The organism is Okeania sp. SIO1H4 (genome assembly GCF_010672695.1).
GTDB lineage: Bacteria > Cyanobacteriota > Cyanobacteriia > Cyanobacteriales > Microcoleaceae > Okeania > Okeania hirsuta.
The window spans coordinates 1-57,671 of the sequence record NZ_JAAHGB010000030.1; the positions used below are offsets into that span (position 1 = coordinate 1).

Annotated in this window: 36 protein-coding genes (1 of these 36 running past the window's edge); 12 read left to right on the forward strand and 24 right to left on the reverse strand. The window is 36.2% G+C overall.

Annotation, left to right across the window (positions count from 1 at the left end):
• Positions 1–122: 122 nt before the first annotated feature.
• The 6 genes from F6K06_RS18925 to F6K06_RS18950 all read right to left on the reverse strand — a co-directional run bounded on the left by F6K06_RS18925 (position 123) and on the right by F6K06_RS18950 (position 7,458).
• Complete coding sequence (locus F6K06_RS18925; RefSeq protein WP_124147609.1) at positions 123–785, reverse strand: RNA-guided endonuclease TnpB family protein; 663 nt, start codon at positions 783–785, stop codon at positions 123–125.
• A 373-nt stretch (positions 786–1,158) separates the two neighbouring features.
• Positions 1,159–1,833 carry an RNA-guided endonuclease TnpB family protein gene (locus F6K06_RS18930; RefSeq protein ID WP_124147610.1) on the reverse strand — a complete coding sequence of 225 codons (675 nt, stop codon included), beginning with the start codon at positions 1,831–1,833 and terminating at the stop codon, positions 1,159–1,161.
• 30 nt (positions 1,834–1,863) lie between these two features.
• Positions 1,864–2,190, reverse strand: a complete 327-nt coding sequence (locus F6K06_RS18935; protein ID WP_124147611.1) for a hypothetical protein — start codon at positions 2,188–2,190, stop codon at positions 1,864–1,866.
• Between the two features lie 829 nt (positions 2,191–3,019).
• A complete protein-coding gene (locus F6K06_RS18940; protein WP_287242741.1) occupies positions 3,020–4,570 on the reverse strand; it encodes an NAD(P)/FAD-dependent oxidoreductase in 1,551 nt (516 codons plus the stop codon).
• A gap of 1,429 nt (positions 4,571–5,999) precedes the next feature.
• Positions 6,000–6,434: an AbrB family transcriptional regulator gene (locus F6K06_RS18945; protein WP_124147613.1), complete on the reverse strand. Its 435-nt coding sequence runs from the start codon at positions 6,432–6,434 to the stop codon at positions 6,000–6,002.
• 304 nt (positions 6,435–6,738) lie between these two features.
• Positions 6,739–7,458, reverse strand: a complete 720-nt coding sequence (locus F6K06_RS18950) for a DUF2786 domain-containing protein (RefSeq protein ID WP_124147614.1) — start codon at positions 7,456–7,458, stop codon at positions 6,739–6,741.
• Between the two features lie 565 nt (positions 7,459–8,023).
• Between F6K06_RS18950 and F6K06_RS18955 the strand changes: the two genes are divergently transcribed.
• The gene (locus tag F6K06_RS18955) at positions 8,024–8,230 is read left to right on the forward strand and encodes a hypothetical protein (protein ID WP_124147615.1); all 207 of its coding nucleotides are present in this window, start codon (positions 8,024–8,026) and stop codon (positions 8,228–8,230) included.
• Positions 8,231–8,481: 251 nt separating this feature from the next.
• On the opposite strand, the gene F6K06_RS18960 is transcribed toward F6K06_RS18955, so the two are convergent.
• The 4 genes from F6K06_RS18960 to F6K06_RS18975 all read right to left on the reverse strand — a co-directional run bounded on the left by F6K06_RS18960 (position 8,482) and on the right by F6K06_RS18975 (position 15,169).
• Positions 8,482–9,426 (reverse strand): GDP-L-fucose synthase, encoded by a 945-nt coding sequence (locus F6K06_RS18960; RefSeq protein ID WP_124147616.1) that lies wholly within the window; start codon positions 9,424–9,426, stop codon positions 8,482–8,484.
• Between the two features lie 878 nt (positions 9,427–10,304).
• The gene (gmd, locus tag F6K06_RS18965) at positions 10,305–11,333 is read right to left on the reverse strand and encodes a GDP-mannose 4,6-dehydratase (protein ID WP_124147617.1); all 1,029 of its coding nucleotides are present in this window, start codon (positions 11,331–11,333) and stop codon (positions 10,305–10,307) included.
• Between the two features lie 384 nt (positions 11,334–11,717).
• Positions 11,718–12,449 (reverse strand): sugar transferase, encoded by a 732-nt coding sequence (locus tag F6K06_RS18970; RefSeq protein ID WP_124147618.1) that lies wholly within the window; start codon positions 12,447–12,449, stop codon positions 11,718–11,720.
• A gap of 1,025 nt (positions 12,450–13,474) precedes the next feature.
• The gene (locus tag F6K06_RS18975) at positions 13,475–15,169 is read right to left on the reverse strand and encodes a S8 family serine peptidase (RefSeq protein WP_287242745.1); all 1,695 of its coding nucleotides are present in this window, start codon (positions 15,167–15,169) and stop codon (positions 13,475–13,477) included.
• 1,553 nt (positions 15,170–16,722) lie between these two features.
• Here F6K06_RS18975 and F6K06_RS18980 point away from each other — a divergent pair.
• Positions 16,723–16,866, forward strand: a complete 144-nt coding sequence (locus tag F6K06_RS18980; RefSeq protein WP_161564743.1) for a hypothetical protein — start codon at positions 16,723–16,725, stop codon at positions 16,864–16,866.
• A 9-nt stretch (positions 16,867–16,875) separates the two neighbouring features.
• On the opposite strand, the gene F6K06_RS18985 is transcribed toward F6K06_RS18980, so the two are convergent.
• From F6K06_RS18985 to F6K06_RS18995, 3 genes are all read right to left on the reverse strand, one after another.
• Positions 16,876–17,502 (reverse strand): ribonuclease HII, encoded by a 627-nt coding sequence (locus F6K06_RS18985; protein WP_124147620.1) that lies wholly within the window; start codon positions 17,500–17,502, stop codon positions 16,876–16,878.
• A 524-nt stretch (positions 17,503–18,026) separates the two neighbouring features.
• Positions 18,027–20,087, reverse strand: a complete 2,061-nt coding sequence (locus F6K06_RS18990) for an Rne/Rng family ribonuclease (RefSeq protein WP_287242748.1) — start codon at positions 20,085–20,087, stop codon at positions 18,027–18,029.
• A gap of 1,060 nt (positions 20,088–21,147) precedes the next feature.
• Positions 21,148–23,859: a TIGR03960 family B12-binding radical SAM protein gene (locus F6K06_RS18995; protein WP_287242749.1), complete on the reverse strand. Its 2,712-nt coding sequence runs from the start codon at positions 23,857–23,859 to the stop codon at positions 21,148–21,150.
• A 60-nt stretch (positions 23,860–23,919) separates the two neighbouring features.
• Between F6K06_RS18995 and F6K06_RS19000 the strand changes: the two genes are divergently transcribed.
• The gene (locus tag F6K06_RS19000) at positions 23,920–24,042 is read left to right on the forward strand and encodes a hypothetical protein (protein WP_275670467.1); all 123 of its coding nucleotides are present in this window, start codon (positions 23,920–23,922) and stop codon (positions 24,040–24,042) included.
• Positions 24,043–24,383: 341 nt separating this feature from the next.
• A complete protein-coding gene (locus tag F6K06_RS19005; protein ID WP_287242750.1) occupies positions 24,384–24,563 on the forward strand; it encodes a hypothetical protein in 180 nt (59 codons plus the stop codon).
• A gap of 764 nt (positions 24,564–25,327) precedes the next feature.
• On the opposite strand, the gene F6K06_RS19010 is transcribed toward F6K06_RS19005, so the two are convergent.
• Positions 25,328–25,483, reverse strand: coding sequence for a hypothetical protein (locus F6K06_RS19010; protein WP_287242752.1), 156 nt, complete (start codon positions 25,481–25,483; stop codon positions 25,328–25,330).
• Between the two features lie 832 nt (positions 25,484–26,315).
• Here F6K06_RS19010 and F6K06_RS19015 point away from each other — a divergent pair.
• Positions 26,316–27,554 carry a pyridoxal phosphate-dependent aminotransferase gene (locus tag F6K06_RS19015; RefSeq protein ID WP_124147534.1) on the forward strand — a complete coding sequence of 413 codons (1,239 nt, stop codon included), beginning with the start codon at positions 26,316–26,318 and terminating at the stop codon, positions 27,552–27,554.
• A gap of 791 nt (positions 27,555–28,345) precedes the next feature.
• On the opposite strand, the gene F6K06_RS19020 is transcribed toward F6K06_RS19015, so the two are convergent.
• The gene (locus F6K06_RS19020) at positions 28,346–28,957 is read right to left on the reverse strand and encodes a hypothetical protein (RefSeq protein ID WP_124147533.1); all 612 of its coding nucleotides are present in this window, start codon (positions 28,955–28,957) and stop codon (positions 28,346–28,348) included.
• 345 nt (positions 28,958–29,302) lie between these two features.
• Between F6K06_RS19020 and F6K06_RS19025 the strand changes: the two genes are divergently transcribed.
• Positions 29,303–33,430, forward strand: a complete 4,128-nt coding sequence (locus tag F6K06_RS19025; protein WP_287242755.1) for a tetratricopeptide repeat protein — start codon at positions 29,303–29,305, stop codon at positions 33,428–33,430.
• Positions 33,431–34,542: 1,112 nt separating this feature from the next.
• On the opposite strand, the gene pheA is transcribed toward F6K06_RS19025, so the two are convergent.
• Complete coding sequence (gene pheA / locus F6K06_RS19030; protein WP_124146097.1) at positions 34,543–35,433, reverse strand: prephenate dehydratase; 891 nt, start codon at positions 35,431–35,433, stop codon at positions 34,543–34,545.
• A 493-nt stretch (positions 35,434–35,926) separates the two neighbouring features.
• Between pheA and F6K06_RS19035 the strand changes: the two genes are divergently transcribed.
• Both F6K06_RS19035 and F6K06_RS19040 read left to right on the forward strand, forming a co-directional pair.
• Positions 35,927–36,517, forward strand: coding sequence for a DUF1997 domain-containing protein (locus F6K06_RS19035; RefSeq protein ID WP_124146098.1), 591 nt, complete (start codon positions 35,927–35,929; stop codon positions 36,515–36,517).
• Between the two features lie 121 nt (positions 36,518–36,638).
• Positions 36,639–37,190: a DUF1997 domain-containing protein gene (locus F6K06_RS19040; RefSeq protein WP_124146099.1), complete on the forward strand. Its 552-nt coding sequence runs from the start codon at positions 36,639–36,641 to the stop codon at positions 37,188–37,190.
• Between the two features lie 484 nt (positions 37,191–37,674).
• On the opposite strand, the gene F6K06_RS19045 is transcribed toward F6K06_RS19040, so the two are convergent.
• The 8 genes from F6K06_RS19045 to F6K06_RS19080 all read right to left on the reverse strand — a co-directional run bounded on the left by F6K06_RS19045 (position 37,675) and on the right by F6K06_RS19080 (position 45,214).
• Complete coding sequence (locus tag F6K06_RS19045) at positions 37,675–38,313, reverse strand: LON peptidase substrate-binding domain-containing protein (RefSeq protein WP_124146100.1); 639 nt, start codon at positions 38,311–38,313, stop codon at positions 37,675–37,677.
• A gap of 386 nt (positions 38,314–38,699) precedes the next feature.
• Entirely contained in the window at positions 38,700–39,008 is a 309-nt protein-coding gene (rpsJ, locus tag F6K06_RS19050; RefSeq protein ID WP_202219847.1) for a 30S ribosomal protein S10, read from the reverse strand.
• A 259-nt stretch (positions 39,009–39,267) separates the two neighbouring features.
• On the reverse strand, positions 39,268–40,497 hold the full coding sequence (gene tuf / locus F6K06_RS19055; protein ID WP_124155033.1) for an elongation factor Tu: 1,230 nt from the start codon (positions 40,495–40,497) through the stop codon (positions 39,268–39,270).
• A gap of 254 nt (positions 40,498–40,751) precedes the next feature.
• Positions 40,752–42,827: an elongation factor G gene (fusA, locus tag F6K06_RS19060; protein ID WP_124146102.1), complete on the reverse strand. Its 2,076-nt coding sequence runs from the start codon at positions 42,825–42,827 to the stop codon at positions 40,752–40,754.
• An 80-nt stretch (positions 42,828–42,907) separates the two neighbouring features.
• Positions 42,908–43,378, reverse strand: coding sequence for a 30S ribosomal protein S7 (rpsG, locus tag F6K06_RS19065; protein ID WP_124146103.1), 471 nt, complete (start codon positions 43,376–43,378; stop codon positions 42,908–42,910).
• A 124-nt stretch (positions 43,379–43,502) separates the two neighbouring features.
• The gene (rpsL, locus tag F6K06_RS19070; protein WP_124146104.1) at positions 43,503–43,877 is read right to left on the reverse strand and encodes a 30S ribosomal protein S12; all 375 of its coding nucleotides are present in this window, start codon (positions 43,875–43,877) and stop codon (positions 43,503–43,505) included.
• A gap of 568 nt (positions 43,878–44,445) precedes the next feature.
• On the reverse strand, positions 44,446–44,769 hold the full coding sequence (locus F6K06_RS19075; RefSeq protein WP_124146105.1) for an iron-sulfur cluster assembly accessory protein: 324 nt from the start codon (positions 44,767–44,769) through the stop codon (positions 44,446–44,448).
• 31 nt (positions 44,770–44,800) lie between these two features.
• On the reverse strand, positions 44,801–45,214 hold the full coding sequence (locus F6K06_RS19080; protein ID WP_124146106.1) for a phosphomannose isomerase type II C-terminal cupin domain: 414 nt from the start codon (positions 45,212–45,214) through the stop codon (positions 44,801–44,803).
• Between the two features lie 1,190 nt (positions 45,215–46,404).
• On the opposite strand from F6K06_RS19080, the gene gltB reads away from it, so the two are divergent.
• From gltB to F6K06_RS19100, 4 genes are all read left to right on the forward strand, one after another.
• The gene (gltB, locus tag F6K06_RS19085) at positions 46,405–51,075 is read left to right on the forward strand and encodes a glutamate synthase large subunit (protein ID WP_287242761.1); all 4,671 of its coding nucleotides are present in this window, start codon (positions 46,405–46,407) and stop codon (positions 51,073–51,075) included.
• A 374-nt stretch (positions 51,076–51,449) separates the two neighbouring features.
• The gene (locus F6K06_RS19090) at positions 51,450–51,872 is read left to right on the forward strand and encodes a M48 family metallopeptidase (protein WP_287308952.1); all 423 of its coding nucleotides are present in this window, start codon (positions 51,450–51,452) and stop codon (positions 51,870–51,872) included.
• Positions 51,873–52,087: 215 nt separating this feature from the next.
• Complete coding sequence (locus F6K06_RS19095) at positions 52,088–55,027, forward strand: TylF/MycF/NovP-related O-methyltransferase (RefSeq protein WP_287242764.1); 2,940 nt, start codon at positions 52,088–52,090, stop codon at positions 55,025–55,027.
• Positions 55,028–55,040: 13 nt separating this feature from the next.
• A protein-coding gene (locus F6K06_RS19100; RefSeq protein ID WP_287242766.1) for a glycosyltransferase family 4 protein crosses the window boundary here: on the forward strand, positions 55,041–57,671 show its 5' portion. Its footprint extends 15 nt past the window's final position; only the first 2,631 of its 2,646 coding nucleotides appear in the window; its start codon is at positions 55,041–55,043; the stop codon falls past the right edge of the window.

Genomic DNA, 57,671 nt, shown 5'->3' on the forward strand with positions numbered 1-57,671 from the left:
TTACGGTTTAGTCCAGTCAATGCCCGCACTGAGGCGGTCTTCTTTTAGCACCCGATTCAGATCTAACATTGTCCCATCTCAAACACCCTATTAACTTTACTTTACCTTATAAAGCGACAAGTCTAATTAGCAGAGCCAATAATTTTATTGCGGTTTAGATATTGCAGTCTAGAAAGCTTGGTTTCAAACCTACGATATGACTTTACGCTTTCAAATACTTTTCCATCACTTAAAGTTGCTAATGTTTTGACACCTAAATCCACACCTACAACTTCAGTAGTTGTTGGGGTTGGGCTAGGAGTAAATTCATAGCTCAAACTTAAGTACCAATCACCTGCCTGTCTACTAATAGTGATTTTTTGAGTAGTTGCTTCAATTGGTTCATAAGTTTTGACCATACCAATAAAAGGTAATTTGTGACTCCATCCATTTAATTCTATGGGTTTTCCACAATTATCAATTGTGAATGAATCAGATTTACCTTTCTTCTTAAATCGTGGGCGTTTGCCCAATCCCTGAAAAAATCTCTTAAATGCTTCACCTAAGTTGATGAAAGCATATTGATAAACTTTAGACGACAAGTTTTTCATCCAGGGGTAAAGGGGTTTGGTGTGATTAGTAAAAACCTCTCTCAGTTTACGAGGGTTTGGCTTGTAACCATCTGTGTATGCAGCATTCCATAAACTTAAACCCCAGTTGTAGCACCACCTCGAATAGCCAGCGTGTTGTGCCATCAGAGTTTTTTGTTTATTATTTAATTTGAGTTTGGTTCTAATGGATTTCATGGAGATTGAGCGCCGCCTGTCTAATGGTGTGCTTTTTAAGGTATTATATCGTTATTTATTGATTAAGTCAATGCTCCCCGCTCTAAAGATACGGAGATTCTTAAGCAATCCAAAACTGGATTCTTAAAGGCATTATCAAACTATAGCGCTGTGCGCAGGGAACAGGGAACAGGGAACAGGGAACAGGGGGAATAAAAAACCGATAATATAAGACTTCTGGCTATTGGACATTTCCTGTAATATCATGTCCGGATAATTAGTGATGAAAAAACTTATCAAGAGTGCTGAAACAATAAATCTTTCTATTTTCCCTACTCCCCTACTCCCCTACTCCCCTACTCCCCCGCTCCCCTACTATCTTAATAATAAGTATTCAACCGGACATGATATAATTTGTAAATATGCCAGCGCACATTGCCATACCTCTACTGACTCCTTCGAGAGAAAACTCCAAAGTTGTCGCTACTTTTTTGAGAATATTAGCTGCTCCATTCACATCAGCATTTAGTGACAAACCGTTTTTGGTTTGATATAAACCTCTCTGTACTCGTTTTCCTGACGGCTTCCACCTCTCGGGTTTTTCACCGTAGTTTGGCAGGAAATCATCATCCAAAAAGCTTACTTGCGAGGTGTAAGATTCTTCAGTTGCAATAAAATCTATGCCGTACAATTCCCATAACTTACTAATTCGTTCTTTGAGTTTAGCTGTGGGAATTTGCACAAATTTTTGATTGTTTTTGGCTCCAATGTTAATAGCATTTTTTTGCCCCTTATTCCATCCAAAAACAATCCTACCAATACCATTTTCTAAGCAGTTATTTATAACTAATCTGGTCGCTTTATTCACAGCATCGCGCATTTTTCTGTTGCGTTTTTCAGTTATATTGGCTAACTTTTTTGACCAGAATCCTTGAGGTTTGTTATCTTTAATTGTTGCTATTTGTTTGTGATACCACTGGTTAACTGATTTTAAATATTTGCCATCTACAATCAAGCTTGTTCCTACATTGCTAACCCAAGTTAACCAATTACCAACTCCGTGGTCAATACCGAGAACTTTATCCCTGTCAAGTTCAGGTTAATCGACCTCTAACTGATAAACCCACTCAACATAAAAGCAACCATTACGAGGTAGAATCCTTATTTCTCGAATTTTTTTAAACTCAAGATTGCTGGGAAAATTTAGCCAAAAACTATCAATTTTAAAAGCAGCTTTAACTTTTTTCCCCAGAGGTACTCTCACCTGGTTTCCTTTCAGTCTCAAAGCTTGTTTTGGATAAGTTATAACTCCTAGTCCTCCCTTTTTTCGATATTTGGGAAGTTGAGGTTTATTTTTCAGTTTTTCTAGATAGTGTTTGTAGGAAAGCTCCTTGTAGGACTTAAAAGACTCTGTTACTCCTCTCAAGGTTTGCTGTGCTGCTTGAGAATGAAGAAATTGATAATTATGATTTGAGTTTAATTGCTTCTCTAAGTCGTGTTTTCCCGTGATGTATCCCTACTTAAAATACCATTGTCTAGCCAAATATAGCGCTGTGCGCAGGCAACAGCTCATCTGGCAACAGCTCATCTGGGGGAATAAAAGACCGATAATACAAGACTTTTAGCTATTGGACAGTTCTTGTAATTTGTAAATATGCCAGCGCACATTGCTATAAATCCCACAATTAATAAGTCGGTTAACCGTGGTACATAAGGTAAGCATTCAGCCGTCAGCAATCAGCTATCAGAAGAGTGCTTTTAGTTGATGATCAAAGCAATATTTAATTCTCTTACTAAAAAAGTTAGCTCTCTTACCTTTAAAGTCTATATTAATTTAAATACTTTCCTATATGAGAGAGTCTTGTTGCATTAAGCAAACAGCTATTAGCTGTCAGTTAGAGCACAAAAAAAGGGGGTTTAAATGAATATAGACTTTGGAGCTGACTTTTGTAGTCATATTTTTCTAGCTCAATTAATAAAACTTTTATCACCTACTAAAAGAAATCGCTGATAGCTGACGGCTGAATGCTTACTTAAAAAGACGTGGCTTTCAAACTCTCGTCCTTCTTCCGTAATGTTCTGAGTTAAATGAAAGAAGAAGTTAGAAACTTGACTCATTATCATTGGTTGAATTTTCTTTGATTGATTAAGGGGGGGTATGGCAACCGAATTTAGAATAAATTATCGGATTCTTTCAGTATTTCATTTTTGATTTCAGACTTAATTCGGTAACTTCTAGCCTCTAACTTCTGACTTCAACTATAATCCCCACCAGAACCATATTGCCATTGTTCAATCAAACGGCGATAATAATAATTTTGCTCCAGAGGAATTTTTGTCACTAAAAACCCCAATTTATCTCCTATAGGAGATAATAAACTAAAAATTCCCAAATTCAAATAATGTTTCATCCAATCTAATAAATTTCCGATGCCAACTTGAGGAATAATTTTAATGACTAAACCTGGTTGCTTTAAAGAAGTCATAAATAAAGTTTGTGCTAAAGCAGGAAACTGCACCACATCTTGCAGAAAAGGCTTAAGTACAAATTCCCCTAATCTATCCATTACCTGAAATACACCTGCCAATAGTTGATTAATTTGATTTGGTTCAACTTTTTGGTCTACCCCCACACTCATAGAACGTTGGAACAACCAAGTGACTGATATACTAGGCTGATAAGGTTGCAAAAGTGCTAGAGCATTTGAAGAAAGGTTGTCCGTTTGGAGAGCTTCATCAATACCCCCGGTTAGACGTTTCAAATGACGTACCATAGCTCCAAAACCGCCAAAACTAAGAGGAGATTGACTGCCACTACTATCGCCTACTGGCAAAATACGATTCCAGGGAGTCTTCAGGGGACTTTGACGATAACAGGGAAAAAAGCCAAAGAGGGCACGTTGGAATGTAAGTTGACTAAGCTCCACTTTTTGATATTCAGGCAATAAGCGGAGATATTCTTCAAAGAATGATTCTAGGGAAATTCTATCTGGGTGAGCATCTAAGTAGGTAAATAGATAAGTAGTTCGTCCATCTCTAGCAGGAAATGCTTCCCAAAAGTATTGACATTGGTTTTTTATAGGAGTGAATGAGGCAAAAATGTCTCCTGTATCGTTTTTTGGGTATCCAGTGGCACAAGTACCAACTACTAGACAGACAGCATCAGGTTTTTTGCCTTGGCGTGCTTGTTTCAGAATAGGAGAAAAATGCCCCATTGCATCCAGGAGCAGTCGAGCTTTGAATGATTGGCCATTATTAACCTGAATGTCGATCCCATCTGGATGAATAGTTGCTGCTTCGTAAGCTGTGTTTTCAAATAGTTGACCGCCTGCTTGAAGGAAACCCTGTTTTAGACTTTCTAAGAGGTAAACTGGATCTACACCTATATTGAGAACATCTTTTACCCAAATGTCTTCGCTCTCTGGAAAACTAATTCGCGCGGGGTTGTATTCGGTGGCGATCGCTGTTTCTAATTCTTCTGAGGAGAGAAGATTTAATTCTATAAATGTTTCTAGTTCTTTGCGGGATATGTTCCATTCTTGTTTCCTCCCTTTGAGGATACCTCGTTCTAACAGAGCTACCCGCCAACCTTTCTTTGCTAAGGTTGCTCCAATAAGTATACCCAGAGTTCCACCACAAATTACTACATCCCAGTCTAAAGTGTTTAATAATTGAGTTTCTTTTTTCACAGTAGTAGGAATAGAAATATTGTCTTCTCGAAGGTTTTGCCAAACCTGGTCAGCTTTCCGCAGACCTTGTAAAGGACTTCCCGGAATTTGCGAGAGAATTTGTTCTGTTAAGGACATAATTTTTTTGATTAATTTTTACCGTAATTATTTTATTGCTGATTTTTAAATATTCATTCAAATTATAAGCAATTTTGACGTTGCTGATTTGAGGTATGAAATCCTACTTTAGGTAAATTTTCAGCCAAAATAATAGTGCAAATTATACCTATTTCTTCCTATTTAGTCTCCGAAAAACTCCTTTCTATCTACTGAATTGCTCCTGATGAATTGTTAAATCATACATTTATTCACCAACGCCGTAATTTCATATTACAATTTCAATATAATTGTCATCTTTGTTATGAGTTTAAATAATTACAAAACAGATTTTTAGTTTGGAAGGCTTTTTTAGTAATTTGAAGTATTATAAGATTTTGCTTAACTATATTTAATATAACTATAACCATTTTTATTAATTGGTTAAGAAGCGTTGCACAGTAGACATCTCCAAAAATCAAAAATAAAATCAATTCTCACACATAAATTATCAATTATTCCCCTCCTGGGAGGGGGAGGGGCGAGGGGTGGGTTCCCTACTGCCTACAGCAAAGCTGCCTACTGCCTCTTTTCTAGAGATGTCTAGTGACGAATGATTTTAGATTTTTGATTGAATTGGATTTTGAATTTGAGAATTGCTAGAATTATTAATATTAGGTTTTTTTTAGTCAAACTCTAAACTAATTTTTGGCAATATTATTCCATAATTTGCAACCTCGTTAAGATAATTATATTTATACTATAGCAATCCTAAATTGGTTGTGACAATTTTTATAATAGCTAATTTGAACTGAAAACTTTTAAAATTATGACTCCTGACTCCTGAATCCTGTAGGGGCGAATGGCCATTCGCCCCTACCACCAAAATATTACAAGTTAAATAGGATTGCTATATTTATGATTATTTTTAATAATTATTCAATTTTATCTAAGGTAACTTGTAACATTTCTCCAAAGTAATACTATAGTTGATCACTATTGCCTCTACTTCATATCGGGATTATTTCAGATATTTACACCTAAATCTCGAAGTAAATTCAACCCTATTTTTGTTATTTTTACCCACTTAACTTTTAAATAGATGTAAAGAAACTCAATTTTTTTGCATTGTACACCTAATTTAATTAGATTATCTCATCATTACTATCTTATAACTGAGAGCAAATAACAGTTTCAATCCTAAGACAATTCAGTTGTTTCTAATCGCTCTTAACTTACTTAAAACCGATCAAAATTATACCTGACAAAGTTAAAAATAGGTTCACCCATATTTAGGTATTTTTGAAGATCAAAATACTCAAATTTGTCAACTTGTCTTTCAAAGTCTATTTGCTGCCAAAAACTAGGTTTCAAATACTGTAGATGACTCTAGTTTTTTGCAGCACTTTGGAATACCTAGATGATGATAATCGCAGATTTTAGAGACCATTACGATTACTACAAAATTTATCTATTCTTCCTCATTATTTTCATCTTCTTTTTCTACTTCTATATTAATCTGCCTAAGATGAATATGTTTATGTCCTAACTGGATAATAAATTCATCCCCTGGTTTTAATCCCATTTCTTGTGTATAGTTAGCGCCTATTACTAACTGTCCATTTCTATGAACACAAGCACGGTAAGTAGCAGCACGCCCTCTTCCATCTTTAACATTGTTATCATCTAAATTTAGCCCCTTTGCCTGTAAAACTGCATCGTAGAACTTAGCAAGATTTACTCGTTTCTGCTTATCTTTTGTATTTGAATAATATCCGCAAGCAATAGCAGTATCTTTCTTTGACTTGTGCGAGAGTTCTTTGACTTTCTTCAACAATGCTTTACCAGTCAGTGGAGTATTTGATTGTTCTGAAGTATTTAATTTTTCTGTTGTTGTTTTAGCCATCTTCTCCATCTACTTAAAATATTCTTCCATAAACTTTAACACTTACGTCGTCTAATATCAAGCCTATTTAACGTTTTCTTTGAGGATATTATCTAATCTCAACTTCAGCGGAGCAACCAACCCCTAAAATCAGACAGTTTTAAGATGTAAAAAAAACTAATGATTAATAGTTATGTACTACTTACCAAATAATTAAGTTTTAAAGACTCCGATTTCAATAATAAATAAATCAAAAAAATCATGTTCGCCAATCATATCCATTTTCAGGAGAGGTAATTATTAATTATTAATTGTTAATTGTTAATTATTTACAGTTAACTGTTCGATGATTTTTGCCTTTGTATAAATGGTGATTTAAATAATTCAAATTTATTTTTTCCCCAGCAATATATCCAAAAGAAAAACCTAAATCATTATTAACGGCAGTCGATTTCTGAACTTTACATTTTACACCTTCTTGCTTTAAATATACTTGAATAGCTAAAGAATATTTTTCAAACATTGAGCGTACAACCATAGCAGATGCCGAATTTCGATCGTCACTACTAGCAATACCTTTTTCCTCCATGGATTTTCGTCTTTGCTCTAATCTCTGTCTTAATCTAGTTGCACAACCAACTCGAAAAGCATTAATAAAAGTTCTTCCTTTACCCCTATGTTGTTTTACTAAACTGTCAACTACAGCAGTTAAATATTCATAAAGTGATTTAGAAACTGTAATATTAGTTTCTGTTCCTACTAATCTCATTTCACCACTGTAAGTAGAACGCATTGCTTGACATCCATTAGCATTAGCAATTCCTGCTAAAATCCACATTTTCCAGGTAACATAACGACCTGTTCTATCAATAATACCCTTAGTAATATCTTCATCCTTTTCTTTTCCTAAATCTGCTACAGATAAATTATGTTGAGCTAATAATTCTGCTGCCTTCTCAGCCGCTAATGCAGCTTCATGTTCATTAGGTGAATTGGCAAGAGCTAGGAGTTTACTAATCTTTTCCAGGAGATTCTTATTGACCATTTCTCTCAGCTTATTTCTAATGCTTTATTATAAATTTTTTATTATGCAACTATACTTACTCAATGTAATATTTATGGTGTTGCTGATGCGTAGGTATGATTTGTATTTGTTGGCGATAATGCTCTGCATAGCTACCGCGAACGCTAAACTATTAAATGACAAATACTTGAGATTATTCAGTTTTTATTTTCATACCTTGATTCAGCAATGGGATATTTACTAGAGATTATGGTTTGTTTCAGAATAATTTTTTTTGATTATATTTAATTTTTCACAATTATTCTGTAGTGAGTATCATATAGATTATGATAGTAATTAGCTTTGATGTAATCCTATATAATCAAAATTTATCAAGCTATAAATAACTTTATTGAATTACAAAATGCTATGGCTTCATAACTATCAAACTTTCAAAAATGTGTTTTAGTATAATTCAACAAATGCTATTTTACTATAGTGCTTAGAACAGTGTTTTATTGAGTTATACATATCCAAATTTATTGTCTATTTTTTGTCCTCTAAATCTCAATTTTTTATCTCATCCAACTGATAAAAGCTATAGGTGGTGCTGCATTGTAATGGTCGTGCATTGTCCGGTAATTTTTGTTACGAGGCACGGCAGTGGGAGTCTGTTGCTGCCGTACCTGGTATTTCTGTTTGCTGTATACCACTACGCTCTGCAGAACTACCAAGCTATAAACTAGATTTAATTTTGCTTCGAGCGATGCTTGATCGCTTATACCGTTTCACTAAAGTCAGAAGTCAGAAGTGATATTTTAGGTACTTAAAACCTCTACTCTACAGTAATTTCTGTTTATTATTTGACTTCATCAGTTACCAACTATTGGTGACATTATTTTAAGTGAATTGGTATTACAACATCACTTCCTGATATTTTGAATAACTCTATGGTAAATTTTATCCAGAAAAGTTTTGAATTATATAAAAGCTGAAAGATAATTTTCTTCCAGCTCTATACTTATATCAATTAATTATAACAGATAAAATCTATATCCTTTAAACTTAGTCAGCATTTTCTCGATACCATTCAATTGTATTCTTCAGTCCTTGCTTAAAATCTACATTAGCAACAAAACCAAACTTTTCTTTTGCTTTTTGTGTATCTAAACATCGCCTAGGTTGACCATTAGGTTTATCAGTTTCCCAAACTAATTCTCCCTTGAAATCCATTAATTCACAAATTAACTCTACTAAATCACGAATCTTTACTTCATGATTAGTTCCTAAATTAATAGGATCAGATTCATTGTAAAATTGAGTTGCCATAACAATTGCTCTTGCAGCATCTGTAGAGTATAAAAATTCACGACTAGGACTACCATCACCCCAAACAGGCAATTTTTTATCTCCTCTAACTTGAGCTTCATGTACTTTCCGAATTAAAGCAGGAATTACATGGGAACTCTTAGGATCGAAATTATCTTCAGGTCCGTACAAGTTAACAGGTAACAGATAAACACCATTAAAACCATACTGTTGACGATAAGCATCCAGTTGAACTAAAAGAGCTTTCTTGGCAATACCATAAGGAGCATTAGTTTCTTCTGGATAACCATTCCAAAGGTCTTCTTCTTTAAAAGGAACCGGAGTAAATTTAGGATAAGCACATATCGAACCCACACAAACAAATTTTTCTACATTTGCTTTATAAGCACAATCAATTAATTGCACTCCCATCATCAAATTATCGTAAAATAACTCACCAGGTTTTTCCTTATTCAGACCAATACCCCCTACATGAGCAGCAAGGTGAATTATAATATCCTGTTCTTGGACAGCTTTTTGGCAAGCTTCCAGAGTCCTAAGGTCATAATCACGCGATCGCGGTACAGTAATCTTATCAGGATTAGCTCCTGCTTTATGAAGTTGATCTATAACTTGGCGTCCAAGAAAACCCGATCCACCTGTTACCAAAATTCTCTTGTTTTCTAACTCTAATTTACTCATTAAAAACCTCCAAGATTGATACTAATTAGACTTTAGCTTTAAGGTATTGTGGATTAAAATCAGCCCAATAAAAATACGGTTATACTATAGGTCTTAGAGATAGAAAAATCTCTTATTTCCTATTACTGGGATTTAATTGCTACTCAAGATTTTTCCAGCTTTAGGGTGTAGAAGAAATTTTGGCTTTCCTGAGATGATATATAGCGGTGCAAGTCAAAAGTTATAAGGTAATATCTGAGAGAGTTTTCGATGCCCAAATGCTTCCCTAGGGGATGCTACCCATTCATGTCGCGCAGCGTGTCAAACCATTTTGCTCTGCAACATTAAAAGCGTTTGCGGAGCATGACCTAGGAAAGCTTTCCGCCTGCAAAAAAGCAAACAGGATTTACCAATGTCCAAGTCCTATATGCATAGTGCTATAGAAGAAAATTTGACAATTTAAATTTTACCAAAAATTTAGGAATTATATCCAGCATTTGTACAGTCATAATCTCATAGACCTTAACTGTTAATTTTTAGTTTAACTAAACTTCTCACATTCTGCATTAGTAAACAGCTATTTATGATTGCTATAGTAGCATCTAAAAACAATCAATTCCTACTAGGACTGTAGCTAAATATCATCTTATATTGATGCCAGCTTTTTACTTCATACTTATTCTAGTGCTAGAAATGTTTTTTCTTGAATTACTCTCTACTTTTACTCATTATATTATCTAGATACACCTGATAATTCTCTCTTTCTTTTTAGCTACTTTTTCATCATCAAGTTTATTTAATTTTGATAGTGCCAAAAGACCAATAAAAGCACTATCACCTCAAAAAAATTAAGGATTACCTCAAGAGTTAAATCCTCTTAATAACTTAGCCAAAAAATTTTAATCAAAACCATTGCTCATGGTAGTAGTTTTTTCCAAAGCTTTAATATCAGAATCAACCATTAAATTTACCAACTCTGTAAATGTAACTGATGGTTTCCAACCTAACTTTTCTTGTGCTTTTGTACAATCACCAATTAATAAATCAACCTCCGCAGGACGAAGATAACGGGGGTCAAACTCTACATAATCTTGCCAATTTAGATTTACATAAGTAAATGCTATTTCTAGAAATTCTTTAATAGAATGAGTTTCATTTGTAGCAATCACATAATCATCTGGTTCCTCCTGTTGTAGCATCATCCACATAGCTCTAACATAATCCTTTGCATATCCCCAATCTCGTTTAGCATCCAAGTTACCAAGATAGAGTTTCTTCTGTTTACCCGCTACAATTCTAGCTACAGCACGAGTAATTTTACGAGTTACAAAAGTCTCACCTCGACGAGGACTTTCATGGTTGAATAATATACCATTACAAGCAAAGAGATTGTATGATTCTCGATAATTTATTGTTTGCCAGTGGGCATAAACTTTAGCACAAGAATAAGGACTACGGGGGTAAAAAGGTGTAGTTTCTTTCTGAGGTACTTCTTGGACTTTGCCAAACATTTCCGAAGAACCAGCTTGATAAAAACGAACTTCAATTCCAGTACGTTGTTGATAGTCTCGAATTGCTTCGAGTAAACGTAGAGCGCCCATTCCCACGGCATCTACTGTATATTCTGGAGAATCAAAGCTAACCCTCACATGGGACTGGGCACCTAAATTGTATATTTCTACTGGTTTAACTTCTTCCAGAATTCGACGTAGAGTAGTCCCATCAGTTAAGTCTCCATAATGTAGAAATAATCTAGCATCAGGATTATGAGAATCTTCATATATATGGTCTATCCTATCTGTATTGAAGCTAGAACTACGTCTAATAATACCATGAACTTCATAGTCCTTCTCTAACAAAAGTTCGCTCAAGTATGAACCATCTTGACCTGTAATACCAGTAATTAGTGCTCGTTTCTTTTCAGTCATTGGAGTTAATATTTACTAAGGTAATAAATTGGCATGGGAATGTCCATAATAATTAGCTCAATCGCTACAGTGCAAAAAAATAAATATATATTTATTTTTTTGTTTGCTTATATAGTTTGGTTATACTCTCTACCATCCCCAGATTTCTAGACTAACCTAAAATTGTTCTCATAACCAAGTATTTTGAGTTAATATTTATCAACTTTACTCCTTGAAAAACACTATTTCTCTCAAGCAACTAAAACTGATTTTATTTAAGCTGATCAATTTTGGTTAGTAGGTTAGAAAGATAATAGTTGGAAAAATACTATCAACCTCTAACCCCGTAATAACTTCAATTGATTTTAAATCACTTAGTCATTAATGACAAGCCAATGACAAGCCTTAGTAAGCACCATTATTTTTTGGGAAAACAACAATACCAACTGTTTTAAACATGATCCATATATCTATCCAAAAATTTCTGAAGTTTACATAAAAAAGGTCAATTTGAACTCTCTTAGGATAGGGAATATCATTGCGACCAGAAACTTGCCATAAACCTGTAATTCCCGGTTTGATTGTCAGAATTTTATCCATGTGATGACCATATTTTGGTAGTTCTTCAACCACTAATGGTCTAGGCCCTACAACGCTCATATCACCTTTCAAAACATTCCAAAATTGGGGAAATTCATCTAAACTCGTTACCCTGAGAAATTTACCTATCCATGTAATTCTAGGGTCATGTTTTAATTTAAAACTTTCTTGAAATTCTTGGCGCAGATGAGGATATGTTTCCATAATTTCTCCTAACATCTCATCTGCATTTTTCACCATAGTTCTAAACTTCAAACAACGGAAAAGCTTTCGATTTTTACCCACTCTTTCTTGAACATAAAAAACAGATCCTGGTGAGCTAAAGACAATTAGTAAAGCTATAAACAGGTAAATAGGGGCAAACAATATGAGAACCGACAGAGAAAACAGGATATCAAATAATCGTTTATAACATCCTACCTCTAGGCCCTCTAGAAATCGACTTTTTTGTCTATCTCTGGGGAGGAAAGGTTGAAAACCGTGTCCTGTAAACCCTCTAATTACCTTGCCAGAGATGAATTGGCTATCGGCAGTCATCTTACTCCTTCACTTCACACCACACACAGTCCTGATCATAAAGCTTATAGCGAAATAGAGGGCAAATTTAGTTACGAAAAAGATGACTAATTTTGGAACAGGACAATTATTTGGCTCTCGCTTCGGATACTTGGGTGCCTCTATTGATAGATTTTATACAAATATTTGATTTGTATTAATCTCAAGATTAACCATGAGGATTATGATAGTCCCATATTTATATGAAATACTAAAATTTTTGCTACAAATATAGCAATGTGCGCTGGCATATTTACAAATTGCAGGAGGTGTCCAATAGCTCAAAGTCTTACCTGACCAGTTTTTTATTCCCCCAAATGAGGTGTTCCCTATTGCCTGTTCCCTGCGCGCAGTGTTATACTTAGACTATTTAAAGAGTCATGAGGCATAAGTTATAAGTCAGTAGTCAGGAGGAATAGCCTACATATCATTTATTAGAGTAAAACTCTGTTTTTAGTCAAATCGACATTTCTGGGTAAAGTTTTTTAACCAGTTAAATTATTCGTATCATTCTTTTTTATATTTCATATTTCATATTTCATATTAGATATTTACTATACCTACTTAGTTAATATCAGCCTATACCACCAGTCAATCGGCAATTATAAATAGTCAGTAGTTAAAGTTCAAGTTGAATCTATTGCAACATGAAAGTATAGCAGTACGTTTTTTGGTTAGGACAATAAATTTAAGTGAAAAGGGAATAGGGAGCAGGGAGTTGGGAGTTGAGAATAGGGAGACTGTAGTAAAAAATATCTGAAAAATAGCCTCAAAAACTTACGTAGCAAGAATTTAACGTCAAATTAGCTTATTTGTCGATCTATCTAGGTTTTCCTCGGTCATGCTACCGAAAGAGGAATTTTGAGCCTATTGATGTATTTCCTTTGTCCTGTAAGGGTTTGAGCTATTTTTACCCTCAAAAATATCAAAGTACCTATAGGAAATAGAAGAATCTCCGCGCCCTATTTGCGTAGTGCTATAGTGTGATATTCTACATCTGGCATAGGTTAAACACTAACAGTAGTAGAATTAGCAGTCTCAATAATTATATTCTCAATTGCCTCAGCAGATAAACTAGGATTAGCCTGTTTAATTAAAGCTGCTACACCTGCAACATGGGGTGTTGCCATAGAAGTACCAGCAAAGAAACTGTATAAGTTACCTGTTATTGAAGGAGCTACAGGTCCATAAATATCTCCTGCATCTTCAGGAAAACCATCTCCTCCTGGGGCCACAACATAATCCAGTTCACCTCCAGCTTTATTAGAAAAAGAAGAAAATTGGGCATTTCGATCTACTGACCCAACTGCAATTCCATATTCATTAGCTAATCTTGCTGGATAATCAGGACTGCTTAAACTACCATTACCTGCCGCAGAAACAAATACAACACCTCTATCAGCAGCATAACGAATAGCATCGAGTTCGCTGGGGACTAAATTTCTCCCACCAGAACTAAAGTTAATTACATCTGCTCCATTGTTAACAGCATAGAGAATGGCTGATATTCCGTCGCTAACCTTACCCACCCCTTCATCATTTAGTACCCGGAGAGACATAATTTTAGCATTTGGAGCTACTCCAGTTGTTCCTACTCCATCTCTCTTTGCAGCAATTGTACCTGCGATATGAGTTCCATGACTTTCTTCATCCATTGGGTCACTATCATTACTTACAAAATCCCAACCCCAGGTATCATCTATATAACCATTGTCATCATCGTCAATACCATTATTGGGAATTTCACCGCTATTGCTCCACATTTGGCCTGTTAATTCAGGATGGGTACTATCTACACCACTATCAATGACAGCTACCACAATACCTTCTCCCTGAAAACCTTGATTCCAAACTTCTGGTGCTTTGACTAAATCTAGTCCCCACTGATTTCCGCCGATATCTGGAATATCTGGAAAAGGGGCAGCTCCAGTAGCACTGGCCACTGCTGCTGAGGCATCAACTAAACCATATCCAAAAGTACTGTTCAAGCTTGACTGTATAGAACTAGCTGTTTGTGGAACTTCATTTATACTTATAGTATTATCAAAAATCAAGCGACTTTCAACAAGTTGTGTGTCAGATATTGCTTTAATTCTTGCTAAAATTAAACCATTTGTCTGAACCTGAATTAATGTATCCCCCGATAAAGAATCTGCCGTTAATAAGATGTCATTTTCTGTTAAGTTTTCTGGTATTTTTATTCTGTCAAAATTAGCATCAAAATCATCAATAATATCTGCCGTATCTATACTATTATTTTGAGGTTCTCGTAGCACAAATGTGTCATTGCCTGCTCCTCCAATTAATGTATCTCTTCCTAAATCTCCAGCAATTAGATCGTTACCATCTTCACCTAATAAAAGATCATTTTCTTTACCTCCAAAAATTGTATCGTTGCCTAAATCTCCATAAATTGTATCGTTGCCTAAATCTCCAAAAATTTGATCGCTACCTTGGTCAGCATAAATCAAATCATTATCTCTACCTCCTCGTAAAGTATCAGAACCCTCTCCACCAAATAGGTTGTCGTTGCCTTTATTACCATTAATTAGTTCAGGATTTGATGAGCCTATTACTGTATCATTACCATCTAGAGCTTTTAGACCTTCTGGGTATGGAGTCAGTAAATTTAGGGGTACAATAAAGTTATTAGGATTGTTATCTAATGAATAAGATAAACCATCAGAGCTAGGACCAATCATTGCATTCTTTTCTTGATACTAATTTTTAGTATAGGCGCACTTTATTTATTTTGCGTTAAATCATATCTTCCCTTTTTCCCTGATGCCTTGAATTTCATTAATCTTAGGAAATTAATTCTTTTGCTTTAGCAACTTTTCAAAGTTATTCTTTCTGATTATTCCTATTCATTAGGAGTCTTACTTATTCCTATCTTAATTATTTTCCATTTCATATTCAGCTTTTTGATAATTCTTTTTATTGTATCTTTACTTACCTCTATTTACAATTTTTTTTGAATTTTAACCATCACTTTATTGAGACTTTTTGATTCAGATTTTACCATCTATTTTGTCTAAATTTTTTAACCTACATTCCGCACTTCAAAACTTAGTATAAATGGTAAGTAGTCAGTAGTCATTTAGGGGAGCAGTCGGATTGGCGACGTACATTAGTCAGTAGGCAATGACCCTGACTAATTAGGGCTTGCTGATTAAATCTAAAAGTATTTACAGATAAAGGTTTTCGCCTTTTTGGGGTCGAAAAAAGTGCCTGGTTTTCAGCTCTTCATGCTCAAAAAGGAGCGTATTTTAGGCGCATAGTTAGGCAGAAAAATCAAAGGACAATTCTTACTGCTACCTCCTCTAAATTCCCTTTTCTCCTGTCTCCTGTCTCCTGTCTCCTGTCTCCTACCCTCACCCATAAGACTTTTGAGCGCAAACCCTAATTATCTGACTTCATCAAATATTTATGCTTGATTTATTCAATTAAATTTTGCTTTCGTCTCAGTTAAATTATGATGATTTATAGACTATAAATACCGATAACACACTGATATTTGTGCTACTTTTTATGTAACAAATTGACGTGGGCAATCTGATTTTCAAAATCATTATCCCCTTTTAATGCCCAATTTTTTCGATTATTCTTTACTTTTTGTATGCAACGAGCAACTTTATTACTCTTAATAAACACCACCATGTGATAGTCTTAAATCTAATCTTTTCTTGATTTTTTTGATTTGCTATTCCCTTAAAATAGGTTTTTTCCTATTTGCTGTCGTTCGTTATTGTTTAAATTTTTGAGGAATCTATCTCCTTGATTATTGTATCTTGATAACAATTTATTTTTCATCAGGCAATGTAGCAAGACCAAAATTAGTAGTGGAATGACCACTCTTAAATGTTGCTTTGGAAAAAATGCTCAAACTTTGCCAGAATAAAAATTAAACTCAAAAAGCTAATGCACTCTTTAAAAGTAATAATTCCAGTAGTGGATTGACACATCTAAAATGGTGCGTTATGACGGATTGTAAAATACTCTTCGCAGATTATATTTTAGACGTCTAACGCACCCTAATGGACTGTTTGAGCTAAAATAGTGCATTAGATTTGTCATTTTAGCTAGAGGAACTTATCTCTTAAAAATTTGCTATTGCAACATTTAAAATGAAACAGTCCACTACTGGATTGACACGCCTTAAATGTTGCTAAAAAAAAATGCTTAAACTTTTGCAGAACAAGAGTTACATCAAAACAGCTAATGCACTATTCTAGCTTTGTCAGTCCAGTAGGTTTTGAGCCAGAAGTTAGTAAATCTGTTCCAAATCACCTCAACAGCTATTCAAAAGGCCATTGAAGAAGGTGAAATTAAATTTATCCAGAAAAATGCTATCCAGAAAAATGCTGGTGGACTTGGTGTTTGCTTTAGTTGTGTATAATTTCTAGAACTAAACAGTAAATAGGGAAAGCTGACAAGGACTAAACGAGAGACGGTGTTGAGGCGATAGCCCATAATTTAATATTCCTTGCTTGTGCTTATGAGTACCATAACCTTTGTTATTAGTCAAGTCATAAACAGGATACTTTTTTGCTAAACGTATAATCAATGTATCTCGCCAAACTTTAGCCACAATACTTGCAGCAGCGATCGCTAAACACTTACTATCTCCCTTAACAATGACCTTCTGAGGTATAGATAAATCTTTAATTTGCTGATTCCCATCAACCAAAACCAAATTTGGCCTATATTTCAACTTGAGGACAGCTCGCTTCATAGCCAATAAAGAAGCTTGTAAAATATTCAAACGGTCAATTTCGCGCACGGAAGCTATACCAATTTTACAATCCAAAGCTATAGCTTGAATCTCACTAGCCAAATGACTACGACGCTTTTTTGTTAATTTTTTACTATCTGTTACTTCTCCCCCCTGATAAAGGGAAGCTAGAGGAGATGGCAAATCATCCAATTCTGGCAAAATTACTGCTGCTGCCACTACAGGTCCAAATAATGCTCCACGTCCTACTTCGTCCACACCAGCAGTGATAGGTTCAATTATATTAACAGGATATACCATTTATTCTTGAGTAGGGGAGTAGGGGAGTAAGGGAGAAGTCTTTTCAGTTATCAGTTATCAGTTATCAGTACCTCTGGAATAAGGAGGCTTGACATAAGGAATATTCTCTTTTTTTTATCCCCTTAAAAGGATAGGCTTTAGACCACAATTTATCGGTAAACATAAGAATAATTAACAATAACTGGTTAATAATTATCAAAAAATTATTCATTAGATGTTAATTACTTAATAACTGAAGTGTCACTTAAGCGTGGCACTTTTTTTAAAATTGGTATTACAGAACTGAGGTTTATAGATATAGCAAGGAACGAGTTGGTGTTTGATAGAGATTGATGATGAACTTGAGACAGAGAAAAGCTTTTACCGAATAATTAAGGTTTAAAGCCTCTCATTTAAAGGAGAAAAAATTTTCCCTTTTGCGTCAATCCTCTTCTTTTCAAGGAGAGGTAATAATTAATAATTAATTATTAATTATTAATTGTTGAACACTGTTCCCTGTTCCCTACTATAAATATAAATTCTGTTTATTCTTCTGTAGCTGCCGAAGAACGACGACGACGACGCCTAATTGGCCCTGAATCATCAGAGTCATTGCTATCTGAACTTAGATCGACATCTGAATCACTCAATTCTGCCTCGTATTGACCATTTTCCTCATCACTATCAAAATCACTTTGATCTTCTGACTCTAAAGACATTGATGAATCAACCTCCTCTACTTCTAATTGCGGTTCTTCATCGTTATCTTCCTCTTCGTACTCTACTTCTGACTCAAGCTCAACATCTTCTTTTTTTTCTGTTGTTTCTCTAACACTATTCTCCCCAGGTTCCTGAATAGAAATAATTACTGATTTAGGATTTTTAACCGTTCCCTCCTCTAAAAGTGTTATTGGAGAAATACCCATCAAAGCATAAACATCTTGCTCATCAGGTGTCATTTCTACTGTCACTATCTCTGGAGGTTCAGTAATAGGTCTAATTATCTCTCTTCCCGGGCGTCGATTAGGTGTTGTTAGTGGATATCCTTCTGAAAGCATAGGATATTCCATATCTGTGCCCATTTCTCTTTCTTGCAATTCTAATGATTCATCTTGCATTGTTTCACCGACCCCTACTCGTCTCCGTCGTCGCCTTCGGTTAGATTCTTGATAACTAGGGTGATTTAACAATTCTAAATCTGAGGAATTATTCGTAGACTCTACTTCTTGATATCCCTGTGTAGTTTCCCCAGTAGGAGTCTGAGTTGCTGTTACTAAAGTTGGAGGAGCAATAGGTACAGGTCTGATAGTTTCTTCTACCTCTGGAGTACGACTAACTACAGGTAAATTAACTTCCTCCATGGGAATTTCTGATTCGCCTGGTAAACGAACTAAATGTCCTAATCCATTACAACTAGGACAAGTGTGACCAAAAAGTTCATATACATTTTGACCTTGGCGTTTACGAGTCAACTCAACTAACCCCAGTTCTGATAATTGGGCTATTTGAGGTCTTGCTTTATCAGCTTTGAGAACTTGATTAAAGTGTTCAAGAACTTGCAATTGGTCTCGCCGTGAGTCCATATCAATAAAGTCCACAATAATGACTCCAGCAATATTACGCAGGCGTAACTGACGGGCTATTTCTGTAGCTGCTTCACAATTTGTCCAAAGTACTGTTTCACGAGCTGTAGCGGAGCGTGTGAAGGAACCGGAGTTGACATCTATCACAGTTAATGCTTCAGTCGGTTGGATAATAATGTAACCACCAGAGGGCAAGTCTACTCTAGGTCTAAGAGCTTCTCGAATGGCTGCATTAACCCGGAAATATTCTAGAATCGGGATACGATCGCTATGATAGTCAATTAAAACTTGTAGTGGTTTGCCCCCGCTCCAGTTAAGCAGGTGTTTTTTGACTCGCTTCACTGCCTCATTGGAGTCCACTACAATCCGATTTACATCTGTGCTATACATATCTCGCAGCACTCGTTGAATAAAGTCACTATCACGATTTAGTAGTGCAGGTGCTCTGTTGGAGTTGCCCTCCATTTGGACTGTTTCCCACTGTTTCTGCAATAGTTCTAAATCTTCTAGAATTGCTTCTTCTTCCATCCCTTCTGCTTCAGTACGGACTAATAGTCCCATTCCTGCTGGTTTGATTAAAATTGCTAATGCTCTGAGGCGATTTCTTTCGTTTTCAGAACGAATACGTCGGGATAGGTTGACACCCCGTCCATAAGGCATTAGGACTAAATAGCGGCCTGGTAGAGTTATGTTGCCTGTTAAGCGTGGTCCTTTTGTACCAGTGGGTTCTTTCATCACTTGTACTAGGACTTTTTGTTGGGGTGTAAGTAGTTCTGTTATTGCACCGGAAGAACGCTTTAATCTTAATGGCCCTAAATCGCTAACATGAATAAATCCGTTGCGTTCGGGGTCTCCAATATTTACAAATGCTGCATCTATCCCAGGTAGTACATTTTCTACTACTCCTAGGTATATATCACTAACTTGATGGCTACCTGTAGCAACGACAAGTTCTTGTATTTGGTCTTCAGAAAATACCGCAGCAATTCTATGTTGCTCGGCAATAATTATTTGCTTTGGCATTCAATTCCCTCAATTGCTTAATAAAAATGTGGCGCTATAGATTAAGTCACCTTTGGTGTTATTTAGGTTATTTGTAATCTTGGATATTAACTGCAATGCTTGTTTTTTTCGGTGAATTTTACTTCTTTTTTGGCGTTTGTGATTTGAGGTATGAAATCAGTAATTTAGGTAAATTAAGAGTAATTCTTTAGAATGGCAAGATTAGATATTGTCTTTACTTAGATTGACCGAAAAGCACTTTTCTTTCTCCTGAATCCTGTCTTTCTACTGAATCCTGACTCCTGAATCCTGACTCCTAAGTAATTAAAATGAATATCATACACTAATTCACTAACGCCTCTTTTTTTTTGATAATGCTTGGTCTGGTGTTGAGTAGTTTAAGCTTCAGTTTACCCTTACCCAGTTGAATACTTCTACCAACTTATATCTTATTGTATTTTCAATTATTCACACTCAAAATAATCCAATTTTTTTACAAATATTCATTTTTTGATCGGTTCTATATCAATCTAAATTGTATTGCTTATGATTCACATTTTTGTAATTTGAATGAAATTACAGCGTTTTTTACGACCTAAAGAAATACGTTAAGTCAGCTTTGCTAGAGGCATAAATAATCAGGTATATTTTTGCTGTAAACTCTATATTAGAGCGGAACTAAATTCATTAGTGAATCAAGGTAAAAAATGTTTTTTAGGTTTAGAAAGATAGTAAGCATTCAGCTATTAGTAAGTCAGCACTTCCTTCCGAATGCTATGCAAACAGCAGTTAGTAATGAATAATTACTTCTAAGGTTCAGGAAAGGGACTTTGGCAGCAACTTTTATTCAAACTCAATTTCAAAGGTTGCTTTTACCTTTCCCAAAATTAATAGCTGACGGCTGAATGCTTAGGAAAGATAAGAGAGTAAAGGTTTCCTGATTTAAATCCCGATCATTTATTTGTAGGATTTCTATTCCAACTTATACCTTCTTACCTTTTTCCTCCTTTGTAAAGTAATTTTATCAATTCTGACACTAAAAAAAACAAAAACCTAACTATAGATTCTTATTTAATTTATATCACCTCAAAAACAACTTTTTCCGGTGAGAATGCAGTAATTCAAACTCCTGTTTGCTTACTTGTTCCAGCATATAAATTATATGTTGTGGTCGTAGTAAAGTTCCATCATTCTGATAACTTCCTACATAACGAAGAATGCCATATATTTTAGCGTCCCATTTCGTTTCTAAAGAAAAAATATCAGTGGTTGAATACTCTATATACTCCAACTCAAATAAGCGATCGCGTAAGTTAATAACTTTTACTTTGCCTGACTTAGTTGTTTGTTCCCACAGAATTGACTCACTATTATTAATTACCTCTACCCACTTTTGCCAATTTGGCTTTTCTTCAGTTGTTTGATTGTAGAAATTTTCTGTTAAATTTTCTGAAGATTCAGCTATTTTCCGGACCTTCAAAACATATTCTGCTTTCTCTAATATCTGAGATACAGAAGGACTCTTTACCTCTACTTCTTCAACCTTATATATGGGTATATCCGTTGGTAAAGCAGCTCCCAATTTATTTTGAAATGTTACCACATCCATTGGTTCTGTCAACTCAAAATCCACAATTTCTCCTGTGCTAGTTGTTCCAAGAGATAAAGCACTAGCCGGAATAATTCGTGGACTTGGATGATATCCGCCTGAAAAAGCAATAGGTATAGAACTGCGACGAACTGCACGAGCGAATAGTCGAGCTAAATCTAAATGACTAACTAAAGCCATTTCTCCCAACTTCCCTAACCACACTCTTAGACGTTGTACCTTATTCTGGTTTGGCACAAATTGACCATCAAATTCTGGAATAGGCAAAGGCGGGACTACAATATTATGACCTAAATCTGGACCACATACACCACAATGAGAACAAGTTGCGAAAAAGCAGTCCGGAACAGTTATTGCTGCTAAAGCTTTGTGTAAATCTTCTTTGAGCCAATTTTTATCAATTCCAGTCTCTATATGGCCCCAAGGTAGAGGTTGGTCAAGTAGAGATGATAAATTTTGAGCGGAAGTAATTTCAGTAGAATTTTCTGTATTTTTAAATACATTCCACTCACCATTTTCGACTTGGCGATATTTCCAACTCAAGTCTGATTCTGCAATAGCTTCACTCCATGCAGCAAAAGCTCTATCCAAACTTTCCCACCAAGAGTCCATTCCTGCTCCTTGTTCCCAAGCACGGCGAATTACGGATGCTAGACGGCGATCGCCCCTACCGAGAAAGTCTTCCATTGCTGAGATACGAACATCGGTATAATTTACCTTTACACCTTTCATTCTTCTAAATTCTGCCTTCAGTAATTCTTGCTTACGTTCAAATTCAGCTACTGAGACAGAATGCCACTGAAAAGGTGTATGAGGTTTTGGAGTAAAGTTGGAAATTGTCAGAGTCACCTGTAGTTTCTTCCGACCTTTAGTTCTGCACTCTTGTTGTAACCAATTAACTGTTTCTGCAATACCCAACACATCTGCATCAGTTTCACCAGGTAAACCAATCATAAAATAGAGCTTAACCTTATCCCAACCTTGTTCATGAGCGGTTTTGACTCCTCGCAAAAGTTCTTCATTTGTCAATCCCTTATTAATAATGTCCCGCATTCTTTGCGTCCCTGCTTCTGGTGCAAAAGTCAGACTACTTTGCCTCGTACCACCAATAATATTGGCAATATTTTCATCGAATCTATCAACTCTTTGACTTGGTAGAGATAGGGAAATATTTTCATCTTTGAGGCGGTTTCTAATTTCAGTGCCCACTGCTGGTAATGCTAGATAATCAGAACAACTTAGGGAAAGTAAAGAAAACTCATTATGTCCAGTAACTCTCAAACCTTTTTCGATAGTATCTATTATTTCTTCTGGGTCTACATCTCTTGCTGGTCGAGTCAACATACCTGGTTGACAAAAGCGACATCCTCTGGTGCATCCACGTCGTACTTCTATTACCAGTCGGTCATGGACTGTTTCTACATAAGGAACTAAACCTATAGAATAAGCTGGCATAGGAGTGGCCACTCGGCGCAAGATTTTTTCTGGCACATCCTTACGAATGGGGAACACAGAACCATCTTTAGCCATTTCATAAAATTGTGGCACATACACCCCAGGAATTTGGGCTAAATCTAACAGTAATTCTTCTCTAGTTAATCCATTAGTTTTTCCTTGCTCAACTATTAGTCCAATTTCTGGCAGTAACTCTTCTCCATCTCCTAAAGCAATAAAGTCAAAAAAGTCTGCATAAGGTTCTGGGTTTGAAGTTGCTGTTTGACCACCTGCAAAAATTAAGGGATAGGTTTCTTGTGTTTGAGAAGAGTGGGACGTTAATTTTCGTTCTTGCCAAGTTAGGGGAATACCTGCCAAACTTAGCATTTCTAAAATATTTGTAGCTCCTAATTCATAACTGAGGCTAAACCCTAGAATATCAAAGTCAGTGAGCGATCGCCTTGATTCTACAGCAAATAGTGGGGTATCTGTAGCTCGTAATTTCTGTGCTAAGTCTGGAGCTGGTAAATATGCGCGATCGCATAGTTGTCTTGGTTGAGAGTTTAAGATGTTATAAAGAATTATATGTCCTAAATTAGAAGCTCCTACTTCATAAACTTCTGGATAGGTTAGTACCCAGTGGACTTGAGCATTGTCCCAAGGTTTATGGAAGGTTCCCAACTCATTACCAAGGTAACGAGCAGGTTTTAATATTTCGGATGTTAGTAAATTCTCTACTGCTACTGCCACTATTCGTACCTAACTTGTATTTTTTGGACATACATATTTTGGCGTTGCTGAAGCGCGTGTATGATATTAATCTTAATTACTGAGGAGTCAGAACTCAGGAGTCAGGAGTCAGGAGGGAAGAAAGAAGAAGAAAAAGTATGTAGAAGGAGAAAGTTTTTTACTGGCGCTCTTATCCTGACATGATATCGTACCTCAAATCAGCAATGCCCATATTTCAAGATAACACCAAAAACTTACTACTGGCGTGACACGCCTAAAACTGTGTAATAGATTTTTGTTTCTAGTGTCTTGATCTACCATCTCCCCATCTCCCCATCTCCCCATCTCCCCATCTAATCCACCATTTTAGCTGTGTCACGCCACTACTGTGAAATTCTGATTTACAGATGACAAGTTACTGCTAATTTCAAGTCCAAATGATTCATATCACTCTCTTGTCTAGGATTAGATCACCTACAAGAGTAAGCATTTAGCAGAGAATTTAATTATGTAGGGTTTTTCTATTAGCAATGGAACCAAAATGTATGATTCAGAAACTTGTATCTAAAGCTCTTTATTTTCGCAGACTGACTCCTGAAATCGAAAATCAAATCAACTTAGAGTTGACACGACTTGGCTATATTTCTGATGTAGATTATGAAGCATTAGAATTATTAATGGAGGAGATGGATGCAGGCAGAGTCCAGCTTGTTCCCAGTATATAAACTGCAAATCATTTTAACTTTATTATGGTTGAAAATTTCAGATGTTTAACTGATATCTAACATCTATCAATTGTTGGTATTTGGTATATTATGTAAGTCTTTGATAGATAGCCTTGGTCTTTGAAAAATAAATGCTTTAATGGGTATAATTATTTAGTTGATTGTATCTGAGTCTAGTGAGTTAGTTGAATTATGATTATATTTTTTGTTAGGGTGCATAAATCTGAATTTTATATATAATTTTGATATTTTATCTAGATTTTGTGAAGTAGATTTATTTTATGTAGTTGGAGATAAATTTAAGAAGCATAAGTTAGGTGTATTAGGTTGAGATTTTGAGTGTTGATTAATTCTTTATTTGTTATTTTCATGCTATCTTCTCTACATCATTAACACAAGTTCTAAGCTTAATAAGTTTTCATAAAAATTTTTCATCACTAAATCCAGTTGAGATAGACCAGACAAAAGTCTACTATAATCCATCTCTATCAAGCTTTTTTCCATAATATACTTGGTCTATAGTAATCATATTTGGTATAACTTTAGTCAAATTCAATAACCTCTAATATTATGTCTCTTTAAATAAGCACAATAAAAAATTTAGAGAGTAGGAAGTAGGGAGTAGAGAACAAGGGGAAGTTTGAAGAATATTATCTCTCATAAAGAAGAAAATTTTTATTATGGCTAATTAATGAGATTTAATATAACTCACAGTTAAATTTTTGGTAAAATTATCAATATATTTAATAACTATAGTATTTTTATCATTTTCTTTGTGGGTTTAATACCCCACCGTCTACACGGTGTTCAAAATTACTTGGGGTGAGAATCCCCATGTAATTTTCCTCCTGTCTCCTGTCTCCTGTCTCCTGTCTCCTGTCTCCTTCTTCAAAGCAATTCCCAAGAAGCGTGAGGTACAAAATTTATTTTTTTTAGGGAGTAGGGAGTAGGGAGTAGGGAGTAGAAAAGAAGAAAAAAAACTGTACCTCAGTAACTTGAGAAACGCTATATTTGATATGTAAATTATAGATTGAGGTTTTTTCTTATTAAAAAAAGCGGGCAGATTGAGTACTTATATCCTTGTGTTTGCTACTATTGAATACTGCTTTCCCTCCTTTACTATTCCCTCCATACCTTTTTCATAGCACTTGCTCTCCACATCCTAGTGTCGCTATCCGGAAGTTAAAAGTCATGCATTTAAAAGCGAGTGCTAATTGGCGAGGTTTCCTACGTATAAAGTGCGGAAGTAATTCCGCACACAGCCCCTCCAGAATGTAAGACGCACATCTGACAGTCAATCATTTTTGATTTGTAATTGTTTGAGGATTTTGTAAATAGTTTTCAACTAATAGTTTGGGTTGAAATATATTTTATAGCAGTCCTAAGGAAAGGAGAGGGAAAAATCGAAAACTTAAAACTCAGACAACGTAAGATTTTTCCTGATTCCTTCTTGCTTATGCTATAAATTATCTTTCTCTTGGTTTCAGTAGAAATCTAAACAGTTTGCGGAGCATTCCATCAGAAAAAGCTTTTTAATCTAAAAGAATAAAAATTTGGTTGTAAAGAATAGTCTATTCAGTAAATTCTAATTTGTTAGATAATAATTTTAATTAAATCTACAAGAATAAAAAAAATCTGAACATTTTTAAATTTTTACTTTTGAGTTGGAAAAACTCCTGACTCCTGTTTAATTTGATAAGATACACTTTGCTATTGTAGATTAACTTAGTTCAGGAGTCTATATAAATCACCATGCAGCTTGCCAAAAGGTTAGAACGAATACCACCTTATCTCTTTGCTGAAATTGACCGTAAACGGAATGAATTAGTTGAAAGAGGAGTTGACATCATTAATTTGGGGGCAGGAGATCCAGATCGACCCACACCAAAACATATTATCCAGGCAATGCATGAGGCAATTCAAGACTCTACCAATCATCATTATCCGCCCTACAAAGGTATAAAGGAATATAGACAAGCAGCAGCAGATTGGATGAAACGTCGGTTTGCCATTGAAGATTTAAACCCAGAAACAGAAGTAATTTCTTCAATAGGTTCTAAAGAGTCAATTCACAATACTTTCCTAGCTTTTGTCAACCCAGGGGATTATACCATAATTCCTGACCCTGGCTATCCAGTTTATCGCACCTCAACAATTTTTGCGGAGGGTCAACCCTATCCAATGCAGCTTCAGAGTGAAAATTGGTTGCCAAATTTAAAGACTATTCCTCAAGAAGTGGCTCAAAAAGCAAAATTGTTGTGGGTGAATTATCCTAATAATCCTACTGGTGCGACAGCTAATTTAGATTTTTTTCAGGAATTAGTAAACTTTTGTCGCCATTATGACATATTACTATGTCACGACCATGCTTATTCTGAAATGGCTTATGAAGGTTATAAACCTCCTAGTATATTACAAATTCCTGGTGCAAAAGATGTAGCAATTGAATTTCATAGTTTATCTAAGTCTTACAATATGACAGGATGGCGAATTGGTTTTGTAGTAGGAAATAGTTTAGGAATAAAAGGATTAAGTCAAGTTAAATCTAATGTAGATTCTGGAGTATTTAAAGCAATTCAAAAAGCGGCGATCGCTGCTTTTTCTACTACTGAAGAAGAGTTGCAAAGTTTAGTAGCTGTTTACCAACAGCGAAGAGATATTCTAATAGAAGGTTTACAATCTTTAGGGTGGCCGATTAAACCTAATTTAGCAAGTTTATATGTATGGGTTCCGGTTCCCAAAAATTATACGTCTCAAGAATTTGTTAACTTATTGTTAGACAAATGTGGCATTATCGTGCCTCCTGGAAATGGATATGGTGCTTCTGGAGAAGGGTTTTTTCGTATTGCATTAACAGTGGAAGAAGAGCGGATTTATGCAGCATTAAAAAGAATGAAAGATGCAGGCATTAGTTATCAATTAAAGCAAGAAGGAAGAGGGAAGAGGGAAGAGGGAAGAGGGAGGAAGGTTATTAAGCAAGAAAAAACTTAAATTTCCTGTAGATATTCACCAAAGAATAAGGTCTGAAGCCTCCCCCTTTCAAGGGGATAAAAAAATGGGGATAAAAAAAATAAAGTTCAATATTTCAAACCCCTGACTTTCCTGCGGAATGCTGGGCAAACAAGTAGAGGTACTGATAACTGAAATAACCTTTGGGTTTACACAAATAATTGCCTTCGGACATGATATTAAGGGTGAAAAAAACTGATGATTTTCAACTAATAAAGGAAGAAGGAGGAAGGGTATTGAGCAAGAAAAAAACTTAAATCTCCTGTAGATATTCATCAAATAATAAGGTCTGAACCCTCCCCCTTTCAAGGGAATAAAAAAAATAAAGTTCAAGATTTTAAGCCTCTGACTTTCCTGCGTAATGCTGTGCAAACAGGTAGAGATACTGATAACTGAAATAACCTTTTGGTTTGCACAAACGATTGCCTTCGGACATGATATTAAGGGTGAAAAAACTGAGTATTTTCAACCAATAATTGTGTTTGAACAAAAAAAATTTTTACCAAATAATTAAGGTTTAAAACCAAATTTATAAATGTTTGCTACAAATATCTAGAGTATTTCTTAGGAGTCAGAAGTCAGGAGTCCTATGGGAATGCCTTTAATACGATTTTTTAGGTCGTAAATTATCTTTTTTTTCAAAGGGACATCTCCTGTAAAATCTTTTTATCGTTCTTACTATTCGTAACATTCTTTTTGAAAATTGGTATCAAGCCTCTTTTGAGTTGAAAAAAGTGCTAGATATCACGCCCAAAACCCTCAAAAAGTTACCATCAAAGGCAGGGGGGATTACAGAAAAATTTAGTAACTTGATATTCTGCGGAAAAATCTGCAACATAAATAGCTTTAAGATTTTGAACGTCTTTAGCTTGGTTAATATTTACCTGAATGTTTGAGGCATTTATTCTTAAATATTTATCGACATTTCTCGTACTTTTAACTTCAACTTGTTTATTATCAATCCACTGATAATATGTATATGGTTCTTCTACTACATAACGAACTTTTGGAGCCATTTGTTCGAGGCGTTCTCCTGCCACACCCGCAGCAATTTTGGCAATTTTTGCTTGTTCCCAATGATGATAACGATTACTGATAGTTGAACAGAGAAAAAATCCTCCCACTAACAAAATTAAAACTAGAATTAGATGTGGCAACTTTTTCAGTAAACTTGAATATTGAGACACTAATTCATTAATCAAAATATTTGGTTCTGATTTTTGATTACGGATAGTAAAACTGATAATAGCTATACTTAAACCAAAGAAACCAATGAGAATAATTAATATCAGAGATAGTTTCAGAATGTGATTGCCAAATTCAATTAATTCTTGGGGATGAGTAAGATCAGGAATATTGGGAATGCCTTGAGTAGATTGCCACATATTTTAAAAGTATAGTAGGTTTTAAGTCTTAAATTATAGTTCTTAGGTATGGGGTAATTCTGCAAAACTTAACGACAGGAGATAGTTGATTAAATCAACATTATTAATTGTCCATCTGGAAAGACTCTATAGCAATTCTAAATAGGCTGTAAAAACTCAAAAAATAGATAAAAACTCTGAAGCTGTTACTCTGTTTGTATATTGTCTTTCAGAGCTGTTGCGTTTTTCAACGTTATTTTTTACATAACCAAAATAGGACTACTATAATAATAGCTACAAATTTAAAAATTTAATTCCGCTACTCTAACTAATTTGAATTAACAATTTTGTAAGTAGGCTAAATTTATGGAAAATCAGACATTAGAAAATATTTTTAACTCCGCAGTAAATAATTATCAAAAAGGAAATTTAAAATTAGCGAAAAAAATCTGCCATCAAATCTTAGAAAGAGATACAGAAAATTGGCAGTTGCTGAATTTATTAGGGGTTATTGCTGGTTTAGAGGGGCAAGCAAAAGCAGCATTTGCCTACTTTGATCAAGCTGTGAAACTGAATCAAAATAATGCCGAAATCCATAGTAATTTGGGTCTGGCACTGAAGGAGAACCAGCAACTTGAAACAGCCATTAAACATTATCAAAAAGCTATTGAACTTCAACCAAATTATGCTGAACCGTATAACGGTTTAGGGAACATATTTTTAGAGCTAGGAAAACTTACAGAATCTCAACTTGAAGCTGCCATTGAATATTATCAAAAAGCCCTTGAACTTAAGCCAAATTATGCTGAACCATATAACGGTTTAGGCAACATATTTTTAGAGCTAGGAAAACTGGTGGAATCTCAAAAATATTATCAACAAGCTGTTAAATTAGATAAAAATCATGCAAATGCTCACTTTGGTCTGGCAAGTATCTTGCTGAAACAAGGAAATTTTATTCAAGGATTTAATGAATATGAATGGCGTTGGCAAAAGAAAGGTTTTAGCTCTCGTAATTTCTCTCAAACTTTGTGGGATGGCTCAAATTTTCAGGGCAAAACTTTGTTAGTTTATACTGAACAAGGTTTGGGAGATTCCATTCAATTTATTCGCTATATTCCTCTAGTAAAAAAATTAGGAGGGCGTGTCATTGTTGAACTTAATCAAGCTGGGTTGAAATTATTATTTACGACTGTCTCAGGAATAGATGAATTATTTGTTATAGGTGAAAAATTACCAGATTTTGATTTACAAATTCCATTAATGAGTCTACCTAGAATTTTTGGTACTACCTTAGAAACTATACCTGCTAAAATTCCTTATTTATCTGTTCCTGAATCTACTGACTTTCAGATGCCACCTGCTCCAGAAAAAAATCTCAAAATCGGCATATGTTGGCAAACAAGTAGTAACGCTAACACCAGTCAAAAACGCTCTTGCCCAGTTGAATATTTACAGGAAATTCTCAGTATAGATCAAACTAATTTTTATCTTTTACAAAAGGAAGTATTGCCAGCAGATTTAGAATGGCTAAACTCTCAAACTCAAGTATATAATAATGGTTCATCTTTTAAGAATTTAGCTGATACGGCAGCAGCAATAAAACAATTAGATTTAGTAATTAGTATAGATACAGCAGTGGCACATTTGGCAGGAGCATTAGGTAAACCAGTCTGGATTTTATTACCTTTTGATTCTGATTGGCGGTGGATGTTAGATAGAAATAATAGTCCTTGGTATCCGACAGCGCGATTATTTAGACAGACAAAAATTGGAGATTGGGATAATGTATTTGAACAGGTTGGGGAAAGTTTAAAAAAATACCTAGTGCATGATTATTCTGCGGAGCAAATGCCAAAAATTAGGGAGACAAAATTTACCGCATTTACCGCCCCTCAGATCAAACAAGCTTTGGCAGAATACAACTCAGGAAACTTTCAAGAAACAGCAAATATTTGTCAAAATATTATTCAAAAGCAGCCCCATAATTTTCGAGCTTTAGGACTTTTGGGTTTATGTGCTTATCAAGCAGGTGAAATAGAGCGGGCGATCGCTTATTATCAAGAGTCATTAAAAGTTAATCTTAATTATGCTCAAACTCATAATAATTTAGCTGTTGCACTTCAGGATAAACAGGAAATTGATGCAGCTATTAAACATTATCAAAAAGCTATTGAACTTCAACCAAATTATGCCAAAGCATATAACGGTCTAGGCTTTATATTTTTAGAGCTAGGAAAACTGGTGGAATCTCAAAAATATTATCAACAAGCTGTTAAATTAGACAAAAATCATGCAAACGCTAACTTGGCTCTGGCAGTTATTTTGCTGAAACAAGGAAATTTTATTCAAGGATTTAATGAATATGAATGGCGCTGGCAAAAGAAAGGTTTGAGTGCTCCTAATTTCTCTCAACCTGTGTGGGATGGCTCAAATTTTCAGGGCAAAACTTTGTTAGTTTATACTGAACAAGGTTTGGGAGATTCCATTCAATTTATTCGCTATATTCCTCTAGTAAAAAAATTAGGAGGGCGTGTCATTGTTGAACTTAATCAAGCTGGGTTGAAATTATTATTTACGACTGTCTCAGGAATAGATGAATTATTTGTTATAGGTGAAAAATTACCAGATTTTGATTTACAAATTCCATTAATGAGTCTACCTAGAATTTTTGGTACTACCTTAGAAACTATACCTGCTAAAATTCCTTATTTATCTGTACCAAAGTTAAGCAATTTTCCCATCCCACCTGCTCCAGAAAAAAATCTCAAAATCGGCATATGTTGGCAAACAAGCAGTAACATTAACACTAGCCAAAAACGCTCTTTCCCAGTTGAATATTTACAGGAAATTCTCAGTATAGATCAAACTAATTTTTATCTTTTACAAAAAGAAGCCTCTCCCACAGATTTAGAATGGCTGAACTCTCAAACTCAAGTATATAATAATGGTTCATCTTTTAATGATTTAGCTGATACAGCAGCAGCGATCCAACAATTAGATTTAGTAATAACAATAGATACAGTTATTGCTCATTTAGCAGGAGCATTAGGTAAATCAGTTTGGGTAATATTAAATTTTGATTCTGATTGGCGATGGATGTTAGATAGAAATGATAGTCCTTGGTATCCGACAGCGCGATTATTTAGACAGGGAAAAATAGGAGATTGGGAGAATGTATTTGAACAAGTTGGGGAAAGTTTAAAAAATTTGCTAGATAATAATTATCCCACCAATAAAAATTCTGAAATAAAGCCTATTAAATTGCCAGAAGAAGCTATTAAAAAATCGGATAATTTGAAAAATTATACCTCTGACATAATGAATAAAATTGCTATTAACTGGCCGTTAAACCCTATGACTGGTTGGGGTATTTATGGTATTAATCTTACTCTCCAACTACTTCAAAATCCCAAATATGAACCTTTATTATTAATCCCTCCTTCTATTCAACCTGGAATATTAAATCCCCTACATCAAGCTTTACTAAATCCAGCTTTTGATGCTCAGAAAAATTTGCAAAATCAACTCAAAAATCACCGAGGCAAAAAAATTAATCTCAACTTACCAATCTTACAAGCTTTAGGTAGTAATTTTTCTGTAAGTAATAATATTGTAGGAACCAAAAATATTGGAATTATTTTCTCAGAAAATACTCAATTTACCTCAGAACAAATTAATCGCTCCAAAGCTTATGATTTGATTATTACCGGATCTACCTGGAATACCAAAATTCTAGAAAACAATAGTATCAAACCTATACAAAAAGTTTTACAAGGCATTGACCAAACAATTTTTCATCCCGCACCTAAATCTAATATTTTTGGCGATCGCTTTGTTGTTTTTTCTGGTGGAAAGCTAGAATATCGCAAAGGTCAAGATATTGTCATAGCAGCTTTTAAAATCTTCCAAAAACGTTATCCAGAAGCACTATTAATTACAGCTTGGCATAATTTCTGGCCTCAATTTATGGTGGGAATTGAACAAACTGGAAATGTTGTAGGATTACCGAAAATTAGTCAAAATAAACGTTTACAAATTACTGAATGGTTATTAGAAAATGACATTCCTAGCAATGCAGTTATTGATGTTGGTCCGATTCCTAACTATATGGTAGGACAAATATTACGAGAAGCTGATGTGGCTGTATTTACAAATCGCTGCGAAGGCGGTACAAATCTTGTAGCGATGGAAAGTCTTGCCTGTGGTATCCCAACAATTATTTCTGCTAATACTGGGCATTTAGATATTATTAATAACTCTCATTGTTATCCCTTATATAATCAAAAATCTGTCAAACCTACCCCACAGTTTCCAGGTGTAGATGGTTGGGGAGAATCTGATGTTGAAGAAGTAGTAGAAATGTTAGAAAAGGTTTATTTTGATCGAGAAGATGCTCAACTTCGGAGTAAAACTGCTGTTAGTTTTATGCAAGATTTGACTTGGGAAAAACAAATTCAACGTCTTCTTATTATTCTGCAAAATATAATTTAATAAGTTATACCAATTTGATAAATGTTTGAGACAAATGATTAAGCTTTTTATTAGGAGTCAGGAGTCAGTAGTCAGGAGTTAGAATCAATAACTTAAATATCATTTATTAGTCTGAGTATCTCTTTTTAATCAAAGAGACATTTGAAGGATAATATTTTAAGTTCTCTTATTATTCTAAACATTCTTTTTTCACGCTTGGTATTGATTTATGAAAAGTAATGCTATCTTTGGCAAGTAGTAAAAATTCCTATCAAAATCACAAAAATTATTCCCAAGCATTTCCTAACGGAATTCTCTGCAAATAGCAATTCGGCAATCAGTACTTCCTCAAATTATGCTCCGTAAACGGCTTATATTTATAATAAAACTAAGATAAATGCAATTTAAAAGTTGATTTTAACACCTCTTGTACCATTTATCAAAAACTTTTCTATATTTTCTTGAGCCGGGGAGTAGGGGACCCACCCCTAACGCCTCCCAGGAGGGGAATAGGGGGAGAATTAAACATAATAATAATTCACATTAACTGGGCTGCTAATTAACAAAAAGGTTATTCTACCTGTGTTAATTACTTAATAACTGAAGTTTTGCCTAAATATAGCATTACTGTTGGTAATTGGTATTAAATTACCCAGTTTCTACAAGCCGATAATTTCAATCAAAGCAGATAACTGACAGCTAGTTAAATACTAAAATCATGTCAAATAACTAATAGTAAAATATCAAATATAAATCTCGCAAAATTATTGATAATTGGCATTATATAATTTTCAGTTAAATACTTATAACATCGCAAACAAAGGAATAGTAGTAATACTTGTACTAGCGGATTGACCACTCTTAAATGTTGCTTTGGAAAAAATGCTCAAACCTTGCCAGAGTAAAAATTAAACTCAAAAACCTAATGCACTCTTTAAAAACCGTCATTCCATTAGCATAAATAAAAAATGGTATTTCATTGTTAATTAAACAGACTTAATATGATCTAGACTGAATACAAAATTTAGATTTATCAGATTGGAATAATCTATTATATTAACCATCTTTGAAAACAAGATATTTGCAGTAAAAAAACTGGTATTTTATCGGCAATGTGCCAATGACGATATCTTTTAATTGAGTGCCATAATCGTATAACTGCCAAATATTTTTAGGGTTTCCGTATAGGTTTTCAATTCCTCTATTGCTACCTCAATAAAATCATCATTATTCTTAACTTCTATATCAATAAAAAATAAATAATCCCCTAGCGATCGCTTCGTAGGACGAGACTCTATTCTACTCATATTAATTCCCCTTTTAGCAAATACTTCCAAAGGCTTCACTAAAGCTCCTGGCACATTTGCAGGCACACTGAAACCTAGAGAAATAAAGATAGAATTTTCCGGTTGATTTATCCTATTAATTATTAATTTTAAATCAGAATTTTCTATTTCTGTACATCCTTCTTTCAATACCCAAAAGCGAGTACAATTGTCAGGATAATCATTAATTGGATAAGCTAATATAGGTAATTTATAAAGTAGAGCCGCTCTTTGAGAAGCGATCGCTGCAGCACTCCTATCCTTACCTAAATGTTGCAATGCTTCTGTAGTAGAATTATCTGGAATTTGCTGTATTTGTGGCAAAAATTTTTCTAACCAACCTTGACATTGAGCTAAAGCTTGTGGATGAGAATAAACTGTTTTAATCTCCTCAAAACTATCAGCTAATGATATTAATCCATGAGAAATAGGCAATACTAATGCTGTTTGAATCTCTAAAGAGTCCAATTGCCAAAGTGTATCCAGAGTAACAGTAACACTCCCTTCAATAGAATTTTCTACAGGTACAACTGCCAAATTAACTTCCCCTTGAGAAACTGCCCATAAAGTTTGAGCAATACTAGGATATGGACACAGAAAAGATTTTTGACCAAGCTGACTCAGTTTATTAGTAAATGCCACTGCTGCTGTCTCGGCATTGGTGCCAGCAGGGCCAAGATGTGCAATTGATATCGTCATAAAATCTCCATTTTATTTTAGATTTTAGATTAAAAAGCGTTTCTTCAGGTCATGCTCCGCAAACAGCATTTCAGCGTTTAGCAGTCAGCTGCGCGTTTGCGGAGCATTCCGGAACGGAAAGGGGATACGCGACCCCTCCTCAAATTAAACGACTTATAGAAATTCGGGGATTTAAACCCGAGCTTTTAGCGCGCTGAAAGCTGATTGTTGTTTGCAGAGCATTCCGGTACGGAAAATGCTGATAGCTAGTTAAGCCCAATTTCTATAAAATTGAATAAGTTACACTTCGTAAAATTACGTTATATTTCTTCAATTAGTTCTCATCCATCAACCATTATGATCACTAGAATTACTCAATTTTACCTAAATCCCCTCCTGGTTAATGAGTAAATTTGAGTGAAGACTTCAGTATGATCCAAGTCACATTAATAAATGTGAAGATTTTATAAACTTTAGGTATTAAAGTATTGATTTTTATACAGATATACAAATAATGATTACTAGATTCACCGCATCCCAATCAGTAGATATTCCCGTAGTTGAGCAACAAGTTCCTATTCATCACTATCTTCGTCAACCGAAACGCCTAGTAAATGCTTTGGTAGATCCAACAAGATTGGAGCAATTAGACAAAGATAGCTTTCGCCTCAAAATGCGTCCACTACACTTTATGATGTTAACTATTCAACCAACTGTAGATATACGGGTTTGGGCGAGCGCTAATGGCACAATTTACTTAAAGTCAGAGGGTTGTGAAATTCGTGGCGTAGAATATATTAATCAGCGTTTTGCCCTCAATCTAGTTGGTATTCTCCAAAACTACCAAATTAAAGGAGTTACTCATCTCAAAGGCAAAGCAGATTTAGAAGTTAAGGTAGAATTACCTCCTCCATTATGGTTAACACCTCTACCAGTTTTAGAAACAACTGGTAATGGTTTACTTAAAAGTGTATTAATGACAATTAAGCAAAGATTGACCCATCAACTATTAGCTGATTATCATCAATGGGCCTGTAATGAAACTGAGGTATTAGCTAATAGTCAACAAGGTTCTGTTTTATCTGCTGGTAGTCAAGCAATTTAACCTAGCAGTATTTAGTTCTCTCCACTCCAGCTTGACGGAAGTTGTTACAAAATTTAATATCTTCTAATATAAGGTCATTAATAGTTTTAATAAAAATTACTTAATTTTACTAGCTACTATTATGTATAATAATTTTTTTGCATCTCAATCCGTCAATATACCCGTTCCAGAGCAGTCTATAAGTATTAACAGTTATTTAAGTCAACCACAACGTATTGTAGAAGTCCTAGCAAACCCTAATTGTATAGAAAAATTAACTAACGATACATATCGTTTGAAAATGAACCCTCTCAAATTCTTTATGTTGAAAATTGAACCAATTATCGACATGAAAATTTTGACAACTTCTGAAGGAGTAGTCAATTTAAAGTCTGTTGGTTGCGAACTGAAAGGGATTGAAATGATTAATGAACATTTTCAATTGAATCTCAATGGTACAATGCAGCCAACTAAAATTCAGAAAAAAACTATTCTAGAGGGAAAAGTAGAGTTAGCTTTACAAATATTTTTACCTCCTCCTTTCAATAAAATACCCAAGTCGATTTTGCTATCTACAGGAAATAACTTATTAGGTAGTATCTTACTCAAAATGAAGCAAGGATTGATGGATAAATTATTATTAGACTATAGCAACTGGGCAAAGTCTGAAGAGAGGAGTTTACTAGCTGCTTAGTTTTCTAAAAAAGTACTTGATGAGGTTGTGACAAAGCTTATGGGAAAATAATATTTAGGAAGTGAGTCAGAAAGTACAATTAAGTAGCTTCCTAATTCCCACTACCAATTATTGAGCTATATATTCTATTATTGAGATTATCCCGACATTCCGCCCCTGCGACAACGCGAGATTTCAACCATTGCTGATTAGGGCTTTCTGCTGCCTCTTGACAGAGGAGCTACACTAACAATACACCTACTTCCAAGGCTTTTACCTCTTTCCGGTTTTAAGGTTACTCAACATACTGAAACCGCTAGCCCTGCATACTTACCTATAATAACACACTATTGCTAAAAGCACAAGATTAATTGGTTTTTCCTTAGGGATGCGGAAGCAAACATCCCGACCCTACCTGATAAGGAGAGCGCGGGTATTCAACCAACCTGGAGATAACTTTCTCTAAACAAAAGCCTTGAATTTATACATCATTCATTGCTAAAGTTTATTTTAAAGTATCTTTCAGAACAGTTCTAGCTGCAAGATGATTGCGAGTAGATGTGAGAATTTCTACTTCTCTTTCCAATCTAGTAGCAGTATCTTGCATCTCCAAAAGAGCTTGCTGTTCAGTTGCTACCCCATAAAGATTGCTAGCTACCCAATATGACAATTCTTTTGGTAAACTAGGAATATCAGTTGGTAATTCTATACTCTGGTCCATAAGTTTACCTGAAAGATGAACTACATCTTTTAGCAAAGCTTCAACTTGATTTGATAACTCTCCAAGAGTATTTTCTGAAGAATCATCTTCTATCCACTCAACCAAACCAACTAGATAAGGTTTCTCTCTAATTGTGTCTAAAACTCTAAATCTCTGCTCACCTACTGTCAAAACCTTCATCCGATCGTCAGGTAAGCGTTGGTAGTTCTCAATCTTAGCGCAACATCCAGTGGCCACAAGTCGGTCTTGAGTAGAATCCCACATCAAAACACCAAATCTACTATCGCTTTCTAGAACTGTATTCATCATAATTCTATAGCGAAATTCAAAGATGTGTAGTGGTAGAGGTCTACCTGGAAATAATACTACTTCTGGTAGTGGAAATAGGGGAAGTTCTCGAACAGCTACAGAAGAGGATGCCATCTTTCATCATTAAAATAAAGTTTTGCTTCTTAATACTTCTTATACCTTAGCTGATTTTTCTATTCTTTAGATATCTATAGGCTTAATATTTTTGATTTTTGGGAATTTTTACATATAGCAGGGAACAGGGAACAGTAGGAAAAGCATTTCTCTGTATTACTGTTCATCAGCAGTCTATGCCAAACACCAAATCTTCCTTGCTATAAATATCAAGATAATTTGAAGTTTTGGTAAAAAATTTGTATTTTTGAGCATCAAACACAAAAAATTGTAGTGTCTCAGAATTCTTATTCACCAAAGTACATTAATATAAGTCCGAGGGATAACTGTAGGCCATGGGTACATTCAATAATTCTAGACTAGCAACTACCCATGGACTAATTTTGCTATAACTTCACTTCAATATCTACACCTGCTGGTAAATCAAGTTTCATCAGCGCATCAATTGTTTTTGATGAAGGTTGATAAATATCTATAATTCTACGGTGTGTCCTAGTTTCAAAGTGTTCTCGTGAATCTTTATCAACGTGGGGCGATCGCAGTAGACAGTAAATGCGTCGTTTTGTGGGCAATGGTATTGGCCCAATAGCTGTAGCTCCCGTTCTATTTGCCGTATCTACAATTTTTTCACAAGATGTATCAAGTAAACGACGGTCAAATGCCTTGAGGCGAATCCGAATTTTTTGCTGTTGAATTGTGGCCATTTATCTTCTTTAATTTTCTAGGTTCAGATTTTAATGAAGTCAGTAGTCAGTAGTTATTTTTGCAACTCGGACTTTGAGCAACCCCCTTTTTCTGAAGTTAGAAGTTGCTTTTGTAAAGGAGATTTTAAGTAACCCTCCAAAAAAATTATTATTTTGATCAAAATTAACCTTCATCAATAAGCAGCAGAAAAGCAAATATCAATAAGTTATGTATGTACTTTTCTGCCACTTAATCTTTGAGGAAGTTGTCCTACTCTATAATCTTAGAAACAACACCAGCGCCAATAGTTCTCCCTCCTTCACGAATGGCAAAACGCATACCTTGTTCAATTGCCACTGGGTTGATTAGTTGAACCGTCATTTTAATCCGGTCACCAGGCATTACCATTTCTGCCGCACTACCATCATCAGCAGTAAAAGACTCAATAGCACCAGTCACATCTGTTGTCCGGATGTAGAATTGAGGACGATAGTTAGGGAAGAAAGGTGTATGACGACCTCCTTCTTCCTTTTTGAGAACATAAACTTCAGATTCAAATTTTTTGTGGGGAGTGATAGAGCCTGGTTGGGCCAATACCATGCCACGTTGAATATCATCTTTCTGCATACCACGCAGTAGCAATCCCACATTATCACCAGCCATTCCTTCGTCCAAAATTTTCTGGAACATTTCCACACCGGTAACTGTAGTATTACGAGTGTCTTTGATACCTACCAATTCCACAGTTTCACCGACTTTAACCTTACCACGCTCAATCCGTCCTGTAGCTACAGTACCACGACCAGTAATAGAGAAGACATCCTCTACCGCCATTAGGAAAGGCTTATCAACATCGCGTTCTGGTGTAGGAATATATCCATCAACTTCATCCATCAGAGCGAGAATTTTATCTACCCACTCATTTTCACCCTTTCCTATGCTTGGGTTAGCTGTTAGTGCTTCTACTGCCTGTAAAGCAGAACCAGCAGCGATCGGAATATTATCTCCATCAAAATCATAGTCACTTAAAAGTTCCCGAACTTCAAGTTCCACCAATTCCAAAAGTTCCTCATCATCCACCATATCTTGCTTATTGAGGAAAACCACGATATTAGGAACACCTACCTGTTTGGCCAATAGAATATGCTCGCGAGTTTGGGGCATTGGACCATCAGCCGCAGAAACTACTAGAATTGCACCGTCCATTTGAGCTGCACCTGTAATCATATTTTTTACATAGTCAGCGTGTCCAGGACAATCAACATGAGCATAGTGACGCCCTTCTGTTTCATACTCTACATGAGCAGTATTAATTGTAATACCCCGTGCTTTCTCTTCTGGAGCTGCATCAATATCAGCATAATTCCTTGCCTTAGCTTTTCCTTGCGCTGCTAGACTCATTGTAATTGCCGCAGTCAAGGTTGTCTTGCCATGGTCAACGTGTCCAATAGTACCAATATTGACGTGAGGTTTGTTTCTTTCAAATTTTGCGCGTGCCATTAATTACTTGTTCCTTTTTTTTCCGTTGTTAATTCCGCCTTCCTTGCATGAGGAAACGGATGCACTGATTCATAATAGATAAATTTTGACAACTCTGCCGAGCCGTTTAACTAATCTTTGTTGGCCGTTTCTTTCAATCGCCTATTTTTTTTAGTCAATTGTCAGTTTTCATTTAGCAGTCAGTTCTTTTATTTTCACATTATTCAATCCAAAACTAAAACTTTAATCTAAGAACTAAATAAATTCCAGAATTGCTAGACATATCCTTTGGTCTTAGCAATGATAGTCTCTGCCACATTACGAGGCACTTCCTCATAGTGACTAAATTCCATTGAAAAGATACCACGACCTTGAGTTTTTGACCTCATGTCAGTAGCATAACCAAACATTTCTGCTAAAGGAACTTTTGCTGTTACTTTAGCCATACTTGATTCTACTCCTTGCCCCTCTATTTGTCCTCTTCTAGAGTTAAGGTCTCCGATAATATTACCAATATATTCTTCAGGTACTTCTATCTCAATCTTCATCTTTGGCTCTAATAACACAGGTGAAGCTTTAGTAACACCTTCCTTAATTGCCATAGAGCCAGCAATTTTAAAAGCCATTTCCGAAGAATCCACATCATGGTAAGATCCATCTACCAGAGTAGCCTTAACATCTATTAATGGATAACCAGCCAAAACCCCTGCTTCACAAGCCTCTTTCATTCCTTGTTCTGCTGGACTAATAAATTCTTTAGGTACTGTCCCTCCAACAATCTTGGAGACAAACTCAAAACCACTACCTAGCTCTCCTGGTTCCAGTTCTATGACCACATGGCCGTACTGACCTTTACCACCACTTTGACGGATAAATTTACCTTCGGCCTCAACCTGTTGGCGAATAGTCTCTCGATAAGCCACCTGTGGTTGACCTACATTAGCTTCCACCTTATATTCCCGCAGCATCCGGTCTACCAAGATTTCCAAGTGAAGCTCACCCATCCCAGCAATTACTGTTTGGTTAGTTTCTGGATTAATACTAACTCGGAATGTAGGATCTTCGTCTGAAAGAGCCTGAAGTGCCTGAGATAGTTTCTCCATATCTTGTTTAGTTTTGGGTTCCACGGCCACAGATATAACTGGCTCAGGAACATAAAGAGACTCTAGAAGAATTTGATTATCCTTATCACAAACAGTATCACCTGTCAAGGTATGTTTCATACCTACAACTGCCCCCAAGTCTCCTGCCCGAAGTTCATCTACATCTATTTTTTCATCAGCTTTGAGAACAATTAGGCGAGAAATTCTTTCTTTCTTATCCTTAGTAGAATTGAGGATATAACTACCTTTGGAAAGGACTCCAGAATATACCCGCAAAAAGGTGAGACGACCATAAGGGTCTGACATAATTTTAAATGCCAGAGCTGCTAGAGGAGCTTCATCATCTGAAGGTCTTGTACCTAGCTCGCCATTTGGCAATGTTCCTTCAATTGCTGGGACTTCTGTCGGAGCAGGCAAATAATCTACTACTGCATCAAGTAGAAGTTGAACACCTTTATTTTTGAAAGCTGAACCACATAACATTGGTACAACTGTACCTTTAATAGTGGCTTGACGTAGAGCTTTACGAATTTCTTCTTCTGTAAATTCCTCTCCTTCAAGGTACTTTTCTGTCAGAGCATCATCTGTTTCTGCTACTGACTCAACTAGCTTCAGGCGATATTCCTGTGCTAACTCTTCTACTTCTGCTGGAATTTCCGTTTTTTGAATATCTGTTCCGAGGTCATTGGTGTAGAGAAAAGCTTTCATCCCCACCAAATCTACAATTCCCCTAAATTCATTTTCACTACCGATAGGAATTTGGACCGGGACTGCATTAGCTCGGAGGCGATCGCGAATTTGCTCGTATACCTTGAAGAAGTTAGCCCCTGTCCTGTCCATCTTATTGACAAAGGCCATACGAGGCACTTCGTAACGATCGGCTTGACGCCAGACAGTTTCTGATTGAGGTTGTACTCCTCCTACCGAGCAGAATACAGCTATTATTCCATCCAGAACCCTCATAGAACGTTCTACTTCTATGGTGAAGTCCACGTGTCCTGGAGTATCAATAATATTAATTTGATGGTCTAACCACTTAGTGCTAATAGCAGCCGCAGTAATAGTAATTCCACGTTCTCGCTCTTGAGCCATCCAGTCGGTAACTGCGGTCCCATCGTGAACTTCCCCCATTTTATGTACTATACCGGAATAAAATAGGATTCTTTCTGTTGTTGTTGTCTTACCAGCATCTATATGAGCTGCGATACCAATATTTCGCACGCGCTCAAGTGGCATACTACGTCCCACAGTTACCTCCTTTATCTATGCTTCAGATTTTTACGCTTGATTAAAATTCTATATTTTAGGCATAAGTGGTTATATTATTCTTAATAACGATAGTGAGCAAAAGCCTTATTTGCTTCTGCCATTCTGTGAGTTTCTTCTCGCTTACGAACTGCACTACCTGTTTCGTTAGCTGCATCCATTAACTCATTGGCTAATTTCATGGCCATTGTTTTTCCTCCTCTAGACCTAGAATATTGCACCAACCAACGCAGAGCTAGGCTAGTTCCACGATCTGAGCGGACTTCCATTGGCACTTGGTATGTTGCACCACCCACACGACGGGCTTTAACTTCTACTAAAGGAGTCACATTCCGGACTGCTTTTTCAAATAGTTCTAAAGGATCTGAATCTGTCCTTTCTTCAATAGTTTTAAACGCATCGTAGACGATATTAAAGGCTAAAGATTTTTTACCGTGACGCATTATACGTCGTACCATCATACTTACTAATCGACTATTGTACTGTGCATCTGGAGGAACAGGACATCTTTGAACAACTCTACGACGAGACATATTATCACAACCAATAAACTAAACTTTAAATAATTTATATTTGACTAATAAATACAAAATTCAATATCTATTACATACTAATTTTACCTAATGTTTTCTTGAATTTTGCATTCTACCTACTAACTTAAGCTTTAGGCTTTTTCGCCCCATACTTAGAACGACTTTGTTTACGATCTTTAACTCCTGCGGTATCTAATGTGCCACGAATAATGTGATATCTCACACCAGGCAGGTCTTTAACCCTACCACCTCTAATCATAACTACAGAGTGCTCTTGTAAGTTATGACCAATACCAGGGATATAGGCAGTTACTTCAAAACCCGAAGTTAGACGTACCCTAGCCACCTTACGGAGAGCTGAGTTAGGCTTTTTTGGTGTAGTGGTGTATACTCTTGTGCATACTCCACGACGTTGAGGGCAACTTTTAAGAGCCGGAGATTTAGTTTTCTTCTGAGTTTCTTGACGAGCTGAACGAATTAGTTGTTGGATTGTTGGCATGAGTTATTAGTAACAGTTTTTCTTGTAATTCTTCTTAATCCCCTCGCTACAAAATATAATACTTTTGGGCGAGCTTACTTAGAAAATTTGTTCCCAATTTTTTTCCTAATAATTATTTATGTAAAAAGCGTTTCAGTCCGGAATTATCCGCAAACAGCTAATCAGCGTTTAGCAGTCAGCTTTGTGCAAAGGTGATACGCGACCCCTCCTAAAATTAAACGACAAGCTCAGAAGAAGTCGGAGATTTAAACCCAAGCTTTTAGCGTGCTGAAAGCTAAGTGCTGTTTGCAGAGCATTCCGGTACGGAAAATGCTGATAAATAGTTAAAGAAGAAGTATATTTTGGTAAATTACTTTGACCTTTAAAAAATATCCACTTTATAAATTAGCCTCTTTAACTATTAGGAATAAATTACCGTTGCGCCATAGGAACCTTTGGTGCAACGGCCTATTTTTCAGGAAGTTTAGGGAAATTATCAAAACATTAATTTTTTGCTTTGTCCCTACTTATTCTAAAAAACTTTACAAACAATCTTTTATTATAGGTTAGTAATACGTTTTTGTCAACATCAAATCGAAAAGGAATTTCCACAACCACAGGTAGCTTTAGCATTAGGGTTGTTAAATCGGAAGCCTCCACCCATAAGGTCCTCAGAATAGTCCAAGGTTAATCCATTCAGATAGTTTAGTTGTTGAGAGTCAACTACGACTTTAACTTTCCCACAGTCATAAACTCGGTCGTTACTGGCCAACTGTTCGTCAAACTCCATTATGTAATAGAAACTACAGCAGCCACCAGATTTAAACTTCAAACGAAATAAGGAATTTTGGTTTTGATGTTTAGACCTAAGACGAATAATTTCTTGGACTGCTGCTTCGCTCAAGTTAATCATTCACAAATTTTTTTTTGCTTACCAGTTAAAATTAGGACTTTGTTCGGGCATAATCATCTTGAAAACGAACAATATCATCCTCTCCAAGGTACTCTCCATTTTGTACTTCAATCAATACTAAAGGAATAACTCCTGGATTTTCTAAGCGATGAGAAGTACATTGAGGTACATAGGTAGATTGATTGTTTTGCAGAATTTCTTCTTTGTCTCCACAGACAACCTTAGCAGTTCCTGAAACAACAATCCAATGCTCGCTACGATGGTGGTGCATTTGTAGACTAAGTCTATGCCCTGGTTTGACTTCTATTCGCTTGATTTTGTATCCAAGTCCATCTTCTAAAACTGTGAACGATCCCCAAGGACGTTCGGTGGTAGCCATTCCTTTTAAGGAAGAAGGTATAGACAATTTAGGAGTTTGGGCTACTTCTTTAACTTGTTGTACCATTTTTTGACGATCTCCAAAAAAAATAAAATACTTATGGTTATGTGTAATCTCCTGAACTCAGAGATTATTAGAGACTATATCTCTAAAATCTGGTATACAAACAATTCTCTCACCTAGTATTTTTAGAGGTTCAGACTGAATACAAATAGCTTAGGGGTCGAGTCAAATTGGATACCATATAAACCATAGCAAAATTACCCCTATTACTGTCACCCCCTATTCAAGCTTTTTGAATATCTACATCAAATCTTCATATATCTAGATAGATATATAGAGTTAGAGAAAATCAAAAACTATTTATAGTAGACATCTGGTGAAAACTTAGTTTTTGCCCAGGTATGCCAAGGGTTTGAGATTAATTCTTAAAGAGGTCTAGTACCTATAGTCCTCATAACTAAGTTTTGCTTCATTCTGCTTCAGATTTTTTAAGCTGTTTAAAAGTCATAGATATTTTCGAGCTTTATACACTATGTATACTATTGACTCCAGTATCATAATTAACTCGATCCTGAAAAATTATACTGTGAGTATGTATAAGGCCACCATGATCAAAGTAAGGCCTAATTTTAGAGGCATGTCCATAAGCAAATATTTTTTTATCTAAAGTCTAAATATTATCAGGGTGAAAAAGTTAAAAAATATATAAGCCTACTCGATCTAATAAACACTGGACTATAATAATTAAAACAATTCTAACTAAATGATGAGCTATAAGCGATCAACATGAAAGCAAGATTCAAGCTCATATTGATATTAGGTTAAAACATAATTGGGAAAGATCGCACTATAAAATTTAACTTAATCGACAAACAAGAAATTAGCGTGAGCTGCGTGTTTCATCATACATAAGTTGAGTATAACTTAGAGTATTTTTTGTATCATAATTATTTTCAAGCAATAGTTAAGATAGTTGATAAAATAGCAAAAACATGGGTTTTGTAGGTTTTCGTGGTTGATAATATAGCGAGCTATTTTTGTAAAATCTTATATCTTTGTAAAGAAAATGAGGAAAAAACGAAATACTATACCAAGTATTATATCAACCTTCAAACAATATTAAAATTTCACTCAATTATGCGACTTGTTTTGTAGTGTATGTATCCCAAGCAAGTAGCAATAGGATGAGATGAACAGTTATATCAAGGGTAACACCCTCACTTAAAGTTGACAATAATGTGAGTAAATTAAACATGAATCAAATCAGTAACGATTCCCAACATAAACAAATCTCTGCGCCCATAAATCTCAAAGTAAACAAAGAAACTTATAGCGGCCAAAGATGGCTAGTAGAAGAACGAGATGCTTGTGGGGTAGGTTTCATTGCTCATCCATCAGGAAAAAAGAGTCATGAAATTATGATGAAAGCTTTACCTGCTCTAACCTGCTTAGAACATCGTGGTGGGTGTAGTGCTGACCAAGACTCAGGAGATGGAGCAGGTTTAATGAGTCAAATTCCGTGGAAATTATTATCTGAAAATTTGGAGTTAGATCCTGAACGCTGTGGGGTCGCAATGATATTTTTACCCCAAACAGAAGAGAAGGCAGCACAGGCACGTCAAATAATTGAAAAAGTAATTACTAAAGAAGGTTTAACAGTAGTTGCTTGGAGAGTTGTACCAGTCAGATCAGAAGTATTAGGACCACAAGCACGAGCAAATCAACCACAGATTGAACAGCTCATTGTAGTTTCAGAAACATTGCAAGGAGATGATTTAGAACGATCGCTCTACTTAATACGTCGTAATATTGGTTGTGCTTTAGAAGCAGAGGATTTTATTTGGGGAGTAGATGCTTATATTTGTTCTTTCTCCAGTCGCACTATTGTATACAAAGGAATGGTGCGTTCAGCTGTTCTGGGAGAGTTTTACACAGACCTGCAAAACCCAGCTTACGAGAGCGCCTTTGCAGTTTACCACCGACGCTTCAGCACAAATACAATGCCTCGATGGCCTCTGGCTCAACCCATGCGTTTGCTTGGTCACAATGGAGAAATTAATACTCTGTTGGGAAATATTAACTGGATGAAAGCTCGGGAGTCTAGTCTAAGCTCATCGACTTGGGGAGCGCGGTTAAATGAATTAACACCCTTTGTAAATGCTGAAAGTAGTGATTCGGCAAATCTAGACAACGTGATGGAATTAATTGTACGTTCCGGGCGTTCGCCAATGGAAACATTGATGATCATGGTGCCGGAAGCATACAGGAATCAGCCGGATCTAGTAGATTATCCAGAAATTGTTGATTTTTATGAATATTACAGTGGTTTGCAGGAAGCTTGGGATGGTCCGGCATTATTGGTGTTTAGTGATGGCAAACAGGTAGGAGCAGCTCTAGACCGGAATGGTTTGCGACCAGCGCGTTATTGTATTACAAATAACGATCTAATCATTGTGGCATCTGAAGCAGGAGTTGTAGAAATACCGGAGGCAGAAATAGTCGAAAAAGGTCGCCTCGGACCGGGACAAATGATTGCTGTAGATTTAGCCACTAATGAAGTTCTGAAAAATTGGGAGATTAAAAAACGTATTAGTAAGCAGTTTCCTTTGGGAGAATGGTTACAACAAAGAAAGCAGATAACAAAGCAACCTTTTGTTACTAATACTAAGTTGGATTCACAAATTTTGCTGAGGTCACAAACAGCTTTTGGCTATAGTTTAGAAGACCTAGAAATGGTAATTTCTGATATGGCAAATCTAGGGAAAGAACCAACATTTTGTATGGGAGATGACATTCCTCTGGCAGTACTTTCTCAAAAGCCTCATTTGCTGTATGACTATTTCAAGCAAAGGTTTGCTCAAGTGACAAATCCTCCTATAGATCCTCTCCGGGAAGGTATGGTAATGTCACTAAATATGTTGCTAGGTAAGCGGGGTAACTTATTAGAAATTAGCCCAGAAAATGCACGGTTATTAAAGATAGAATCACCACTATTAAATGAAGCAGAATTAAGGGAAGTTTACGAGTCAGAATTTGCTACAGAAACTCTATCTACTATATTTACTATAGCTAATGGACCGGAAGGATTACAAACAGCAGTAAATAATTTGTGCGAACAAGCAGCAACAGCAGTTAAAAATGGTCAGGAAATTATTATTTTATCTGACAAAATGGAGGGAGGAATTAGTGCGGAGTTTGCTTATATTCCTCCTTTAGTAGCTGTGGGTGCAGTTCACCATCATTTGATTAAAGAAAAGTTACGAATGAAGGTATCTTTGGTGGTAGAAACAGCTCAATGTTGGAGTACCCATCATTTTGCTTGTTTGATTGGTTATGGAGCTAGTGCAGTTCATCCTTATTTAGCATTAGAATCAGTGCGTTCTTGGTGGTCGAACTCAACAGTTCAAAAACAAATGGAACGGGGTAAGATTGCACAAATTACTATCGAAGAAGCTCAAAAAAATTATCGCAAAGCAATAGAAGCGGGACTGTTAAAAATTCTCTCTAAAATGGGAATTTCTTTGTTGTCTTCTTATCAGGGTGCACAGATTTTTGAGGCCATCGGTATCGGTGGAGATTTGTTGGAACTTGCTTTCCGAGGAACTACTTCTCGGGTAGGTGGTTTAACAGTAGCAGAGTTAGCACAAGAGATGATCGCTTTCCACAGTCGAGCGTTCCCAGAATTGAATATTAAGAAGTTGGAGAATTATGGGTTTGTGCAATATCGCCCCACAGGGGAATATCACATGAATAGTCCGGAGATGGCGAAAGCACTCCATAAAGCGGTTGATACTTTTAATAATGCTAATGGCAATGGTAAACAGCAAGAAACATCCGGGTACGACCACTATGAAGTTTACCGAAAATATTTGCAAGGGCGACCTATAACTGCTTTACGGGATTTGTTGGATTTTAATAGCGATCGCTCTCCCATCCCTGTAGAAGAAGTGGAACCCGTAGCAGAAATAATGAAACGTTTCTGTACTGGTGGAATGTCTCTGGGATCGCTGTCACGGGAAGCTCATGAGACTTTGGCGATCGCTATGAACCGGATAGGAGGTAAGTCTAATTCTGGCGAAGGTGGAGAAGACCCCACAAGGTTTAAGGTATTGGATGATGTTAATGGTCAAGGTTTGTCTACCTTGTTACCTCATCTCAAGGGATTACAAAATGGTGACACCGCTTCTTCTGCAATTAAACAGGTTGCTTCTGGTCGGTTTGGCGTGACTCCAGAATATCTGATGAATGCCAAACAGATAGAAATTAAAGTTGCTCAGGGTGCAAAACCAGGTGAAGGCGGTCAGTTACCTGGTAAAAAGGTAAGTAACTACATTGCCACACTCCGTCGTTCTAAAGCAGGAGTTACCTTGATTTCACCCCCTCCTCACCACGATATTTACTCCATTGAGGACTTGGCACAATTGATTTTTGACCTCCACCAAATTAATCCTAATGCTGGTGTGTCGGTGAAATTGGTGGCAGAAATTGGTATTGGTACGATCGCTGCTGGTGTAGCAAAAGCAAATGCTGACGTGATTCAAATTTCTGGTCACGATGGTGGTACAGGTGCTTCCCCCTTAAGTTCAATCAAACACGCAGGTAGTCCTTGGGAGTTGGGTTTGAGTGAGGTGCATCGGGTGTTGATGGACAATCAGTTACGCGACCGGGTAACTCTCAGGGTTGATGGGGGTCTGAAGACTGGTTGGGATGTACTCATGGCTGCCTTAATGGGAGCAGAAGAATTTGGTTTTGGGTCTATTGCTATGATTGCTGAAGGTTGTATCATGGCACGAATTTGTCATACTAATAGTTGCCCAGTGGGTGTGGCAACTCAGCAGGAAAAGTTGCGTAAGAAATTTACTGGGGTGCCAGAAAACGTAGTCAATTTCTTCTGGTTTATTGCTGAGGAAGTACGGAGTATTTTGGCAAAATTAGGTTATCGTTCTCTGAGTGAAGTTATGGGTCGTGCTGACTTGCTGAAAACACGGGAAAATGTACAGTTAACGAAAACAGCAGCTTTAAATTTAGATTGTTTGCTCAAGTTGCCAGATACTCGCAGTGACCGGGGTTGGTTGAACCATGGAACTGTTCACAGCAATGGCTCTGTTTTAGATGACGTGCTACTGGATGACCGAGAAATTCAAGCTGTAATTCGCAACCAGGGAACTGTTACCAAGACAATAGAATTAGTCAATACCGACCGTACAGTTGGAGCAAGGTTGGCAGGAGCGATCGCTAGTCGTTATGGTAATACTGGTTTTGAAGGGCAGATTAATCTGATGTTTAATGGCAGTGCTGGTCAGAGTTTTGGCGCTTTCAACTTGCCAGGAATGATTTTAACATTACGAGGTGAAGCGAATGATTATGTTGGTAAGGGAATGCACGGTGGGGAGATTATTATTAAGCCACCTGCCAAAACTGGTTACGACCCGGCAAGAAATGTAATTATTGGCAATACTTGTTTGTATGGTGCTACTGGTGGAATTTTGTTTGCCAATGGTCAAGCAGGGGAACGTTTTGCTGTCCGGAATTCCATGGGTAAGGCAGTTATTGAAGGTGCTGGCGACCATGCTTGTGAATATATGACTGGTGGTGTTATTGTTTGTTTGGGTAAGACAGGTCGGAATGTCGGCGCTGGTATGACAGGGGGAATTGCTTATTTCTTGGATGAGGATGGTGATTTTCCTGCGAGGGTGAATAATGAAATCGTTTCTATTCAGCGTGTTTGTACGCCAGAAGGTGAGGCGCAGTTGCAGGATTTGATTTCATTGCACGTTGATCGGACTGGAAGTGAGAAGGCGAAAATTATTTTGGCGAGTTGGTCTGAGTATTTGCCGAAGTTTTATCAAGTAGTGCCTCCTTCGGAAGCGGGTACACCACAAGCAAGTGTTGATGCTGAGGAGAAGGTTGTTGTGAAGGTTTAGGATAGTCAAGTTCAAACTGAAGGTTCGGTATTGAATAATTGTAGGGGCGATGAATAAGCGATCGCCTCTTTTTTGATTGGGACAAAGTACAAAATATTGTGGAATATTCCCAAAAGATACCAGAAAATTTCAGAAATGTTTGGGGAAAACTAGAGAAATCTAATAATTGGACAAAATAGAAAGAGCGATCGCTATTCATTTTACTGAATAATTGTAAATATTAAAAATAATAATGAGTGAGGTTGGCCAGAAAAGAAACTCTTATTTCAGGAATTTTCTGGGACAAGGGACGAAATATTAGGGAGCGATACGGATCATTATCGCTTAAGCGATCGCTTTTTGGCTAAAATTGGGAAGACTGGAAAAGGTAGGTATTGGGAGAAAAGTGGCAAATGCAAGGAACAGAGAAAGAATATATGGAAGCTCGGCAGCAACGAAGTAAGATATTAAAAAAGATAATGTCCCTAGTTGGGTGTGTATCCTTTGGGGGTACTGCTTTGTTTGGGATAGCAAATATGTTTAAAAGTGCTTTTCAGGAATCTCCACAGGTAGAGACGGCACCAGTTGTGTCGGTAGAGGAGCAGTTGCAGAAAAGAGCGCGGGGATATGAGAGTGTGTTGGAGCGGGAACCTGAAAATGTGACTGCTTTGGAGGGGTTGGTGAAAGTAAGGTTGGAGATGGGAGATAGGAAAGGGGCGATCGCTCCTCTGGAAAAGTTGGTGGGGTTGTATCCTGAGAGGGAAGATTATAAAGTGGTGTTGGAGCAGGTGAGGTTGGAGGTTGGAAAAAATAATTAATAGTATCAATTTTCTGAGATTTAGTCAGTTATTTTTAGGATAATTTCATTTTTTTGCAGGTAGATAGGGTTGTTGGTAGTTCATTGGGATCGGTTTGTTGAGATTGCGGGATTATGATAGAAGTTTGTTTGGTGGGGAGCGATCGTTAAAGCAACCGAAAAACGTAAAAAATTATCAGAAGTAAAATTTAGCAATTAAATCATTTTAAGATTGCCATGAAAAAAATAGTAATTCTAGACACTTGGACAAATAATACTAACTTAGGGAATAAAATTATTTGTGAAGCTGTAGATCAAGCATTGAGGGAAGTATTTCCTCATGATTTTTTTTATAGAGTACCTGCTTTAGAATATCTTCGCGCAGGAAGAATAAAGATTAAAGATGCAGATTATGTATTTTTAGCAGGAACTAACTTACTTAGTTCAAATATGGAAAAAACTAGCCATTGGTGCGTTCATCCAGAGGAAGACTTTTGGATGAATAAAGTAATACTTATGGGATTGGGTTGGTGGCAATATCAGTCAATAGAACCTAATATGTATACTCGTTCTCTTTTAAATAAAGTTCTCAATCTAGAGTATTGCCATTCCTTTAGAGATTCTTACACGAATAAAAAAATGCAGGATTTAGGCTTTAAAGGACTAAATACTGGATGTCCTACTATGTGGAAATTAACTGAAAAACATTGCAGTCTAATTCCTAAAAAAAAGTCTAATAATGTTTTACTTACTTTTACAGAGTATAATCAAAATCCTAAATACGATCGAGTTCTTTTTGAAATATTAGAAAGAAATTACTCCACGATTTATTTTTGGCCTCAGATGTATTTTGATTACTCTTATGCCAAACAAATTTGTGAAAGCAAAAAATTTGTGTTCGTCGATCCTTCCTTAGAAGCATTGGATGAACTATTAAGGAATCAAGATGTAGATTATGTGGGAACAAGACTTCATGCTGGCATCCGAGCTTTACAACATCAGCGACGCTCTATAATTGTGGCTATCGATAATCGTTGTCTGGAAATGGGTAGGGATTTTAACCTCCCATTTATCAAAAGAGAAGAAATAGAAGAAAATCTAGATATAAAAATCAATAAAGAGTGGAAAACTTCAGTAAAAATAGATACAAATGCTATTGAAAGATGGAAACAACAGTTTGATAGTTCGATTAATCCTGAAAACGATAGGAAACCCAAAAAGGTAGTTTCGAGTATCAAAAATTTCAATCAAGTTGCTTTTAATACGCCAATTTACGATAACGCAGATTTAGTTCTGGTGAGGCAAGCACTACAACAGCTCAATCAAAAAAATGATAACCAAGCATTAACCTTGTTGCAAGAAGCAATTATTTCTGGTCAAGACTCGCCAGGAATCTACTATGGTAAAGCTGTTGCCCTAGCAAGACTAGGGCGTACCAATGAAGCTGTTAACTGCCTGAATCATCTGTTAGCGGTTACTCCGGGGCATAAAAAGGGTAATTTCCTGCTAAAAGAACTGAGACCAGGGTCTGTTGGAGAGTTGATGGAAAAAGCGAATCAAGCTCTTGATAATAATCAAATTGACCGTGCATTTAATCTGTTAATCCAGGCAAAATCTCTGAAGCAACCCGTAGTAGGACTAGATTATTTAAGAGCTATCTGTTTTATAAAGATGAATCGGATTTCGGATGCTTTCCAGGCTTTACTTGAGGAACTAAGACACTTTCCTAACAATATTGAGGCTAAGAATTTGAAAGCTCAAATTCAAACTCAATATCCGACGGTGGCTGTAGTTGATGCTAAAGTTGACGATCCAGAATTTCGAGATTTGCTTGAGAGTATTCGCCCTTATACAATGTTAAGCGAAGCTCGTCTATATTCTCTTTTCTCTCTAGTAAAGCGCGTTTGTTTGGAAAATATTCCTGGGAATATAGTTGAATGTGGTGTTGCTGCTGGTGGGTCTACAGCACTTATGGCTACAGTGATTCAACGCTACAGCAAACAACCACGTTGGTTATACGCTTTTGATTCTTTTGAAGGAATGCCAGTCCCAACTGCAGCGGATAAAGCGGGTGGGATTCCGGCTGATTTAACAGGTTGGGGAACTGGTACTTGTGCTGCACCGGAAGCTAGTACCAGAGAAATATGTTCTAAGTTAGGAGTTGAAAATATCGTCCGAACTGTTAAAGGCTATTTTGAGGATACTTTACCCAAAATGCGGAATTTAGTCGGTGCGATCGCTCTTTTGCACATGGATGGAGATTGGTACGAATCGACAAAAGCAATCTTGGAGAATTTATACGATCGCGTTTCTAATGACGGTATAATCCAGGTAGATGATTATGGTCACTGGGAAGGTTGTAGTCAAGCTGTCCAGGAATTTGAAGCGACTAGAAAGCTGAAGTTCGATATTAATCAAATTGACTATACAGGGGTTTGGTTTTCTAATCCTAACAAGTTTCCTATAAATCCAGTATTCGATACTTCTCTAGTCAGGGAGTTTGCTGAAGACGATCCGGTAGCATACGGGATTAACAGTCAAATGTCCTCTAATGAAAGATTCCAACTCTACTATGTTTTGCGCCAACTACTGCCAATTTCCCAGTCTCCCTTAAGGTTTGTTGAAATTGGCTCTTTTGCTGGAAGTTCTCTATTTTTAACCTGTCGAGCTTTAAGAAGAATAAGTTCTGAATTACAAGGATTTGCCATTGAACCTGGATTACAACCCCAGTTTGCTCAAATACTTCAAGATTTTAAAAGCGATGTTACCCACTTAAGAATGTTCTCCGGTAAAGCTACATCTCAACTGGAGGGGGTATTTGCAGAAGATGGAAATCAGCCTGTATTTATTTTTGTAGATGGAGATCATACTTACGAAGGTGTACGAGAGGATATTATTAACTATTTTCCTATCCTGGCTCCTGGTGGTGTTATGATGTTCCATGATTATTTACCTCCCCTAGATAGGGAAAACCAAGATGCAATCTTTTTTCATCATGGAGGCAAAGAACCTGGTATTAGGCAAGCTTGCCAAGAATTAATGGAAGATACTTATGGTTGTGAAGTATTGGATATTCCTTTGTTGTATCCAACCGATCCAACCCAAACTCAGGCTTTTCTTCCTATTATTCCAGGGGTATTTTCAACAATTAAGGTATATCGTAAATCATCTAACTAGATTACAACCAGCAATGATTAAAATTCTCCATATAATTCACGGACTGTATCAGGGTGGCTCGGGTCGTGCCTTGATAGCAATAGCTAAGTATTCTGCAAAACAAGGTGATTTTCAACATCGCATTGTATCTTTAGCTCCAGCTAGTCCTGATGCAATAGAAATGGCTCAAGGGCTAGGAATGAATGTAGTAAATGCAGCAGATAAAAACATTGTACTGACAGAAATAGAAAAGGCTGATATAGTACATTATCATTTTTGGAATAATCCTGGTAATTATGAATTTCTTCAGTTAGAACTGCCACCGATGCGCTTGTTGATTTGGTTTCATGTAGCAGGTGATAAACCTCCGCAAATTATTACAAAGGAGTTAATTGATTATTCAGATTTTGCCCTAGCTTGCAGTCCTTATACTTATGAACATCAAGTATTTCAGAGCTTAACAGATCGAGTAAAGTTAAATAAAACAGGTATGGTTTATGGAGCTACGGACTTTGAGAGGGTGTATGGTGTCAATCCGAAAGCTCACGAAACCTTTAATGTTGGATACATAGGTCATGTTAATTTATCGAAAATGCACCCAAATTATATTGCTATGTCAGCGGCAATTAATGTACCTAACGTTAAATTTATTTTGTGCGGAGGTGGCAATGTTGGCTATTTGCAAAAACAGGCTATGCAGCTTGGTGGAGGTGACAGATTTGAATTTCGGGGATTTGTTGAAGATATTAAGTCGGTGCTGGAAATCTTGGATGTTTATGGCTACCCGCTGCGGGAAGATACTTATGCTGCATCGGAGTTAAATTTACAGGAAGCGATGTATGCTGGAGTGCCACCAGTTGTGTTTCCCTACGGCGGTGTTAAACGGTTAGTTGTTAACAACTACACAGGTTTGATTGTAGGTAGCGAATTAGAGTACAGTCGGGCTGTTGAATATTTGTATCATCATCCCGAAGAGCGGGCAAGACTGGGAAGAAATGCTAGGGAGTATGCTCAACAGATTTTTGGTGCAGAAAATGCTGCGAAGGAACTTAATCCTATTTATGAAAAGCTAATGAATTGGCCTAAGCAGACTAGAGAATGGGGGATTCCGAGAAGTTCGAGTTTACTTGATGAAGTGATTTTGTTAGAAGATGTACTGGGAAAACCGGAGCTGTTTGCGGCTGCTAAATTATTTGTGCGATCGCTGGGAAATACATCTCCAGAATTTAGTGTTAGTTTAAATTCGGAAAACATACAACAGCTATTTCAAGCAGAGAATAAAATTGCTAATTCGTCAATTCTTCTGGGTATGGGAGAAGGGGGAATACTGCAATACCGAGACTATTATCAAAATGATGGTTATTTGAGATTATGGTCGGGGTTAGCATTGCAGCAACAAGGTAGAAATGATCGCGCTGCCTCGGAGTTTGCGTCTGCAATTAATTTAGGTTGCAATCATTGGCGTGTAGCTTGGTATTTAGCAAAAGCGGCAACCCAAATAGACAATTTTGCTGTGGCAAAGCAAGCTTTGTTTATTGTGTTGGAAGCTGTACCCCAATGGGAACCTGCTCAAAAGTTACTAAAAAGTTTGGAATCTGTTTTGGAAAAAACTGACATAGTAGAAAAGCTAGGTTTGAGAGATATTAATTTGATAATTTTTCCAGATTGGACTCAACCGGAAGATGATCTTTTCCCAGAGTTGGCTAAAGTAATAAAAGCGATCGCCACTCACCCAGACAAAGGTCAGATGTGTCTTTTGATAGACAATAGCAATGTTTCTGATGAAGATGCGGATATGGCTTTATCTAGCATAACTATGAGTCTGCTGATGGAGGAAGATTTAGAGGTTGAAGATGGGCCGGAAATTTCTGTGATAGGAGAGTTAAGTCAAACGCAGTGGCTATCTTTGATAAATCGTCTCGATGCTAAAATTACACTGGAATATGAAAACCTAGAGATAATTAAACAAGTTGGTGTAGAAGGTATCCAAGAGTTAGAAGTTGAGAATCTCAAACGATTGAGAGCAGTTAAGTTAGAAAATGGTACTTGGGAACTATTTACGCTTAGTGATATTAATCTTATCGTTTTCCCAGATTGGTTACAACCTGAAGAGACGGTGGGATTAGAATTACAAGAGGTAATTAAAAGTCTGGTGACTCATCCAGATAGAAGTAAGATGACTCTATTAATAGATAACAGTAATATTTCTGCTGAAGATGCAGATTTAATTTTATCTAGCGTAGTAATGAATTTGTTAATGGAGTCAGAATTAGAGGTAGATGAAGGACCGGAAATTGTTTTGGTTGGGGAGTTGAGTCAAATACAATGGTCTGCTTTAATTGCTCAGTTGCAAGGTCGGATTAAATTGGAGAATGAGAATGGGGAAGCAAAAGTTCAAGTCAAAGCAGATAGCATTCCATCGATAGCGGTGGATAGCTTAAAAGAAAAGTGGGATTGGATTGATTTATCATCAAAACATATTATTCCTAAGCAAGATAACTTTGAAAAACAACCGATTAACCAAATTAAATCTGAATCATTAACAGAGAAAGATGAAGCTGAAAAGATTTTAAGTGAGTTAGAAATTTTAGAAAAAGGAACGATTGAAAGTGGTCAACCTCTAGGTTTTTTTAGACAAATAGGAGATGTAGAAAGTTACTACGAA

Excerpts from the sequence above, each read along its gene's own strand:
- F6K06_RS18925 (WP_124147609.1), bottom strand. The coding sequence starts at position 785 with ATGAAATCCATTAGAACCAAACTCAAATTAAATAATAAACAAAAAACT.
- F6K06_RS18940 (WP_287242741.1), bottom strand. The coding sequence starts at position 4,570 with ATGTCCTTAACAGAACAAATTCTCTCGCAAATTCCGGGAAGTCCTTTA.
- F6K06_RS18945 (WP_124147613.1), bottom strand. The coding sequence starts at position 6,434 with ATGGCTAAAACAACAACAGAAAAATTAAATACTTCAGAACAATCAAAT.
- F6K06_RS18950 (WP_124147614.1), bottom strand. The coding sequence starts at position 7,458 with ATGGTCAATAAGAATCTCCTGGAAAAGATTAGTAAACTCCTAGCTCTT.
- F6K06_RS18960 (WP_124147616.1), bottom strand. The coding sequence starts at position 9,426 with ATGAGTAAATTAGAGTTAGAAAACAAGAGAATTTTGGTAACAGGTGGA.
- gmd (WP_124147617.1), bottom strand. The coding sequence starts at position 11,333 with ATGACTGAAAAGAAACGAGCACTAATTACTGGTATTACAGGTCAAGAT.
- F6K06_RS18970 (WP_124147618.1), bottom strand. The coding sequence starts at position 12,449 with ATGACTGCCGATAGCCAATTCATCTCTGGCAAGGTAATTAGAGGGTTT.
- F6K06_RS18975 (WP_287242745.1), bottom strand. The coding sequence starts at position 15,169 with ATGATTGGTCCTAGCTCTGATGGTTTATCTTATTCATTAGATAACAAT.
- F6K06_RS18985 (WP_124147620.1), bottom strand. The coding sequence starts at position 17,502 with ATGGTATATCCTGTTAATATAATTGAACCTATCACTGCTGGTGTGGAC.
- F6K06_RS18990 (WP_287242748.1), bottom strand. The coding sequence starts at position 20,087 with ATGCCAAAGCAAATAATTATTGCCGAGCAACATAGAATTGCTGCGGTA.
- F6K06_RS19000 (WP_275670467.1), top strand. The coding sequence starts at position 23,920 with ATGATATTAATCTTAATTACTGAGGAGTCAGAACTCAGGAGTCAGGAG.
- F6K06_RS19005 (WP_287242750.1), top strand. The coding sequence starts at position 24,384 with ATGATTCAGAAACTTGTATCTAAAGCTCTTTATTTTCGCAGACTGACT.
- F6K06_RS19015 (WP_124147534.1), top strand. The coding sequence starts at position 26,316 with ATGCAGCTTGCCAAAAGGTTAGAACGAATACCACCTTATCTCTTTGCT.
- F6K06_RS19020 (WP_124147533.1), bottom strand. The coding sequence starts at position 28,957 with ATGTGGCAATCTACTCAAGGCATTCCCAATATTCCTGATCTTACTCAT.
- F6K06_RS19025 (WP_287242755.1), top strand. The coding sequence starts at position 29,303 with ATGGAAAATCAGACATTAGAAAATATTTTTAACTCCGCAGTAAATAAT.
- pheA (WP_124146097.1), bottom strand. The coding sequence starts at position 35,433 with ATGACGATATCAATTGCACATCTTGGCCCTGCTGGCACCAATGCCGAG.
- F6K06_RS19035 (WP_124146098.1), top strand. The coding sequence starts at position 35,927 with ATGATTACTAGATTCACCGCATCCCAATCAGTAGATATTCCCGTAGTT.
- F6K06_RS19040 (WP_124146099.1), top strand. The coding sequence starts at position 36,639 with ATGTATAATAATTTTTTTGCATCTCAATCCGTCAATATACCCGTTCCA.
- F6K06_RS19045 (WP_124146100.1), bottom strand. The coding sequence starts at position 38,313 with ATGGCATCCTCTTCTGTAGCTGTTCGAGAACTTCCCCTATTTCCACTA.
- tuf (WP_124155033.1), bottom strand. The coding sequence starts at position 40,497 with ATGGCACGCGCAAAATTTGAAAGAAACAAACCTCACGTCAATATTGGT.
- rpsG (WP_124146103.1), bottom strand. The coding sequence starts at position 43,378 with ATGTCTCGTCGTAGAGTTGTTCAAAGATGTCCTGTTCCTCCAGATGCA.
- rpsL (WP_124146104.1), bottom strand. The coding sequence starts at position 43,877 with ATGCCAACAATCCAACAACTAATTCGTTCAGCTCGTCAAGAAACTCAG.
- F6K06_RS19075 (WP_124146105.1), bottom strand. The coding sequence starts at position 44,769 with ATGATTAACTTGAGCGAAGCAGCAGTCCAAGAAATTATTCGTCTTAGG.
- F6K06_RS19080 (WP_124146106.1), bottom strand. The coding sequence starts at position 45,214 with ATGGTACAACAAGTTAAAGAAGTAGCCCAAACTCCTAAATTGTCTATA.
- gltB (WP_287242761.1), top strand. The coding sequence starts at position 46,405 with ATGAATCAAATCAGTAACGATTCCCAACATAAACAAATCTCTGCGCCC.
- F6K06_RS19095 (WP_287242764.1), top strand. The coding sequence starts at position 52,088 with ATGAAAAAAATAGTAATTCTAGACACTTGGACAAATAATACTAACTTA.